The following is a 57,671-nucleotide window of genomic DNA, read 5'->3' as shown; positions in this document are numbered from 1 at the left end:
GCTGCACCCAGGAGAAATCGTCGCGCAGGCTCCCGGCCAGTTGGTCCGTTCGCATCAGGTCCACCGTCGCCGGCGACAGAATGCGCACGCCGTCCGCGCTTGTTCCTCGATGGGTTAGCGCGTTTAAAAACAGAATGTAATCGCTCACGGTCGACAGCAACCCTGCCCCGCCGCTCTCGAATTCCGTGCCGATCCGGAAACCGTTCCCGTCTTTGCGTACGGGCTTGCCCAATGCGTCGATATATTCGTACTGCGGAGCCAGCCGGCTTCGCTGTTCCTCCGAGAGATCGAAGCCCGTGTCGCGCATGCCGAGCGGTCCGGTAATTTCATCCTGCACATAAGCGCCGAATCGCCTTCCGTCCACGACCTCGACGAGAGCGGCGAGAATGTCATGGCACAGGCTATAGTTCCATCTTGAACCCGGCTCGAATAGCAGCGGCTCCTTCGCGAGCGCCGCCGCAAATTCGCGGGTCGGCACTCTGCCATTCGTGCGTTCCACGACTTCCTGAATGGAAGGCGCCTCGAGGTCATAGGAAAAGCCGGCCGTCATGGCGAACAGATCGCGCACCGTAATCGATCTCTTCGCCCGTTCCATTGCGATCTCGCCGTCCGGCAAAGTCTTCTGTACGTTCATTTCGGCGTATTCCGGCAGATACGCCGACAGCGGATCGTTCAGCTGAATCTCGCCTTTCTCTACGAGTTGAAGTGCCGCAGTGCACGTCATGATCTTTGTCATCGAGTAGATATTAATGATCCGTCGGTCGTCGATCGGGGTCTTCTCTTCCAGATTGGCGTAGCCGTTACGGTAACGGAAAACCGTTTCGTTGCGGTACATGACAAGCACCTCCGCCCATGGAATGCGCCAGGAGGTGATGCGGTCGATAAATTTGGATAGCGGTTTGAAGTCCACGTTTCCTCACCCTTTATGTAGAGTAGTCTAACAAGTTCTCCTCTATTATTGTGCAGCGACGTCGTTCAAAGCAACAGCTTTTTAAATTCGTGCAGCGGCAGCCTAAGACTTTTCGAGTCTATAGCTGCTGCTGCTTTTTTTATTTCTATCCCGTCTAACGGCAAGCGTTGCCATAATAGCCCTTTTGAATAGCAGTTAGCCAAATGACGAATAATGATGAATAGTATGTTTTATAAAAAAAGGGGCCTCTTCCATGTTCTTCAAACCGTTCGTTCGAGCGATAAAGAAGCGTAAGAAAAAAGAAATCGTCCATGAATTGGGATTTCATGAGGATGATCAGCCACTTGAGCAAGATCTCAATCGTACGGTGGAACGTATCAAGCAGGAGCTTGGAAATAGTCCGGATGTTATCATCCGCACGTTTCGGATGGATATCCGCCCGCATCAACGGGTTGCGGTCATCTACATGGAAGGCCTTACTGACATAGAGAAAGTCAATGATTTTGTCGCTCATTCATTATTGTTCAAACAGAATGAGAAAGAGAATGAGAATGAGTCCTCAATGTCGAGCGATCCTCAGCGTATTTTTGACGTCATCCTGAACAGAGCGCTAACCGTTGGCGATGCTAAATATCTGAATAACTGGAATGTGATGATGCATGCCCTATTATCGGGAGACATTGCCGTTTTTGTCGATAACTGCGAGGGCTGCATCATCGGAAATCTTCGAGGCGGAGAACGGAGACCCGTTACGGAGCCCGAAACCGAGGTTAACATTCGAGGCCCGAAGGATAGCTTTAACGAAACGATCGGTACTAATATATCTCTCATCCGCCGAAGGCTGAAGAGCCCGAATCTTTGGATGGAATCGATGAGAATCGGGGATATAACGCAGACCGACGTCTCCATTATGTATCTTAAGGGAATAGCGGAAGATCGGCTTGTTGAAGAAGTGAGACGGCGCTTGAAGGATATTCGAATCGACGCCATCCTGGAATCGGGCTACGTCGAGGATTTGATTCAGGATCAAACGTTCACGCCGTTCCCTTTAGTCTACAATACGGAGCGGCCGGATGTCGTAGCCGGCAATTTGCTTGAAGGACGGATCGCGGTGCTGGTGGACGGTACGCCGAACACCCTGATATTGCCGACTACCTTTTCGCAATTTTTTAAAGCAGCGGAAGATTACTATCAGCGGGTTGAATTTACCGTATTCATGCGGCTCATCCGTTACTTTGGTTTTTTCGTGGTGATGCTGCTGCCGTCCATGTACATCGCAGTTACCACTCACCATCACGAGATGATTCCGACGCCTCTGGCGATTAATTTATTAGCTCAGCGCGAAGGGGTTCCTTTCCCCGTCTTTTTTGAAGCTTTTCTCATGGAGGCTGCTTTTGAACTCATGCGGGAAGCCGGTACCCGAATGCCTCGTGCCGTCGGTCAAGCGGTCTCCACTGTCGGCGCGATCGTACTTGGACAAGCAGCGGTCGAAGCCGGTATCGTAACCGCGATGATGGTAATCGTCGTTTCATTTACGGGAATTGCCAGTTTTACAATGCCTGGCTTTACGCTCACTACTTCAGCCCGGTTAATTCGGTTCCCCATGATGATTGCGGCCTCCACCTTCGGTTTTTACGGGATTTTTATGTGTACGATTCTGCTTGTCGCTCACCTGACCAGCTTGCGGTCATTCGGGATTCCGTACCTCTCCCCGTTCGCGCCTTTTGGCTTTAAGCATCAAAAGGATGCCGTATTGCGGGCGCCCTACAAAACACCGGCGACGCGCCCGGGTTTAACCGGCGGAAGGCAAGAAATCTCTAATCAGAAGGACGGGGTCCCTTCATCCGATCAAAACGATCAAACTTCGGAAGGGGTAAAGCATGACACTTAAAAAAGGTTTCCTTGCGTTAATGATGGTTTGCCTATTGCCTCTTACAGGCTGCTGGAATTACCGTGAAATGAATGAGCTCGCGATAGCCATAGCCATGGGAGTCGACAAGGTTCAGGGTCGGGATGAATATAACATCTCGTTCCAGGTTGTAAATGCCCGGGATATTGCCGGCATTAAAGCAACCGGACGAATACCGGTTAATGTTTACTCCGGTAAGGGCAAGACTCTGTTAGAAGCAGTCCGGAAAACCTCGCAAAAAGTACCCCGGAGGATTAACACTCAGCATATGCGTGTTTTTGTCATCGGGGAAGCGTTGGCGAGAAAAGGGATCGAAGAGGTATTTGAACTTATGGAACGGGATCCTGAACCGCGTTTGACGACGAGAGTATTTATCGCAAGAAATTCCGACGCTGCCACGATCCTGAAGACCGTTACGGCGGTCGAGGCCATTCCGGCTAACGCCATTCTCGGAAAATTAAAAATTACGGGAAGAGTTTTGGCGGAAAGCTATGAAACGGAGATGGACGATGTTATTCGCGGGCTTATGATCAAAGGAGGAGGTCCCGTAATCAGCGGGATAAAGCTCGTCGGAAAGGGCGAAGCAGGAGAGAAGATTTCGAATGTTGAGCAGACCGAGCCCCCAACGGATCTGTATACGAGCGGCATGGCCCTCTTTAAAAAGGGAAAATTAGTAGGTTGGGTGAAGGGGGATAAGGCTCGGGGAGTTTCATGGATTAATAATAAAATGAAAAGCACGATCGTCAATCTCGACTGCGAAACGAAAAAAGATGCAATTTCCATTGATATTATCCGGTCAAACTCAAAAATCAAGTCAGAGGTTAAGGGAGAACAACCGCTCATTCGAATTCATATTAAGGAAATCGGTATTTTAGGAGAAGCGTTGTGTCCTGTTGATGTTGGCAAATCGGCGGAAATTCGGAAACTGGAACAGCAGTGGAACGAAGAAACAGAGCGTAACGTGATGGCTGCCGTCCAAACAGCTCAAAAGCTAAAAACAGATGTGCTCGGTTTTGGCGCAGCTGTTGAACGGGCAAATCCGAAAGCTTGGAAGAAGATGGAGAAGGAATGGGATCGAATTTTCGCTACATGCAGGGTGGAGGTGAAAGTGGAGTCGACCATTCGGCGTACGGGCATGGTATCGAAACCATATTTGTACGAAGAAAAGAAATAATGTTTGCGGAAATGGGCGGTGGTTAGGGTGGAAAAAGCGAAAATCAGTCCGGGACAATTATTTATATTAATCCTGTTGTTCGATATGGGAACCGCAATCCTGCGCGTTATGGCGATGTCGGCGGGAAAAGACGCTTGGCTGGCCATTCTGCTGGGCACGGCGGGAGGTTTGGCCATTTTCTGGATTTACGTTTCACTCTATCGTTTGTATCCGGAGCTTCCGCTCACCGGTTACATAAGAGCCATTTTGGGTAAAGGGCTAGGATGGCCTTTGGGTTTATTATATATTCTTTTTTTCATCCATGGAGGAGCAAGAGATTTGCGCGAGGGAGGCGATTTGCTGATTAGTTCGGTTATGGAACAAACGCCTATTATCGTCGTCAATGCAGTGATGGTCCTGTCGATCGTCTACGTCCTGAATAAAGGAATTGAGGTTGTGGCAAGAACGGCCCAAATTTTTATAATGACGATAGCTATATTGGGATTTTTAAGCATCTTCCTCTTACTTTTTGCCGGAGTCATCGATATTAGCCGACTGCTTCCGGTTATGGGAAATGGCCTGGGCCCCGTGATTCAAACCACATTAAAACAAACGATCGAGTTCCCTCACGAAGAAGTGATTTGTTTTGCCATGCTGCTTCCTTACTTAAATAACCGGGAAAAGGGAATACGCGCGGGGTTTGCCGCTGTTTTGACCAGCGGCTTGCTTCTTTCCTTCTCCACTGCCTTGAATATTGCCGTGCTTGGGATTGATATCGCGGGCCGGTCGACATTCCCTCTATTGTCCACGATTCGTTTAATTAATATAGGGGAAATTATTCAACGGCTTGACGTATTTGTCGTACTTACGTTGATTGTCGGCGATTTTTTTAAGGTCGCTATCTTTTTTTATGCCGCGGTATTGGCTGCTGCAGACTTATTTCGAATCAAGGACTATCGACAGCTCGTTCTTCCCATCGGGATCATTATTTTATTTGTATCGATGATGATTTCCAGCAGTTTTATAGAGCAAATCGAAGAAGGGGATGTTTTATTGGTTACCGTATTTTTATGGTTTGGAGTGCTCATACCCATCTTCCTGTTGGCGGCGGCAGGAGTTCGCAAATGGTTTGGATCCCGTCCATGAGGAGGCTTCTTGGCAGTTACTTTTTCTTCATATAATGAATAACAATCGGTTTGGTTGCCGTGTATAGGAGAATAAGTGAAATGATTATGACTTCTTCGTTCATCATGGATCGGAAAGGGACGAATAGATTATCGAAGGATTCCTGCAAAGAAATGTTCAGGAAGAACAGATCCATGGTGATGACGAAGCAAATACTAAGCATAAAAAGCATGAGAGATATGATGAATATTCGCATATCGTTGCTGCCTCCAATGTATCACGCCTATTGTTTTGGCGGAGAAATTCAAAGTGGGACTCTTTCATTATTATGATTTTTGCCAATTGATTTCATTCAGCCCGATTCGTTGAGTTAACGTTATCTTTTCTCACCGCTTCGCGGCTTTAATACCGTATCGATACGCTTACTGACTTCGTAAAAATCGCAGCGATGTCATAGCGCGTCTGTCTAACGAGTTTGGCTAACGGGTTAATATTCTTCGCTTGGGGAGAGTAGATTTATATGAAGAAGCTTCCCATTGAAAGCGAGGACCTTAATCGATGAACGTTCAAATTTCATACGGAGCAAGAAGCGCCGATTCAGCGGCAGCTGACGCAGTCATCCGGTTTGTCTGCAAATCGGAGCTGAAAGCGGCTGAACCGATCATCCAGCCTCCAATGGATGAGGCTCTTCGTGTTTTGTACGCCAAAGGGCTGTTCAAGGCGGAAGCGGAGCAGACGGAGATCATATCGACCTTAGGCCTGTATCCGGCTGCGCACATTATTTTCGCGGGATATGAGGCGGATCGCGGAGCAACCGGGCTGCGGCTGGCTGCTGCGTCGGCTGCGAAAGCGTTGAAGAAATTACGCGCCGATTCCGTTCAGGTGCTCCTGTCTGACCGGCTCCGGGAGACAGCCGCTTCGCTTGGAACCGCGTTCGCCGCGAGCGCGCTAATGGAAGGGCTGCTGCTCGCCCTGCATACCCGCCATCCGCTTAAGCGGGAGCAGTCCGAACGATTTATGCTGAAGGAGGTGGCTTTTGTGCCGTATCGGACGGCAGGCTCTGCTGCCGATGCGGCCTTATGGGAGCGCGGAATGGCAAGAGGCAAGCTGCATGCGGAAGGCGTAGGCTACGCGAGGGACTTGACTAACCTGCCGGGCAATGAGCTTACCCCGGAACGGCTCGCCTTTCTTGCCGAGGAGCTGGCTCGCGAGCACGATCTGGAGATTGAAGTGATTGACGAGTGGAGCGCCGCTGAGCAGCAGATGGGCGGACTGCTGGGGGTGGGGCAGGGCAGCATCAACCCGCCGCGAATGATTGTGATCCATTATAGGGGAGATGAGAACAGCGAGCAGGCATGGGGACTGATCGGCAAGGGCGTTACGTTCGATACGGGAGGAATTTCGCTGAAGCGGGCGGAAGGCATGCAGGAAATGATTTCGGATATGGGCGGAGCGGCGGCAGTGCTGGGCGCAATTCGCGTCATCGCAGAGTTGAAGCCCGCTATGAATGTAATCGCGGTCATACCTGCCGCCGAGAATATGCCTTCCGACCGGGCCTTTAAGCCCGGCGACGTGCTCCGGATGATGAGCGGGCATACGGTAGAGGTCGTCAATACCGATGCGGAAGGCAGGCTCGTACTTGCGGACGGACTGACGACGGCGATCACAAGGGGAGCGACGAAGCTGGTGGATGTCGCTACGCTGACCGGAAATGTGATGGCCGCGCTCGGCATAGAAGCGACGGGCGCAGTCACGAATAACGAGGAGCTGTTCAAGCAAGTACAAGCCGCCGCCGACAGCGCGGGAGAGCGCATCTGGCAGCTGCCGGCTTACCCGGAATATAAGAAGCAGCTTAGAAGCAATGCGGCTGACTTGAAGAACAGCGGCGGGCGTTATGCCGGTGCGATTACCGGCGGGCTGTTTATCGGTCATTTTGCCGAAGGGCTGCCATGGGTACACCTGGATATCGGCGGAACCGCGTGGCTGGATATGAGCAGGGGATGGGAGCCGAAGGGCGCGACCGGCGTCATGGTGCGTACCCTGGTTGAATTGATTGTTCAACGCGAGTAAGAAGAGCGAGTGGACAAAGCAGGAATCCTCGCCCTCGTTGCAGAAGAAAGTGGGAATTTTACCGCGATGAAATGAGGAATGGACACGGTGTATGCCACTGAGAAAAGAAGAAATGAATTATTAACGTGCAATCCGTCCGCAACGATTGAACAAGAGAAGCTGGACCGATTTTGGAACGGGGTGCTGGAGCGGAATGAACGAAAGCCGCTTGAAGTAAGAAGGGAGCCCGTGCAAACGCTGTTCAAGTCCGTGCGCGCGGAGAGGCTCACCTATCTTGGGTACGACGGCACGCCCATTCATTGCTGGCTGCTCATTCCGTTACATGAGACGGCGGAGAAGAAGCCCTGCATCGTTACGTTTCCCGGCTATACGGGGGACAAAGGACGGCCTGAAGGATATGCCGGCTGGCTGCTGCTCGGATATGCGGTGCTTGCCGTCGATGCGCGCGGCCAAGGCGGCGAAACCGGAAGCTTGCTTACCGAAGCCGCAGGTTCGGTGAAGGGCTGGGTTTCTCGAGGCATAACCGATATCGAGAACAGTTATTATTTTGCAATTACGATGGATGTCGTCAGGGCTGTCGACGCCGCTGCAGATCAGCTTGAGATTGACGCATCTCGAATCGCGACGGTTGGCGCAAGTCAGGGCGGCGGGCTGTCGCTGCTTGCCGCGGCTCTGAATCCGAAGGTCAGCGCGGTTGTTGCCGACATACCGAATATGTGCCATATGGATCACGGCGTTCTCCATTCCACAAGCTCGCTGACGGAGATCGCGGCATATATTAAACGTTACCCGGATCGGCTGGCGGCGGTGATGGAGACAATCGCACACTTTGATATGCTGAATCTGGCGGACCGCATTACGGTTCCCGTTCTCATGTCCGTCGGCTGGAAGGACACCGTCTGCCTGCCCGAAACCGTGTATGCCGTCTACAATCGGATTCGCTCCAAGAAACAGATCAACGATTTCCCGTATTCCGGGCATGAAGTCAGCGAGTATCAACGGACGAAGGCATACGAATTTTTGCAGGAGACGTTCGACAGGGTGTAACAAAGGTGAATCTATGCTCGAAATGGATGAAATCAATGCCAAGATGATTATGGAAGGCAATCGATATCTATACTAAAATAAAAAGAAGTTACAGAACTGTGTCATTGCCGCAGCTGCTGTGCTTCTTCTTTTTGCTTATTGCTATAAGAATTTATTCGATTATTTATTATTATTTTTTATATTTCTCAGCGAGCGGCAAGCGGAAGAGCATGCATGATGCGGAAAAGGAAGTCGGCGGGCATGTATGGTAAGGTTCGCCTTTGAAAATAATAGGATGGCAATGAATAGAGAGGGTGGAATTTTCTGCAATGAGCATCCATGTTGAGCGTAATCATTCGCCTTGGCAAAGCTACTACGGCCCCAATCTAGGGTATGTGCAGGAGCAATACGAACGTTTTTTGAGTGATCCGGATTCGGTCGAGACGTCGCTCCGCGAGCTGTTTATCCAATTTGGAGCACCTCCTGCGGCAGCGATGGGCGCAGTACCGGCCCCATCGGCTAAATCCGATTCGCGGCAGGCAGCTGCCGCTTCGCCGGGTCCCATCGATTCAAATATGTTGAAGAAGGTCGTGGCTGCGCATCAGCTGATGCTGAACATTCGCAGATACGGCCATTTAGCTGCGGATATAGATCCACTTGGCCTAAGCCAGCGTTCCGACACGAAGCTGCTCGAGCCGGAAACGTTCGGGCTTACGCAAGCCGACCTGGCTTCGATCCCTGCATCGCTTATTTGGGATAACGCGCCGGCCTCGGTCATCAACGGCTGGGATGCCATCACGAGACTGCGGGAAATTTACACGCGTTCCGCAGCCTACGAGTTCACGCATATCCATGATGAGAACGAGCGTAATTGGCTGCATAAGCAAGCGGAATCGGGTTCATTCCCTGCGCCGTTGTCGGCAAGAGAAAGGTCCGCGCTGCTTGAGCGGCTGATGGAGGTCGAATTCTTCGAGAACTTCCTTCATCGCACCTTCGTCGGCCAGAAGCGCTTCTCCATAGAAGGCGTGGATATGCTCGTTCCCGTATTGGATGAAATCGTTCGATCCGTCGCGCATGACGGAGCGAGCCACATTCTGATGGGTATGGCGCATCGCGGCCGTTTGAACGTGCTGACGCATGTGCTTGGCAAGCCGTATGAGAAGATTTTCTCCGAGTTCCACCACGCTCCGAACAAGGAGCTGATTCCGTCGGAAGGTTCGATGGGCATCAACTACGGCTGGACAGGCGACGTCAAATACCATCTTGGCGCCGACCGCGCCGTGAAGGATGGCGAGACCGTGCGCGCGCAGCTTATGCTGGCGAACAACCCGAGCCACCTTGAATTCGTTAATCCGGTCGTCGAAGGCTTCACGCGCGCTGCGCAGGAAGACCGCAGCAAGCCGGGCATGCCGGTACAGGATTTGGCGAAAGCCGTTACGATTTGCATTCACGGCGATGCCGCATTTATCGGTGAAGGAATTGTGGCGGAGACGCTCAACTTCAATAAGCTGAAAGGCTACCGTAATGGCGGAACGCTTCATATTATCGCAAACAACCGGCTTGGCTTTACGACAAACAGCGAGGATTCCCGTTCGACCAATTATGCGAGCGACCTTGCCAAAGGCTTCGATATTCCGATCGTGCACGTCAATGCGGATGAGCCCGAAGCTTGTCTGGCAGCTGTTCGTCTCGCTTGCGAATACCGGCTCCGTTTCAATAAAGGCTTCGTTATCGATCTGATCGGTTACCGCCGCTTCGGGCATAACGAAATGGACGATCCGGATGTAACGCAGCCGTTGATGTACTCGAAGGTTCGCAATCACCCTACGGTCAGCGCGCTCTACTCCGAGCAGCTGAAGGGCGAGAGAGCCGTAACGGAAGAGCAGATCGAGGAACTTCGCCAGCGCACGAACGGCAAGCTGCAGGCTGCTTACGACGCGATGAAGTCGAAGGAAGGCGAGAAGCAGGTCCTGGGCGACCATGCCTCGATCGTACCGGAAATGGAAGAGGCCCGCACCGCTGTTCCGCTGGAGACGCTCCGCGAAATTAACCTTGAGCTTCTTAACCGTCCGGAGGGCTTTACCGAATACACGAAGCTGCAGCGCATCTTGCAGCGCCGGGCATCGGCGTTGAATGACGGCGAGAAGGTGGATTGGGCGCATGCGGAGACGCTTGCGTTCGCAACGATACTGGCGGATGGCACGCCGATCCGTCTAAGCGGTCAGGATTCCGAGCGGGGCACCTTCGCGCATCGCCACATTATGTTGAACGATTACGCCAATGCGGCTAAGTTCTCGCCGCTGCACATGCTGCCGCAAGCAAAAGCGTCCTTTGCGGTTCATAACAGCCCGCTGTCGGAGACAGCCGTGCTTGGCTTTGAATATGGCTACAACGTATTTGCGCCGGAAACCTTCGTCATTTGGGAAGCGCAGTATGGCGACTTCGCTAACGTCGCGCAAGTGATTTTCGACCAATTCATTTCGGCAGGCCGCGCGAAATGGTCGCAAAAGTCCGGCATCGTCATCCTGCTGCCGCACGGCTACGAAGGACAAGGGCCGGAGCATTCAAGCGCGAGACTGGAGCGTTTCCTGCAGCTGTCGGCCGACAACAACTGGACGGTAGCCAACTTGACGACATCCGCGCAGTATTTCCACTTGCTTCGGAAGCAAGCGTCGATCCTGGGCACGGAGCATGCTCGTCCGCTCGTTCTTATGGCGCCGAAGAGCTTAATCCGCAATCCGCGCGTTGCTTCGCACGGCGTTGATTTCAGCGAAGGCTCCTTCAAGCCTGTGCTGCCGCAATTCAGTCTGACAGAGCCGAAGGAGAAGAAGGATAAAGTGAAACGCCTGCTTCTGTGCACCGGCAAGGTTGCGGTAGATATTGATGAGGCGCTCGCCTCCGCTAATCCGGAAGAATACGATTGGCTTCGCGTAGCGAGAGTCGAACAGCTTTATCCGTTCGCACATGCCGAGATCGAACGGATCGTGAAGCAATTCGATAAGCTGGAAGAAATCGTGTGGGTGCAGGAAGAGCCGAAGAACATGGGTTCATGGTTCTTCATGGAGCCTCGCCTGCGCGCGCTGGCGCCGAAGAAGGCGACGGTAAGCTATATTGGCAGACCCGATCGTTCGAGTACGGCAAGCGGCCACCAAGAGGTGCATGCGGCGGAACAAAAATGGATTATTTCGACGGCTTTGAACGGCAAGCCGGTTGAAACAACTTTGACCAGGGGGTAGTGACGAATGGCTGAAATTATCGTACCGGAATTAGGCGAGTCCATCTCAGAGGGCACGATTACGAAATGGTTTGTGAAGGAAGGCGACTCCGTCAATCAGGGAGATGTTCTTCTGGAGCTTGAAACGGATAAAGTAAACATTGAGATTAGCGCGGACAACAGCGGCGTTATCTCCCGCATTGCGAAGCAAGACGGCGAGGTTGTGCTTGTCGGCGAAGCGATCGGTTCGATCGGCGAAGCGGCAGCGGGCGGAGCGCCTGCTCCCGCAGCGCCGTCCGCACCTGCGCCGGCCGCAGCAGCGCCAGCCGCGGCTCCGGCTGCTCCTGCAGCTGCTCCTGTAGTAACAGCGACCGCAGCGTCTGCTGCGATCAATGCTTCGCCTGCCGCACGCAAGCGTGCCCGCGAGCAAGGCATTGACCTGACGCAGGCAGCGGGACAAGCACTGGCTCCGGCCGTGGCGACGCCCGTATCCTCGGCTCCGCTTAACCAAGCCGGACCTGCGGCCGCCGCGAACGGCGCGAAGCCGACGGAACGCAAGCGGATGTCCCGCCGCCGCGTGACGATTGCGAATCGTCTCGTAGAGGCGCAGCGTACGGCAGCGATGCTGACGACGTTCAACGAAGTCGACATGACGGCGATCCTTGATCTGCGCAAACGCCGCAAGCAGTCGTTCTTCGAGAAGAACGACGTGAACCTCGGCTTTATGTCGTTCTTCACGAAAGCGGTAGTCGGAGCTTTGAAAGCATTCCCGCTGCTCAATGCGGAAATCGACGGCGAAGAAATCGTCATGAAAAAATTCTTTGACATCGGCATTGCCGTATCCGCGAAGGAAGGCCTGGTCGTTCCGGTCGTTCGGGACGCCGATCGTCTCAGCTTCGCCGAGATTGAGAAAAATATCGTTGACCTTGCAACCAAAGCGAGAGCGAATACCCTGTCGATCGGCGATCTTCAAGGCGGCAGCTTCACGATTACAAACGGCGGCGTATTCGGCTCCTTGCTGTCGACGCCAATTCTGAATACGCCTCAGGTCGGCATTCTCGGCATGCACAAAATCCAGCTGCGTCCGGTAGCCATCGACAATGAGCGTATGGAGAACCGCCCGATGATGTACATCGCCTTGTCCTACGATCACCGCATCGTAGACGGCAGTGAAGCGGTCCGCTTCCTTGTAACGATTAAAGAAATGCTCGAGGATCCGGAACAACTTCTGCTGCAAGGCTAACTCCTAACAGATTGAACTGCCTCTTCCTTCGAGTATTTGAATGAAGGGGCAGTCGTTCTATAGGCGCCAGGATAAGTAATATCCAGTACATTCTAATAATTTACATATATTTCTAACCATAAAGCGACTAACGGAGTAAGATGTTAGCGTTTTATGGTTTTTTGCTATAAAAGCGTTTCATGATGCAGGAAGATGAGGGAATTCGTTGAAGTTAAAGAAGGAAGCTGTTGATTCACGATGAGGTGGGAAATCATTATATGCTAGGTTATAACGAGGCTCAATTGAAGGAAAGTGAAGAGAGGTACCAATACCTTGTAGATGTACTGCCGGATGCCGTTATTGTATGTATCGATGAGCAGATCGTTTTCGCTAATATTTCGGCGCTCAAGCTGCTTGCTGTCAATAAGCTGGAGCAGATTATCGGCCACGCTATCCACCGTTTTATCCATCCGACTTATGCGGAAGAGCTGCCATTCCAAATTCGCTACCTGCTTCAGGAGGACGGAACATCCCATTTTGTGCAGAAAAAGCTGGTTCGCCTGGACCATGGCATCGTTGACGTGGAATTGAGAGCGGTATCAGTCAAATATGACGGAAAACAAGCGATTCAGCTTATTATAAGCGACATCTCGGACCGGAAACGGATGGAAGCTTCGCTGGATGAAAAAGACTATTTGTATAAAAGCTTAATGGAGAGCGTTGTGGCGGGCGTCTTCGTCGGGCAAGACGATAATGTCGTATATGCCAATCCGTATCTCGCTGAAATGTACGGCTATACGGTAGACGAGATGCTTGGCTTGTCGCCTTATGATTTAATAGAAGAGGAAGATGTCGAATGCATAAAGAAGAGAGTGATTGACGGTTTAGTCAGCGGCCAGAAGCAATTTCCGATTAAATGCCGGGGCAAAAAAAAGGACGGAAGCACGATTTTTATGGAAGGCAACAGCTCGATCATTATGTTTGACGGGCGCATGTCCCTCCTTGGCACCCTCCAGGACGTCACCTTTAAATATGAACAGGACAGGATGCTGCGCGACAGCGCCAAGCTTTATCAGAAAATGATCAAGTTCGTGCCGGAGCCGATTATCGTCAGCGATCAAGGCGTTATTGTCTACGCGAATAAACTGGCGATGCAAATGGTTGGAGCCTGCACGGAAGAGCAGGTCGTCGGCAAAAGCATATTCGATTTCATTCACCACAGCCAACATACGCTGACGATTCAGGCGATGGTCCAGGTTATGCTGTCGGATGATCCGACTCCGTTCCTGGAGCGGGATATCGTCTGTCTGGATGGACAGACCCTTAATGTAGAGATATCAAGTATCCGGATAAATAATTACATGGGCAAAGATGTCATGCTTAGCGTCGTTCGCGACCTGACGGAGCGTAAGCGGTCTGAGGAGATACTCGTCCGCTCGGAGAAGCTTTCCGCGATCGGGCAGCTTGCCGCCGGCGTAGCCCATGAAATCCGCAATCCGCTGACTGCGCTGAAAGGCTTTACTCAGCTGCTTAGCGGCAAGTATCCGGAGCAACCGCATTATTTTGAAATCATGAGCAATGAGATCGACCGGATTTCGATGATTGTAAATGAATTCATGACATTAGCGAAACCGCATTTCTCGCAATTTAGCACCGCCCGGCTTGAGCCGATCCTGCAGAGCGTAATCGCGATACTGGAGACGCAGGCCATACTGTTGAATGTTGAAATCGAGGTTAAGCTTGAACAGTCCTTGCCGAACATTTATTGCAATGAGAATCAATTGAAGCAGGTGTTCTTGAATGTGATCAAAAATGCGCTTGAAGCGATGCCGGACGGCGGTCAGGTTGAAATCAGCGCGGGCATGCAGAACAGCGGAGAAGTGGAGATCCGGATAAAGGATGGCGGTCCGGGCATTCCGGAAGAGCTGATCAAAAAAATCGGGGAGCCGTTCGTCACAACGAAGGAGAAAGGAACCGGGCTCGGCCTTATGATCAGCGCGCGCATTATTGAAGCGCACCAGGGTACGCTTCAAATCAGCAGCGCCGCCGATGAAGGCACGGTCGTCACGATCATGCTGCCGGTTCAAGATCCGGCGCAGCCGGTATCCTTATGATGACGCGTAGGCTGTCTCGACGGTGGATTAACTCTGATTGGAGACTAGAGGGAGGGAGAATTGCGCAGCCGATGCTGCTTGCGGTACTGCTCGGGGGTAAGCTTCGTTTGAAGCTTAAAGGCACGGCTGAAGTGGGAAGGATGCTTAAAGCCGACCTCATAACCGATTTCAGTGATCGGCTTGTCGCCGTCGATCAGCTCGATTTTGGCTTGGTATATTCTCCGCTGCATCAGAAACTGGAAGATGGTCGAGCCTGTGACCTCCTTGAACGTTTTCGCCAAATAATATTTGCTGAGATGCAGCTCGTTCTGCATGCTTTCCAGCGTAAGGTCCTCCTTGTAGCGCTTGTCCAGATAGGTAATGACCGATTGCACATGCCGTTCCTTGGAGGTGGGAAAGGATGTCTTGGCTTTAAGCGGCTGCTCGCACAGCTGGTTAATCAGAATTAAAAAATCGAGAAGATGCGCCTGAACGCGCTGCTTCGAGAAGGAATCCTGCTGCTCATAGAGCCGCTCGAGCTTCTCCAGCGAAGCTTCCGCCTCGGCTTTGTCGGCGCCGCGCAGCTGCAGCCTTACATTTTGCAGCTTCTGGAAGGGAAGGAGTAAATCGTCCGCAAACGGCGGCTGTATGAATTCCTTGAAGTAATAAGGATCAAAATGAATCGTCGTGCGATGGTAGGGAAAGTTCGGATCGACGTAAGCCTTATGAAGCGTCGTTCCGTGCATAAGCAGCATGTCGCCCGGCTCAAGCACATGGATGCGGTCGTTAATCAGGTAATTGACCTTGCCGCTATGAAAATAATAAATCTCATAATGAAAGTGGGAATGATAGGGGATATGTCCGCTAAAATTAGAGGTGGTTCCAATCGTGTAAGGCGCATGGATGATATGTTGCGTACTCATAGCACAGTCCCCCTCTTAAATACCCTTATTATACACCAACCACAGTTAAATAAAAGCGCAAACAGGATAATGCGAATGAAGTCCTGCAGAGGCTGCGGTGATACTATAAAGACATGTTAGCGTTTCAATTCTTCAGGGTCAAACATTCCATTAAAGGAGCGGGTATTCGGATGCAGGTTGTTCGTTTGGGCATTATCGGTCTAGGTAACATGGGCAAGGGACATATAAATTATTTGGCAAAAGGCGAGGTAAGCGGCGTCGTTATATCGGCGGTCAGCGACAGCGTGCCCGAGAGCTTAAAGTGGGCCGAGGAGAAGCTGGGAGACGCTGTAAGCCGCTATGCGAGCCCTTATGAAATGATGGATTCCGGCAAAATTGACGCCGTTCTAATCGCTACTCCGCATTTCTCGCATCCGGAGCTGGCAATCGCCGCCTTCGAACGCGGTCTTCATGTCTTGTGCGAGAAGCCGGCCGGCGTGTATACGAAGCAGGTTCGCCAAATGAACGAAGCGGGAAGCAAAGCGAATGTAAAATTCAGCATGATGTACAACCAACGGACGAATCCGCTGTACGTGAAGCTGAAGGAGCTGATTGATGCCGGCGAGCTTGGCGAGGTGAGACGGACGAATTGGATTATTACGAATTGGTACCGTTCTCAAAGCTATTACGACTCGGGAACCTGGCGCGCAACCTGGGCCGGCGAAGGCGGCGGCGTGCTGCTGAATCAGGACCCTCATCAGCTTGATCTGTGGCAGTGGACAATCAGCATGATGCCGAAGCGGGTACGCGCATTTTGTTATTTCGGCAAGCATCGCGATATTGAAGTCGAGGATGACGTAACCGCTTTCGTCGAATACGAGAACGGGGCAACGGGCGTATTCGTGACGACGACAGGAGAAGCGCCGGGGACGAACCGTCTGGAAATTAGCGGAGACCGCGGCAAAATCGTGATTGAAAACAATACCTTAACTTTCTGGCGTCTGCGCGTGTCCGAGAAGGAGTTCAATCAACAGTTCAAAGGCGGCTTCGGCGGGCCGGAATGCTGGAAATGCGAAATTCCGGTCGGAGGCCCGTATCCGGACCATAAAGGCATTACGCAAAACTTCGTTAATGCGATTCTGCATGATGAGCCGCTTATCGCGCCGGGCGAGGAGGGCATTAAAGGGCTGATGCTCTCAAACGCCATGCTGCTGTCCACCTGGACGGATAACTGGGTCGACCTGCCGATTGACGAAGACCTGTTCTACAGCTATTTGCAGGAGAAGATCGAAAACTCCACTTATCAGAAGGAGGCACAGCCACAATGAGTAAAGCGGATGGAATGAGATACGCACCCAAAGGGAAACCGAATCGGGTCGTGGAGGACGGACAATTCGTATTTGCGGCCGTCCGGTTAGATCACGGGCATATTTACGGCATGTGCAACGGGCTCGTGGAAGCGGGCGCTACGTTAAAGTGGGTATACGATCCGGATCCGGCGAAGGTCGAAGCATTCCTGCGGACTTATCCGCAGGCACAGGCGGCGGAGTCCGAGGAGCAGGTGTTCGCGGATGCGGATATTCAGCTGGTTGCTTCTGCGGCCGTTACCTCGGAGCGCGGTCCGCTAGGCGTACGGGCCATGCGCAGCGGTAAGCATTATTTTACGGATAAGGCGCCGTTTACGACGCTGGAGCAGCTGGAGGATGCACGAATCGCCAATGCGGAGACCGGGAAAAAATATGCGGTCTATTACAGCGAGCGTCTTCATGTGGAAAGCGCGGTCTATGCCGGACAGCTTATCGAACAGGGCGCAATCGGGCGGGTTGTTCAGGTTCTCGGCTTAGGCCCGCACCGGTTAAATGCTCCTTCGCGGCCGGAATGGTTTTTTGAGAAAGAAAAATACGGCGGTATTCTATGCGATATCGGCTCGCATCAAGTCGAGCAGTTTCTATTCTTCACAGACAACAGCAATGCGAGCGTCGTGAACAGCAAGGTAGCCAACTACGCAAACAAGGATTATCCGGAGCTTGAGGATTTTGGCGATATGACATTTGTCGGGGAGAATGGGGCAACCGGTTACTTCCGCGTCGATTGGCTCACGCCGAGCGGCTTAGGCACATGGGGAGACGGCCGTACGCTCATTCTTGGCACGGAAGGTTATATCGAGCTTCGCAAATATATCGATATCGCTCGTGACCGGGACGGCGACCAGCTCTATCTGGTGAACGCCGACGGCGAGCAGCATATCAAGGCGCGCGGCATGGTCGGATTCCCTTATTTCGGCCAGCTTATTCTCGATTGCCTGAACGGAACCGAGAACGCGATGACGCAGGAGCATGCCTTCAAAGCAGCCGAGCTTTCGCTTCTGGCGCAGAAGCATGCGGTGAAAGTCGAGTAGGTCTAAATAAAAGCAAGAAGCTATCCGATCCGCCGGTCAATTCGACCGTGAAACCGAACTACCGAGAGAAATACGGAACGGGTTAATAAGCGGCAAGCACAAAGGCCACCCTGAACGGGGTGGCCTTTGCCATGCGGTCGTTACGCTCTTTTTTTCAAAAAAACGCTTCTATTCCAGAGTCGTACCGGACCGGTGCCGAATCGTGCTTGCTTGCCGGAAACGGGCGTATGAATGATGAAGGCGAGCAGCAGCGCGGAAACGGGCAGCTTGGCAGGAGGATAGACAACGTAGACGTCCTCCCATTCGGGCAGGAATTTGTTCTTGTAATCGTACAGCCCTTTGAAGTTGTACAGCTTGTTCCCGTACTTGTAGAGCAGCCTGACGATGAACGAATCGCCTGCGTTCGCGAAGGGAGCCATGCCGAGGCTGCATACATCGTAGCCGTTCTCCTGCGCCCACTTGAACAGCGACAGAAACAGAACGTCCATTGTGCCGTGCGGACATGCTTTCGTGTAGCGCATGAGATCTACGGTTATTCGACGGGAAGCGGCGCCGGTAACTTTATCGGGCGAAGCGGCGAAGTTTCCGTGGTCGCCCGCGATGGACGCGAAAGCTTCGCAGTCCCCATCCGGACCGGTCAGAATAGCCACCGGATACCGGCTGATATATTCCGGCGAGAAGGCCCCCACGGAGAAGCTTTTCTCGTTCCGGTTACGAAGCCATTCATCCGATATCGATTGAAGACGATTAAGGAACGGCTCCGCAAACGGCGGGTGAAGAACCTCGAAGGCGTATCCGCTCCGTTTGAATTTGTTCAAGCGGTTCCGAAGCTTTAGCCATTGCTTGCCGTTCGTATGGAAGCTGGATAAGTTGATTAAGGCCTCTTCTCCGATCTTGATGCCCTGCAGCCCCAAGTCATGATAGAGCGGTAGATTGGAAGCTTTGGTCTGATAGAAGACAGGAACCCGCTTATGAGCGCGGCAGTCTGCGACAAACTGCTCTATGACACGAATCATTGCCCGAGGGCTGCCGATCGGATCGCCGAGCACGATCCTTCTTGTGCCAACAGACCGATATGCGATTAGAGCCTCTCGCTCCGAATCCCAGAACCATTCCTTGTCGCCGAGATAGTATAGGTGAGTGTGTGAATTGTAGCCGCAGCGCGCAAGCAAGCGGCGCAACCGTTCTTCGCAAGCCGTTTCAATCAAAAAAGGAACCTCCATGTCGGTAAGATCTGGGTTGACGGGATCTTGCATCGTAAAACGAGCGCATGCCGCATAGGACGGCATGGGACCGCGCCGGGACGCTCCTGACGGCTCATGCGCGGCGCAAGACGTTAACACTATTCTAGTAGAAAGAAGCCCTCTAAGCCAGTAGAATTTTGGAAGCTTACTAGAAAGAAATAGGGCGGCCTTCCGGCAGGCACTTCCTCCGTAAATGCTTCGGCACGATCAGCAAGCTTGACGATCGCAAAGGGAGCTGTTATAGTGGTTAAAACGTAATGATTACTATTAATTGAATCCATCGTTTTCTTTTTTTGGAGGTTAATCGTAATGATTACTAATGTCGATCGAAAATTTAACCGAGGTGACCTTATTATGGCTGAAAAGAAAATACCGGTAACCGTTCTGAGCGGATATTTGGGCGCAGGCAAAACGACAATCATGAATCATATCTTGCACAATCGCGGCGGGCTTAAGGTGGCAGTCATCGTTAATGACTTGAGCGAGCTTAATATCGACGCGGGTTTAATCCAGGAGAGCGGCGGCTTGTCGCGGACCGACGAGAAGCTGGTGGAAATGTCGAACGGCTGCATCTGCTGCACGCTGCGGGAGGACTTGCTGCGGGAAGTGGAGAAGCTGGCGAAGGAAAACCGCTTCGATTACATATTGATCGAATCGACCGGCGTCGGGGAGCCGGTTCCCGTCGCGCAAACCTTTACCTATATCGATGAGGAGCAGGGGATCGATTTGTCGCAGTTCTGCAAATTGGACTGCATGGTTACGGTCGTGGACGCTTACAGCTTCTGGCATCATTACTCATCCGGCGAGACGCTGCTGGATCGCAGTCAGGCTGTCGGCGAAGATGACACCAGAGAGGTCGTCGATCTGTTGATTGATCAGATCGAGTTCTGCGATGTGCTCATCTTGAACAAATGCGATCTGGTGGCGGAGGAGGATTTGGCCGAGCTGGAGGGCGTGCTTCGGGCGCTGCAGCCGCGTGCCAAATTGATTCGAACCTCCAACGGACAGGTGGATCCGAAGGAAATTTTGAACACGTCGTTGTTCGATTTCGAACAGGCCAGCCAATCGGCTGGCTGGATCAGAGAGATGGAGGCGCCGGCGCATACGCCTGAGACAGAGGAGTACGGCATATCCTCCTTCGTCTATGAACGCCCAAGACCGCTGCATCCGCAGCGTTTGATGGCATGGATGCAGGAATGGCCGGAGGAGATCGTCCGCGCGAAGGGAATTGCTTGGCTGGCCACGCGTAATCATTTTGCCCAAAGCATAAGCCAAGCGGGGCCATCCATTCAGTTCGGTCCGGCGGGACTATGGGCTGCTGCGCTGCCGCAAGAGGAACGGGAGACGCTTCTTCGGGAGGAGCCCGAGCTTGCAGGTTCATGGGATGAGACATACGGCGACCGCATGAACAAGATCGTGTTCATCGGCATAGAAATGGATCGGAAGAAGCTGATGAAATCGCTTGACGACTGCTTGCTCACGGACGAGGAGATGGCGCTGGATTGGACGGAATTTCCCGATCCTTTCCCTAATGCGGCCAGCGAGCAACTGGAGCAGATGGCACATTAGGCGGCAGCGGCAGGCTAGCGGGGAATGCAGAGGAATCGCGGGAGGTGAACAGAGGTGAGGGTAATCGTAACGCTTGCATGCACGGAGTCGGGCGACCGGAACTATACGACGACCAAGAATAAAAGAACGACGCCGGAGCGGCTGGAGATGAAAAAATATTGTCCGCGATTGAAGCGGGTAACGGTTCATAGAGAAACGAGGTAAAACCAAAGCCTTCCCGCTCTCCATCGTCTTCGTACAGGAGGGGCGGAGGGCTTTTTTAAAATAATTTGAACAATCTTGGATAATGAATTGACAGCTTTCCTTTTCATTGATAACATATGTGCGTAAACACGTGTTCACAGGAAGAAGGGCTTTGGTTGAGCAAGGAGATTAACAGTACGGAAATTGCGCGGCTTGCCGGTGTGTCCAGAAGCACGGTCAGCCGCGTTATTAACCATTATTCCAACGTCCCGGAGAAGACGAAGGAAAAGGTAATGAAGGTGATAGAGCAATACAATTATTACCCTAACCTGTCTGCTCAAGTATTGGCGGGTAAACGCACGCGAACAATCGGTTTGTTCATGATCGACGCCGGCCGCGTGTCGGGGGACATGATCTCGAGCCTGCTGCTGGCGCGAATCATTGAAAGCGCTTCTTCGCACGGCTATTACGTACTTACCCACATCGTCCGCGATCCGAAGGATCAGGAAGAAGTCCGAATGATCAAGGAAAGCTTCTACCAGCGCAGAATCGACGGCGGGGTCTTTATCGGGGCGGCCAATCATGAGCCGATCATAGAAGAGTTGATTGCAGAGGGCTTCATGACGGCGATCGTGGATCAGCATCTGCCCGGCCGCACCGAACCGAACCGCATGGTGTTCAATTTCGATAACGAGACCGGCGTAGGGCAGGCGATCGATTATTTGGCTGGGCTAGGACATACCCGAATCGGCATGATTAACGGGGATATGCAAAGATACTCCGGCCCTTCCAAATGGAATGGATTCAAGGCCGCGATGGCCAGGCACGGGCTTCCGGTCGTCCCGCAATGGACGCTGCCGGGGGATTTCAACGAAGCGAGCGGCTTCAAAGCGATGAAGGAACTGCTGGAGTCAGGCGCCGAGCTTCCGACAGCGATCTTCGCGGCGAACGACAGCGTAGCGTTCGGGGTGATCCGCGCCCTGCAGCAAACCGGCCTTCGCGTGCCGGATGATCTATCGGTCGTCGGCTTCGATGACCATGCGCTAAGCGCGCATTTCAATCCCGGGTTGACGACGATCCGCGTCGACTTCGCATGCATGATGGATAAATTGACGCGCGCCTTAATCTCGAGCATCGAGAACGGCGCAGAACCGTTCGGTACGGTGGAGGTAAGCACGGAGCTTATCGTGCGGGCATCCTGCAGGAGGATTGAGACCCAATAGAAGCACAGCATCGCAGCAAGCTGCGTGCGAGGTCCCTTTTTTTTTTTGGCAATAAATAAACGCGTGTTTAGCTACATCATTACCATCGGCTCTCGAGAGGGGGAATGCGGATGTAAAGGATAGCCGAACATACCTCGATCGATGTTTAGATTTGATTTTCAACCAAATAACGTCTAAGGGGATAGCATTCATGGACAAAAATATACTCGGAACACGCACGATAACGCAAATTGGACTTCTGGTGAACGATATTGAAGCAACCTCGCAGGCGTATGCCGAATTTTTTGGCGTGGAGAAACCGAAATGGTTCTGGACGGATACGGTGGACGTGGCGGAAACGGAATACAAAGGAGAGTCCTCGGCTGCCCGGGCCAAGCTCGCTTTCCTCGATATGGGCTCGCTTCAGCTTGAGCTGATCGAGCCGGATGAGCATCCAAGCACGTGGAGAGAGCATCTGGACCAGCATGGGGAGGGTCCGCATCATATTGCCTTCGTAGTTGACGGAATGAAGGAAAAAATCGCTTTGATGGAGAAGAGCGGCATGCCGCTTGTGCAAAAGGGAGAGTATACCGGCGGTCGTTACGCCTATATGGATACGTTCAAGCAGCTGAAAGTTATGCTGGAGCTGCTTGAAAACGATAAATAATCGAAGGTTAATGAAATCGGCTTAGGAAGTACGTTAAATCGCCAGACAGATAGGAGGAATAGAAACATGCGTATATTAATTACAGGCGCGAATCGCGGACTGGGGCAGGCGCTTGCCGCCGAAGCATGCTCGCGCGGCCATCAAGTACTTGCGGGCGTGCGGAGCCCTGGCTCGTCAGCAGAAGGACTGCAGCGGCTTACGAATGAGTTCCCGGGGCAAGTTACGATCCTGCCGCTGGACGTTGCGGACGAGAACTCCGTACGCTATGCCTGCGAGCAAGTATCCGGCCGAATAAGCAGCCTTGATGCCGTTATTAACAGTGCGGCGATATTGCTGGGACGCGACCAGAAGCTGGAGCAGCTTGATTTTGAGCAGGTTGAGCAATCGTTTCAGACGAATCTGTTCGGTCCGATGACCGTGCTTAAATACTTCTTGCCTCTCCTTCGCAGCGGGGAACGCCAGGCCGTCATTAATATCAGCTCGGAAGCGGGAAGCTTCGCCGGCGCTTATGGCGGCGATTATTCCTATGCGCTGTCGAAAGCCGCATTGAATATGTTCTCTGCCCAGCTTCGCCGCGAGCTTGCGCCGCAAGGCATTCTTGTGCATGCGCTGCATCCCGGCTGGATCCGTACGGATATGGGCGGCAATCAGGCGCCTGGCGATGCGGACGCTTCGGCTAGAGGCATATTGGACATTATCGAACGGAAAACAGAAGCGAAGAATCAGGCCTTATTCATCGATCATAACGGAAATCCGATGAGCATGTAAGACGAAAAACGCCCGGGAGTGAGGACATACATGAAGAAGATTGTCGCTTTATTAGGGGATTATTATCATCAAGAGGAGCATGCCCGCGCTGCGCTCTTGAAGGCATTGGCAGAAGAGCTGGCAGAGGAACAAATCAACCTGCTGTTCGTCAAGGAGCCTGCTGCCCTGATGGAGGAGCTGGCTAACGGGACGGATGCCGTTATCTTGTTTGCGGATAATCGTCGGACCGATCCGGTGAAGCAGCCTGACCTGTGCTGGCTGACAACCGAATGCTCGGAGCGGATCGTCCGGTATGTCGAGGGAGGCGGAGGCTGGCTGGCATGGCATTCCGGTCTGGCCTCCTATCCGGCGGACAGCGGTTATGTCGGCATGCTGCGCGGTTATTTCTTATCGCATCCGGCGCAAAATCCGGTTCGTTATACACCGGTTGGGAATCGGGAAGCATCCGAATTCGAGCTGCTGTTGGATGAGCATTATTTCGTCCATTGCGACGAGGACAATACGGAGGTGTATCTTCGTTCCACCTCCGTAGACGGCCAATCGGTCGCGGGCTGGCGCCATCCGTTCGGAGCCGGAAGAGTTAGCTGCTTAACGCCCGCGCATCGACCCGAGGGCTTGCTGGACGATCATTTCATTTATTGGCTGAATCGGGAAATTAACTGGATGATTGGATCTGACGTTTAAGCGGCAGAAGGGCCTGCAGAATGTAAACGTTCTGCAGGCCCTTTATGCGGTTTCGATTACTTGTCGCGAGGATGTTCTTTTTCTTTTTTGTCTTGGTCCTTTTTTTCATGAGGCTGTTTGTTATCGTTGATATTATTTTTGACGATCTTGTCGCTTTTAACGTTACCTTTGCTTCTTTCCGCCTTTTCCGGCTTCGCCTTTAGAAGGGAGCCCGTTGCGGCTTCTTGCTCCTTTTCTGTCTTATTCGAAGGGATTTCTTGATCAGTTCCCGATACCACTGTATCAGAGTTCGCTTCGGTGGAAGCATCCGTCGACCCGACTTGCTTAGCGGTTGCTTTTTCTTCGAGCTTAGCCAGCTTTTTCTCCAAATGGCCGAATGATTTGATTATATTTTTCAAAAGGGATTGCTGAGCCTGCGGATTTTTTTTCTTTTCCAGCGCGGCAGTCAGAGCCAGAATATTATGCTGGAGATCCGTTTTTACCAACACAACCTCTTCCAGTTTGCCGTCCTTATCCGACTCAACCGGCTCGGATGCCGTTAGCTCTACGGCTAGCTGCTGATTTTCCAAAGACTTCTGGAGAACCCGCTCGGACTTCTCGTTTTCGCCATTTAAGAACAGTGCGTTTGCTTCGGATAGCCGCTCCTGTGCGAATTGGCTATGTAATTTGGCTTCCTGCAGATCGTCATTCGCGATGAACAGCCGTATATTCTCATATGCCGTCTTGATAAAGTAGAAGAAATCCCCCGGTAGCAAGCTTGGCGCAGCCGTCTCATTCTCCGAAGCATCGGTTTTCACGGTTACCGAGATCTCTGCCGCTGCATCCGTATCTGTTGACGCAAATGAGCTGCCCGTACCCATACTAAAGACAAGCATGCTCAGTACCATGCCTTTTGTTAGTAACTTAACGCCTTTTTGTTCTTGACTCATTGTTATACCGCCCTCGTATTGTGTTTCGCTGCAGCGTTACTAGTACAATACGAGACAGACTCTTGTTTTCAGGGGGTTGCGAAGAGGATCCGCAAGCAGCGGAACCCGGAAACGAAGATACGGGGGACAATAATCGTTGAACTTAGCGGTGGGAAAAAAAGGGATGGATACGAATCTGCCGAATATCTTGCTTAATAGGTTAAGGAGGTCAGACATGAAGCTGAGACAGATGGCGGCGGCATTTATAATTGGCAATGGCAAATATTTGATGATGAAGAAAACGAACAGCAAGCTGGCCGATTTTGAATTTTGGTCTGCGCTTGGCGGTCATATGGAGCCTGATGAGATCGGAGACCCCAGAGGAGCCTGTTTACGGGAAATATTCGAAGAAAGCGGGTTGCTTGAAACGGATCTGCATGAACTTTCGCTCAGGTATGTTTTGTTAAGACAGAAGGAAGATGAAATCCGAATTCAATATTACTTTTTCGGCGGCACGGACAGGTCGGATGTAATCTCCTCCGATGAAGGCGAGTTGTTCTGGGTAGAGGAAAATCATTTGAATAAGCTTAAGATGTCGGCTATTGTTCGAGAAATGATGTCGCATTACAGAGAACATAAATGGGCGGAGAATGTATTCGTCGGGACGATTACCAAGGACGGAGCGGGCATCCCTCAAATGCAGTGGTCCGTTATGAAAGATCCGATCGTATTTTAACCAAATAACCGGATGAGAGCGGAGGAGTACCATGAATAAAAAATCATGGATAACGGCATTATTCCTGATTGTGGCATTTCTTTCATTAACCGGCTGCGTTCCAGGCGACGAGACAAATACGACCGATGAGCCTGCAGGCTTCTTCTGGGGAATATGGCTTGGCTGGATCGCGCCGATTTCCTTAATTATTGGCCTGTTCAACGACGACATCAGATTGTACGAAAAATATAATATCGGCTGGTGGTATGACGCGGGGTTTTACATCGCGGTCATTAGCGGTTTTGGCGGCATTTCGCTGACCCGGCGCAAAAAACAAAAAGTAACGACCGAACACCGTAGTGATTGATCAATCACAAATTTTCGAGAAACAGTTGCAAGTCACGGAATTATGTTATACAATGAATTCAAGTTAGTGATTGGCCAATCAATAATATCGAAACCTTGAAATGGAGAGCTTTTATTATGGCAAAAGGAAACACAGTATCCGCTAACCGCCGCACCGACATTGTATCCGCCGCCATAGATGTTTTTGCGGAAATCGGATATTACAGGGCCACTACGGCGCAGGTTGCCGAACGTGCAGCCATCTCGCAGCCTTACGTCTACCGTTTCTTCACGAAGGAGTCGCTATTGGCGGAATCGCTGGGGGTATCGTGGCAGCGTATCCTGAAGGCGTTCCACCGCGTAATCGACGATACGACATCGCCGGAGCGGCTGGAACTTAACTTGATCCGCGCATATGAAGAGATTATGCACGCGCACCGCAACGAGATTCTTCTGCAAATGCAGGCACAGACCATCCGGGAAGAGCCGATCCGGCTGGCCATGCAGCAGGGAATGAGTCAGGTGAAGCAGATGGTGCTTGAGGCGTTTCAGCAGGCGGGAATGACGGATGCCGAGCAGAAAACTTCGGATTTTTTGGCAAGAGGCCTGCTTTGCAACGTGTCGATGGCAATGGATTTGCCGGATTTAATGGTTAAGAGATAGAAAAAATTTTTTTCGAGGTTTGTGATTGATCAATCAATTATAAAGAGGAGATGGAAATAATGAAAAAAGCAATCGTATTAGGTGCAACTGGCGGCGTTGGGAACCCGTTGGCGGCGGAACTAATAAAAAGGGGAATTGAAACGGTAGCTTTCGGGCGATCGGAGAATAAATTAAAAAGCCTCGCGAGGGAGCTTGGAAATCCAACGCTGCTGCGGATTGCGACTGGCGATGCGTTTAATCCGGACGATATTATAAAAGCGGCCGAAGGAGCGGATGTTATTTTTCACAGTGCGAATATGCCGTATCACGAAATGGAATCGCGGCTGCTGCCGCTCGGGGAAGCGGTGCTGGAAGCGGCCGACCGGATGGGGGCGAAGGTCGTTGTGGTAGACGGCATTTATCCGTATGGCAGGAGAACGACGGAAAAGGCGACGGAGGAACATCCCAAGCAGCCGCATACGCGAAAAGGGAAAGTACGGCTGGCATACGAGAAGCTCATATTCGGCCCGCGCTGGACTAACGCGCAGCCTCTGATTGTTCGGCTGCCGGATTACTACGGTCCGTCTGCGCAAGCCTCTTACTTAAATGTTACGATGGAGGCCATTGCGGCCGGAAAGCCGACTGCTTTCATCGGTAACATGAACATTCCGCGCGAATATGTGTACCTGCCGGATGCCGCGAAGATGATCGTAGAGATCGCAAGCAGGGACGATTCGTACAGGCAAAATTGGCATATTCCCGGCCCAAGCGTAATCTCTGGACGCGATATCGTTCGCATCGCGCAGCAGACAAGCGGAATGCGCAAAACGGTTGTTCCGCTCGGCCGAATCGGGCTGTCGCTCATCGGTCTGTTTAATCCCGTCATGAAAGAGGTCGTGGAGATGCTCTACCTTACGGAGGAGCCGTTCGTGCTAAGCGGCGAGAAGTATGAGCGCGAGATCGGACCGATTTCATGGACGCCGCATGAAGCGGCAATCGCTGCGACGATCAGGAGCCTGATGAGCAGGAGCGGAGCTGCAGGCTAAACGCAATCGGTTATCAGGACAAAATCCAACATAGCGGGAAAAATCGTCTAAGACAAGGCTAAGTTACTGCAAATATCCAGTATAGCGAGGAGCAAGCGGCGGCGGCTCCTTGTTTTCGTTTAAGGGATGATCCGTATAGCTTGCATGAGCCGGATGAGTTGCGTTACGACTTGCGCTCCGCTCGCCGGGCGGGCGAATCCGCGCCGCAGCAATCCTCTCCGTTCCAGTCGGTCAAGCTCCGCGCGCTCGTATTCGGCTTTTTTCTCGATCACATACAGTTCGATCATTATGGGTCCACTCCCTTTGTCTTGCTTTCATTTCGTTGCTTTCATTATGACAGCGGAAGAAAGGGGTAAAAAGTGTAAAGTTCGATATTACGGTTTCCCCTTTTAAGCAACTGCGGTATACTGACCAATAATCGCGGTTTGTTGGGTTAACGAATGGGAGGTGCAAGGATGTCTGCTGAAGAGAGGTATCTGGCCTTGTACGATAGCTTTAAGCCGGGCCATCAGCTGGATGAGACGTACGAGGTCACACTGGACGATTTGATGGAGGTATTCTACTGCACTAGACGCAATGTGAAATTCATCATCCGCAGGCTGGTCGATGAGGAGCTGATTGGCTGGCAGGCCGGTCTCGGACGCGGCCACCGGTCACGGCTATCTTTTCTCGTCCAGAAGGAGCATTACTTGTTCGAGCTTGCGGTCAGACATGCGCGGAGCGGGGAGTACAAATACGCGTTTGAATTGCTTGAGCAGTATGGAGGGAATACGACGGCGCAGGAGCGGTTCATGGCATGGCTGAACGACCAGTTCGGCTATCATCAAGAGACAGGCGAGCAGTTGGATGGCTCCAGCATGGATACGCTCCGCCTGCCGGTCTATCGACCGATTACGACGCTCGATCCGGCGTTGGTGTATTATTGTTTCGATTCGCACATGATCCGGCAGCTGTTTGACCGGCTTTTGCGGTTCGATGAATCAACCGGACGGATTGTGCCGGGAATTGCCCATCATTGGACGAGAAGCGAGGACGGCTTGGCATGGACCTTTTATTTGCGGAAAGGAGTCCGGTTTCACCATGGCCGCGAGGTTGAAGCGGAGGATGTCGTGTTCACGATTGAACGCCAGCTGCAGGGGCTGCCGAACAGCTGGATGCTGGACGGCGTCGAACGCGTCGAGGCTGAGGGGCCGCGTATCGTAAAGTTTACGCTAAGTAAGCCTAAATATTTGCTGCCTCGCTTCCTATGCGGAAACTCGATGTCGATCGTGCCCAAGGATCTCGTGCTGCAGAGCGAAGAGACATTCAGCAAGCATCCGGTCGGTTCGGGGCCGTTCAAGCTCGTCAAATGGACAGAGGGGCATGTAGTAATGGCTGCGCATACGGATTACTTCGAGAGGAGACCGCATCTGGACGTTGTCGAGCTGATTCTCTTGCCGGACGATCGTCCTGTCGGCTCGCGGCCGAAAGACTGGAAGCAGCTCATAACCGACCATGAATCCGTTGAGGAGAAACCGGAGCGCGAATGGCAGACGATCGAGGAAGTGGATCAAGGCTGCACGCTCCTGACGTGGAACATGAATAAGGAGGGACCGCACAGGCATCTCGCTTTCCGGCAAGCAATCGATCTGCTGACGGATCGCGGCGGGATGATACGGGATCTCGGAGGAAACCGGAAATTAGCCGCTTCAGGCTTCCGTTACGAAGAAGGCAAGCCTAAGCCGTCAGAACAGGCTTTGGACAAGACGCGCGTGAACAGCCTGCTGGCTGAAGCCGGGTACGCCGGCGAACCGATCACGATCGGCTCCTATTCGATTCATGAGCAGGATGCCAGGTGGATTGTGGACCGCTGCGCCGAATTTGGGATCCGGGTCGAGTTTAGACTGGAGGATTGGCATACGATTCGGAATCCCGAGCTGGTCGCTTCCGTGGACGGGATCCTCTACGGGGTCGTTTTCGCCGAAGACGAGGTATGCGAGCTCGAATTGTACGAGCAAGAGGGCAGCTTTATCAAGGAGCATCTGGACCCCGAGTTCCGGCTGTGGGTGAAAGGGCGCATCGACGAAGCGATGGCGAAGGAAGGCCTGGAAGAACGCCGGCGGATTCTGCTCCAGATCGAGCAGCGGCTGCGGGACGAATGCAAGGTCATGTTTCTTCTTCATAAGAAGGTGACGACTCATTTTCACCCGGATGTCAAAGGGGTTAGCATCAACTCACTCGGTTGGATCGACTTCCAGCATGTGTGGCTGGAGAAACCGCGTGAGCACGTCAGTTAATTCGGTCAATATCGGTAGTCCAGGACTGTATTTCGCGTCCCGGGCTACCGCTATTTTTATTTTGGGAGAAACGGCTTTGGTCCGTTTGCGTTTAATATAGCCCTATATCTGACCGTGCTTCTGTGCCTGGCTCATTTCCACGCACATGAGGATAAAGGCGCCTGCGCCGTGCAGGTCGTTCTCGCTCGTTGGACGGGCAATATAGTGGGCATAGTCTCCGATTCCGGTGCCGATGCAGATTTTGCCGATGATCACGTTGCCGTTGTCATCGAACGTCAGCGTATTAATGACGCCCTGGTAGCCCTTCCAGGCATATGGCAAATACTTGGCGTCCAAATAGCCTAACCGCACGGCCTTGGCAATGGCATGCACGTATAAGGCGGTACAGGAATTTTCCGGCCAATTGTCCGGACGGTCCGCTTTGTCCACGACCTGATACCATAAGCCGGAGGCGGCATCCTGGTATTTCGTCAGCGCGATGAGCAGGTCCTGCAGAATGCCTGTCAGCGTCGCTTTATCCTTATGATCCTCGGGCAGGTATTCGAACATTTCCAGCAAGGCGACAGGATACCAGCCGATCGCGCGGCCCCAGAATTCAGGCGCCAGGCCTGTGACGGGGTCGGACCAGCCAGCGGTTTTGGTTTCGTCCCACCCATGGTACAGCAAGCCGGTGCTTGGGTCCTTTGTGTGTTTTTCCATCAAGATCGCCTGGTAGGCCAGCATGTCAAAATATTCGGTTTCGCCGAAGGTCTTTGCGAACTGGACCGCAATCGGCCCGGCCATATATAACCCGTCTAACCACATTTGATTCGGGTAATGTTCCTTATGCCAGAAGCCGCCTGAAGGATTGGTCTTCCACGATTTTAACAGCGGCACCAGATTGAACAAAGCTTTCTTATACCTTTCGTCCCCCGTCTGCTCAAGCAGGTTAAACAGAAGAACACCCGGCTGAATATCGTCGAGCTCGTCGGGCTTGTGCTTCTTGATGCTGCCATCCGCAAGAACCTGACTGTCCACCCACCGTTTGATGTACTCGTAATAGTCGGCCTTTCCGGTCTCCCGCCAGCATTTCTCCATGCCGGACAGAAACACGCCTTGATGATAGTGGAACCGGTCCGGCGGAAGCAGCTCCGGCTCAAATTTGGCCATCAACGCCTCGCAGGCTTTCTCAGCCCATTGAATGGGGGTCAATGCCTCCTCTTGCATTTTCGTCTTTGCACTGGACTCTGAAGAATTCATCGCATGAATACCTCCTTCTCGAACTTAAGCCAATACTAGCACACTAATATGTACATTTTTTGCGTAGATGCATGAATTCTTCTTATATCTTGCAGAAAACGAGCGGAGGCATACCCGGACGACCGGCTTTCGATCAAGGCGCTTTCGGTGCGGATTATGGAGGAGGTGCGGGAGAAGAAGCCCGGTTTCGAGATGTTTGCGCAGACTTTGGTTCAGCAGCTGCTCATTATTTGCTGTCGGCATATCAGACAAAACAGCATGGAGCCGCTAGAGTCTCCAAGTCCCATGCATGAAAGAATCTCGGAGGTCGTCCGTTATATCAACAACCATTATATGCAAGCTTCACCTGCTGGCAGAGAAATTTTACGTCAGTCCTACTATTTCAGCCGGTTTTTTAAAGAGGCGACGGGCTTTACGTTTATCGAGTATTTGAACAGCGTCAGGATCAAGGAGGCGAAGAAGCTTCTTGGGCAATCGTTCATGAAGGTCAGCCTTATATCGAAGAAGGTAGGCTTCGGCAGCGTAACGCGTTTCGGCAGAGTGTTCAAGTCGATCACCGGAAATGCGCCATTGCACTATAGGAAAAGAAAGTAAGCTCATGGCGGTGCACGGGGAATTTCTTGCCGCCTTTTTTTGGAGCGAAAGCCAGCCGCTCTTATCCTGAGCCGCAAGAAACAGGGCTGTCTCGCCGGTCGCTTCATGACCCTTGAGACAGCCCCTTACATTCAGCTTATAGGTAAACCGCTTTGCCGGTTTTCGATGATTCGTAGATCGCTTCAAGAATTTGCGAAACGACGTAAGCTTGCTCCGGCGTTACGACGGGATCGGTGTCCTCGTCGATCGCTTTCAGCCACATTCTCATTTCGAGATCGGCGTCGCTTTCCGTTTTGCCGTCGTAGAAAGCGACTCCGCCGGCTTTCAGGTCAACCTCGGTCGTGTACAAGCGGCTGTGCTGCTCGCCGTTAATGCGCAGACCGTTCTTCATGTCCGCCCCGCCCTCCGTGCCGGACAACGTACATTTCGCTTCGTCGACTTCAAGCGTGTTGAGCGCCCAGCTGGACTCCAGCACGATCGTAGCGCCGTTCTCCATGACGATCATACCGAAAGCGGAATCCTCAACCGTGAACTTGGCAGGATCCCAAGGTCCCCATGCATTGGCGGCATTCTCGCGCTGCGAAAGCTTATGGTACGATGTGCCGAGAACGACTTTCGGCTTGTAGTTGTCAAGCATCCAAAGCGTCAAATCAAGCGCGTGCGTACCGATATCGATAAGCGGTCCGCCGCCTTGTTTCTCTTCGTCGAGGAATACGCCCCATGTCGGTACTGCGCGGCGGCGAATCGCGTGCGCCTTCGCATAGTAGATTTCGCCGAGCTCGCCGGATGCGCAAATTTTCTTCAAATGCTGGCTGTCCGGGCGGAAGCGGTTGTTGTAGCCGACCGTAAGCTTCTTGCCGGTGCGGCGGGCCGCTTCTACCATGCGCTTCGCGTCGCTGGCGGTTTTCGCCATCGGCTTCTCGCTCATGACATGCTTGCCGGCTTCGAGAGCGGCAATCGCGATGTCCGCGTGAGAATCGTTCGGCGTACAAACGTGAACGATGTCGATGGATTCGTCAGTCAGCAGCTCCTTGTAATTCGTATATACTTTTGCATCCTCAGCGCCGTATTTGGCGGCAGCCTGGTCAGCGCGCTCTTCCACGATGTCGCAGAAAGCGACGAGCGATACATTATTTAATTTCTTCAAGCTTGGCAAATGCTTGCCGTTCGCGATCCCGCCGCAGCCTATGATAGCAACCCGATAAATGTTGGACATGGTATAAAATCCTCCTCTAAGTCTGTTGCGATATTTTTTGACGCGAGTTCTTCCGGTATTCGGAAGGGGTGACGCCGAATTTTTTGCGGAACACGGCATGCAGGTAATTGCCGCCGGCAAATCCGGATAGCTTCGCAATCTTCTCAATGGACTGCTCGCTGTTCTTCAGCTCCCGGCAGACGACCGCAAGCCTTATGTCCTCCAAAATCCGGCTGAAGGTCTGTCCGTGATGGAGCTCTTTGAAAAGCCTCTGAATATGCCGCGAGCTTAGATTCAGCTTATCCGCAACATCCTCAAGCGTAATGAGGCCGTCATAATTCGCATAGATGTACTCCATGGCAAGCCGGTAACGGTAAGCCTTCATATCTCTTGTTGGAAACTGCTTCTGTTCATTCGCCGTATCGTACGCCCTTACGGCTCTCAGCAGAATTTGGACGACCGCTTGCTTGATCGTCGTATAGCTGCCGACGAAATTATCGCTGCAGGCTTGATAAGCCTCCAGGAAACGGGGCATGGCTTGATGAATGTCCATGGCCGGGAAATGCGGAAGCGTTCTCAGTTTGTCCATGCAGTCGCGGGCTTCCGCCGCTTCCCAGTCATCGTAAGAAGCCGTATCGTCCGCTTCGCCGTTCTCCGTCCGGTCGATAATGTCAATGTGAAGGCAGAGCTCATCCATTGCTTCGTGAGCATCCGCCTCCTGATAATGCATCACTTCCGGTCCAGTCAAGTAAAACATGCCGGATCTAAGCGCATATTCCTGATCGGCGATGATGACCTTCCCTTTGCCCTGCGGGATGAAATGGAATTCATACTCCGCATGCTTGTGGAAGCCGACGATTCGTCCCGGAGGAAACTGCGTCAGATGGAATCGAAGCACATGGATGTCATAAGGTCCCCATCTGATGCGAAGCTCCAGACGCTCAAGCGCATCCTGACGTTCCCGCATCACCTCATAAGGAAAGTTGATCATGCCGTTTCCTCCTGGGCGTGTGGCTTAAAAAAACGAGTTACTCGCTCAGCTCGTCGATTCTGACGGCGCGATGCTCGCGCGCAGAGAGGTTCGACGCTTCCATCAGCTTGGTCAAATCAACGGCCAGGCTAATATTCTCATCAGCCGACGTGCCGTTCTCGATATGGCCAACCCACTGGTGAAAAGCGCTTTCTCTCGCATTTGGAATCGGATACGAAACCCATTGTTCGGTCCATTCTCCGCCGGCGGCGGAGGAACGAAGCAGCAGCTTGCTCTCCGGCGTGCCGTACATCAACGTGCCATCCGTACCGTGCACTTCAATGGTGAACGGGGAATGGTTGTTTACGAAGCCCGCCTCAACGATGCCGACCGCGCCGGTTGATCCGGACAATAGCGCAACGGCGTTATCCTCAACCTGCTTGCCCGTCACGTAACCGAAATGCGCCGATACTTCGCCCGGCATTTCGTTCAGGAACAACCTTGTCAAATACATCGGATGACAGCCCAAGTCGATTAACGCGCCGCCGCGGCACTCTTCCAGGCTGTAGAAATGCTCAGGGAGCCAGCCGGCCGTTGCGCCGTTATGAGATAAGCGGGCGCGGACAAGCGTTACTTTCCCAAGCAGGCCTTTCTCCAAAATATCGCGGATCGCGAGCGTATAGCCGTCGTTCAAACGAGGCAGCGACACTGTTAATTTTACATTATTTTTGGCTGCTTCATCCAGTATAACATTAACTTCCTTCAACGTAGCGGCGACAACCTTCTCGGTGAAAATATGCTTGCCCGCTCTTGCGGCGGCAACCATCACCTCTTGATGCATCGCGGTAGGCGCATCGACGATGACCGCATCGATATCGTCCCGCTGCAGCATCTCATCCAAATTCGCATAAAACGGAACGCCGAGCTTCTCGGCCGCGGCTTGTCCGCGCTCCGGATTCTCATCCCATACCGCTGCCATTTCCGTACCCGGATGCTCCTGAGCCTGTTTTGTATAATCCCATGCGTGCACGTGCCAATAGCTGATTTTTCCAATTCGAATCATCGGTCCATCTCTCCCCGCGCGTTATTAAAGTAAATTGCTGACGTCTATAATTTCATGACACTATTTATAATTTATCATATTTAGAATCTTATTTTTACTTCAAATTAATGACGATTAGTGTATGAAATTGCGACATCTACGTGTTACCCGTACTGCTTGCGGTATTCCCGCGGAGAGATATGGGTAATCTTCTTGAACGTTTTGCCGAAATGGGAAAAGTTATCGAAGCCGACAGCCGCCGCGACGTCCGTAATGCTGAGCCCGGATTCCCGGAGAAGGCGCTGCGCTTCTTTGATCCGCGTAAGAACGATGTAGTCGGAGAAGGTGAAACCGCTCATCTCCTTAAACATACGGCTTAGGTAATGGGGACTGATAAAGAATCGTTCAGCCATCGTGCCAAGCCGGAGAGGCTCATCGAAATGCGCATTGATGTAACGGATTACTTCCGATATTTTGGCATGCATGGGCGTTTCGAGATGAAGAGGAGCCTGTTCATGCTGCTGCAAATGTCTGGAGGCGGTCAGCAGAAGATCGGACAGCGCACCGCTTGGAATAAGCTCATACCCGGTCGGCTTCTGGGCGATCTCCGCCACTAAACGGCGCAAGATTTGCTCGATGGCCAGCTGTGTTTGCCGCGGCAGGCGGATCAGATTGCTTGGCTGCCGGAAAGGCGTCAGCAGGAAGTCTGCATGCGGACCGGCCAGCCGGCTCAAAAAAGCGTCGTCGAAATGAAGGATGATGCGTTCATGGGCGTCTTCGCCCGATTGAATCGTTTTATGAAGCTCATGCTTGCGAATAAAAATAAGATCGCCTTGTTCGACGGAATAGGAACGGTCCCGGATAAAATAGATGCGCCGGCCGGACAGCATATAATAAATTTCATAATAATCATGGTAATGGTCGTCCATCATCGTATAAGGTTCTGACCGCTTTCGATATTCAACATAAAATTCGGGTATGGCACCGAAACTTTCTTCTTCAGATAGAAAGGTCATGGAAGGTCATCCTCTTTTACAAAATCGCAAGATATGCGGCGTATTACGGAATTTTAGCATGATATGACAAGAATTATACCATTTTGATGCGTTATGATGGAAGCAGGCTAATTATAGAGGAGGAATAACGGCAATGACCAAAAAACGTTATGTATTAGTAGGAAGCGGCGGCAGGGCGGAATTTTTTTACGGAGCGCTTGCAACCGATTTCAAGGAAACGTCGGAGCTGCTTGCTTTCTGCGATATCAACCAGACTCGGATGAATTATGCGAATCAAATCCTGATCAACAAATATAACCATGAACAAGTCCGTACTTATAAATCGAATGAATTCGACCGTATGATCGAGACGGAGAAGCCGGATGCCGTGATCGTGACGAGCATGGACCGGACCCACCATACGTATATTATCCGCGCTCTGGAGCTGGGCTGCGATGTCGTGACGGAAAAGCCGATGACGGTGGACGAGAAGAAATGCCAGGAAATTCTCGACGCGGTCGAACGGACCGGCCGCAACGTCCGCGTGACGTTCAACTATCGTTATGCTCCTCATCATACGAAAGCGAGAGAATTAATTGCCGGAGGAGCGATCGGGAAGGTTACTTCCGTTCATTTCGAATGGCTGCTTAACACGCAGCATGGAGCCGATTACTTCCGCAGATGGCATCGAAACAAACAAAACAGCGGCGGCTTGCTCGTACACAAGTCGACTCATCATTTCGATCTGGTCAACTTCTGGATCGGTTCGCAGCCGGAGTCGGTGTTCGCGTTCGGCGATTTGCTGTTCTACGGCCGCGAGAACGCGGAGCAGCGCGGGGAAACGAAGTTTTATGAGCGCGCGACGGGAAATCCGATTGCCGCGAACGATCCTTTTGCGCTACACTTGGATAAAAATGAGCATTTGAAAGCGATGTACCTGGATGCGGAGCATGAGGACGGCTACCGCCGCGATCAGAGCGTATTCGGAGACGGCATTAATATCGAGGACACGATGGGCGTGCTTGTCCGCTACAAAAATAATGCGATTCTGACTTATTCGTTGAACGCTTATCTTCCGTGGGAAGGCTACCGGATCGCGTTCAACGGAACGAAGGGCAGGCTCGAAATGAGCATCGTCGAGCAGTCCTACGTCAATTCCGGCGGCGAGAAATCGCAGGAGGGCGCATTGAAGGGGAAGTCGATTACGGTGTACCCGATGTTCGGCGCGCCGTATGCGGTTGATGTCGAGGAAGGCGTCGGCGGTCACGGCGGCGGAGATCCGGTCCTGCTGAACGACCTGTTCGGAACGCCGGTCGAGGATCCGTTCAACCGCGCGGCGAACCATATTGACGGCGCACGCTCGATTCTGACCGGCATTGCCGCGAACCGTTCGATTCAAACAGGCCAAGCCGTGCAGATCGACGATCTGGTAAAGTTTCACAAATAGGATGAGGGGGGAAGCTGGAATGAAGCCATTTATGGACGACAATTTTTTGTTATCGAATGAAACGGCGGTACGGCTATACCATGATTTTGCGAAAAGCATGCCGATTATCGATTATCACTGCCATCTGAGCCCGCAGCAGATCTATGAGAACACAAGCTTTCAGAACATTTCGGAGGCCTGGCTTTACGGCGATCATTACAAGTGGCGGGCCATGCGTGCTAACGGAGTGGAAGAAAAGTACGTGACCGGCGGCGAAGGCGTCACCGACTATGAGCGTTTCGAGGCTTGGGCGAGAACCGTGCCGCAGACGATCGGCAATCCGCTCTATCAATGGTCGCATCTTGAGCTTCGCCGGTATTTCGGAGTCGATGATCTGATTAACGAGGGCAATGCGGCTTCGATCTGGGAGAAGGTGAACGCCAGGCTGACAAGCGGCAGCTTCAAGGCTCGCGATATCATCAACATGTCGGACGTAGAGGTTATCTGCACGACGGATGATCCGGTCGACTCGCTCGAATACCATATCGCGATCAAGGAATTGAACGATTTTAACGTAAAGGTGCTGCCGTCGTTCCGGCCGGATAAGGCGCTCGAAATTAACCGCCCGACCTTCCTGGAATGGATCGGCAAGCTAGGGGAAGCTTCGGCAGCCCCGGTCGACAACTATGACGCGCTGCTGAATGCGCTGGAGAAAAGAATCCGTTTCTTCAACGAAGTCGGCTGCAAGGTGTCCGACCATGCGCTCGATTACGTGGCTTACGCGGAGGCAACCAAGGAGGAAGCGGCTGCGATATTTGCAAAGGCGTTGAAAGGCGAGCGCGTCAGCCTGGAGGAAGAGAAGCAGTATAAAACGTACACGCTGCTTTTCATGGGACGACTCTACGCGAAGCACGGCTGGGCGATGCAGTTCCATATCAACGCCGCGCGCAACAACAGCTCACGTATGTTCGGCAAGCTGGGTCCGGATACGGGCTTCGACTCGATCAACGACAGTGCGGTAGCTTATCCGCTTGTAAGGCTGCTGGATGCGCTCGATACGGATGATGCGCTGCCGAAGACGATCGTGTATTCGCTTAATGCGAAGGACAATGACGTGCTTGGCTCGATTATCGGCAGCTTCCAGGGCGGCGGCATTCCGGGCAAAATCCAGCTCGGCTCGGCATGGTGGTTCAACGATACGAAGAACGGCATGCTGGATCAGATGAATGCGCTCGCGAATTTAGGCCTGCTCAGCCGTTTTGTCGGCATGCTGACCGATTCCCGCAGCTTCCTCTCGTATACGAGGCACGAATATTTCAGAAGGCTGCTCTGCAACCTGCTCGGCGAGTGGGTCGAGAACGGCGAGGCGCCGCAGGATATGGAGCTGCTCGGCGATATGGTTCAGAACATCTCCTACCGCAATGCTAAGGCTTATTTCGGATTCTAAACCGAGAATAGATAAGATATTTATATCTTTATTTCGAAGCGCAACGGCAGGAAACGCGTAGGAAAGCGGCCGCCCGCTCCTGAGAAGAAGACGTTCCGCGGTCCCGTTTAGCTTGGCGGGGGCTGCGGAGCGTCTTTTGCCTGCTTCCGGTAGGAGCTCATGATATATTTGAGCATTTGGGGCAATGCGATGTTGGCTGCAATCCCGAACAGCTCGGAATGAGCTATTTTTCGACAAACGAGATAGAAGGCTGTGCCGCCGATCAGCTCGAAGGCGATAAACTCCTTCCACTTCCAGGCCGGAACAACGTAGACGGTAAATTCCTTCGTTCTTGCAGCTCTTGAACGCACAATGAAAGCCCTCCTGCTATTAGGCACATTAACAACCGTACTAAAATATGCAGAGCGGCTTATCCAACATTCTTAAGTGATAACGAATAATAGGGAGGAGCTTATCCATGGTGGGATCGGCATTCGTAACAGGCGCGGACCGAGGAGTAGGGCTTGCGCTGACCGGGGCATTGTTAGCGGAAGGCGCCCGGGTGTTCGCCGGGCAATATGCGGCGGAGGTGCCGGCATTGCAGCGGCTGAAGGACAACTATGCAGATCAGCTGCATGTGCTGCGGCTTGATATTTCCAGGGATGATAGCGTCGCGGAAGCGCTGCGGGCAACGTCGGAGCATACGGACCGGATTGATCTGCTCATCAATAACGGGGCTATTCTGGGCGACATCAAAGCGACGGTAATGGATTCGCTGAACTATGAAGAGATGATGACCGTATTTAATGTCAACGCGTTAGGAAGTCTTCGGATGAGCCAGGCCTTCATGCCGCTGCTGCTGAACGGCGAATCGAAATGCCTTGTCAATATTTCCTCGGAAGCGGGCAGCATCGGCGATTGCCGTCGCGACAGCTGGTATGCGTACTGCATGTCGAAGGCGGCTCTTAACATGCAATCGAAGCTGATCCATAACCGGATCAAGCCGCTTGGAGGGCGAGTGCTCGTGGTGCATCCGGGCTGGGTGCAGACCTATATGCAGGGCAAGCTGGACGTGGGGGCGACGCTTACGCCGGAGCAATCCGCCGGCTCGATTCTGAAGGTCATCGAAGCGCGCCTCAAGATCGATGCCGAGCATTTAGCTTGCGACTATGTCGACTATGAGGATCGAGCGTTAAAGTGGTAAGGCAGTAGTGATGAATTGCGGAACGCGATGGATAAGCCGAGCGAGCCGAGCTGCATGCGGAAGAACGGCATGTGAGGGAACGGTATGCAGGGCATGGTATGTGAGAGCATGGCATGTGAGAGTACAGTCTGCGAGTGCACGGTATGTGAGAGAATGACATGTGAGAGCACGGTATTCGAAGGCATGGTATGTGAGAGTATGGCATGTGAGAGTACAGTCTGCGATGAGAGTACTGTCAGCGAGTGCATGGTAGGGAGTACAATCAGCGAGAGCACGGGAATGTAGAGAGCGCGGTATGTGAGAGTACGGTATTTGAGAGCATCGTGTGCGAGAGTACAGTCTGCGAGTACTCGGCATGAAGCGAACGCATGGGCTGAGATGCCGAGCGCAGCCAAGCGACATGCTGCTTAAGAAAATAACCGGTTCGAAGCTTGCCTTGCCGATGCTTCATGATAATAGAGGGAAGGGAATACCTCCATCTAAAATATTACGATGATGGGGAAGCGAGTTTCTCAAGGGAATTTCTACCGTTAATATCGGTTGTTTTCTACAAAAACGACGATTACTTGGATATTAGCTGGAGGAATTCCGTTTAATTCCGATATTTAGACATATTCGTTCCAAATAGCGGGAGTTTTTCCTGTTATTCGCTCATTCATCCCATGTTCCTCGCGTCTGAAGAAGCTATATCGTGCAATCTGCTGCTCATACTGCATCATAACAAGAAAGCAACGAAGTGATTGTCACTTCATTGCTTTCTCGCGTATCTGAGCATTTGCGGACTGGACAGCCAGACGTGCCCGGCTAAAATGATTGCAACTGAACGAACGCGCGGCGAAGGATGAGCAGCATGTCGTCGATATGCTGCTGCGTGACGATCAGCGGCGGCACCAGCCGGATGGTTGACGGTCCCGGCGAGTTAATAAGCAAGCCTTCGCGCAGGCAAATCGCGGACAGCTCTGTGCTTGCGCCCTCCGGCACATCGAATGCCAGCAGCAGGCCTTTGCCGCGGACGTTGGTTATCGGATATTGGCCGGACAGCTCCTTAAGCTTTTTCACTAAATAGCTGCCCTGCCGCTCTGCATTTCCGGCCAAATCCCGCTGCAGCAGCTCCTGAAGCACCGCGCTGCCGGCCGCCATCGCAAGCGGCTGACCGCTGTACGTGCCTCCCTGATCCCCCGGCTCGAACAAATCGTATTTGCCGAGCGTCAGCATCGCCGCCAGCGGGAAGCCGCCGCCGATTCCTTTGCCCAACGTCAGCACATCAGGCTTGATCCCGTAATGCTCGTAAGCGAACAGCTTGCCCGTTCTGCCCATCCCCGTCTGCACTTCATCGAATATAAGCAGCATCCCGTACATATCGCACATTTTACGCAGGCCGTATAGATAGGCTTCATCGACTGCGTGAACGCCGCCCTCGCCTTGGATGAGCTCCAACATGATCGCGCAGGTATTGTTCGTCACGGCAGCGAAGCAAGCATCCAGATCATTGATCGGCACATGCGTGAAGCCGTCTACCTTCGGTGCGAACAGCTCCTTCCAATGCGGCTTACCGGTTGCGGACATCGTCGCTAACGTTCGCCCATGAAAACCGTTTCTTAACGCAATGATTTCGTAGGCTCCGCTGAGATTAACCGCTCCGTGCTTTCTTGCCAGTTTAATCGCGCTCTCGTTCGCCTCGGCGCCGCTGCTTGCGAAGAATACTTTATCCATTCCGCTTACGCCGGTCAACTGCCCGGCAAACTCAATCATCGGCTTGTTGAAGTAGCCGGGACTCGCATGGACCAAGGTCGAAGCCTGGCGTGACAGCGCCTCCTGCAGCACGGCCGGAGAATGGCCCAGGTTCGCGACGGCCCAGCCGCCGACAAAGTCTAAATACGATTTTCCATCCGTATCCCACAGATACATGCCTTCACCGCGCTCCATCACGATGTCAGGACGGCGCGCCGTAAATAAAACCGATTTTTCCGCCGATTCGAGCAAAGCGTGGGTCACTGAGTTCTCTAACTGTATCATGACAAGCCTCCCGTTTATCCAATGTATTGTATAAATATACAGTGTTAAGAATAAAAATTCAACACTCTATTTTAACCAGCACGTAAATTTGTACGCGGGCCCGTCAAGACTTGGGCCAATACGCGCAGGCGAGACCATTGGCTTTAAAAAGTGACATTATTCATTAAAAAAACGCATACCGGAAGCTCTGCAAAGCCATTAAAATGCTTTAAGGATCAGACAGGAAACAGCGCGACCGGAACGAATGTATCTAACAGGGAACTGGATGCAGACCGTACATCTATGATTACCTCGATTATGGCTGCTAAGGGCGGTCAAGCGCGGCGGATCGTACCGAAAATAGAAGGAGGGGCTGAAGATGTGGAATGGGGATGCCTTATTGGAAAAGCTTTATGAGGAGGCGGTTGCCCGTCACCGGAATGAAACGAAGGCGGGGCACCTGAACGAACGCAAACCGAAGCTGAAAGCGGCGCTGCGCGAGGCGGTCGGCTCGTTCGACTCGAATATCGGGCATGAGCCCAAGCTGCTGGAGCGCGTCGAATGCGAAGGGTATATCCGCGAGAGGGTGGAGCTGTCCGCTACGCCGGGATTAACCTTCGGGGCGTATGTGCTCATTCCGAAAAATGCGGACGGGCCTCTGCCCGGCGTGCTTGCGCTTCACGGTCATGGTTACGGAAGCCGGGAAATTGTAGGCCTGCTGCCGGATGGTTCGGCGGACGAGGGAAAGCCGGGCATCCATCAGCATTTTGCCCTGCAGCTGGTGAAGAGGGGACTCGCCGTTATAGCGCCGGACGTTATCGGTTTCGGCGAACGCCGGCTGTTGGCCGATCTTGCCGTGAATCCGGATGCGCCGAGCTCCTGCTTCCGCTTGTCCACACAGTTGATGATGCTCGGCAAAACCTTAACGGGTCTGCGCGTAGCGGAGGCGCTGAAGGCGTTCGATTATTTGGCTTCAAGGCCGGAGGTTGAAGGCGGCCGCGTCGGAGCGATGGGCTTCTCCGGCGGCGCGCTGATCGCTTATGTCTCCGCGGTGCTGGAAGAACGGATTCAGTCGCTTGTATTGACAGGGTTTACGAATACGTTCAGAGACAGCATATTTGCGGTTAATCACTGTATCGACAACTATACACCGGGTCTGCTGCAGCATGCCGAGCTGCCTGAGCTGATCGGCCTCGCGGCTCCCAGGCCGTTATTTCTGGAGTCAGGCGAGAAGGATCGGATTTTTCCAGTTGACGGCTTTCGAAAGGCGGCCGCTGTCATTAAGGCGATCTATGAGGCAGAAGGGGCCGGCGCGGAGCTGGAGACGGATGTGTTTCCCGGCGCGCACGAGATCAGCGGACGCAAGTCTTACGACTGGCTGAAGCGGTCTCTTGCGGCAAGCGGCCCGTCTCTGTGAAGCGGAGTTTTTTAACGTGAATGCGTAAGCTTGCCGAACGCCGCGGGCGACAGGTTCATCCATCGTTTGAACGGCTTGCTGAAATGCGAGACGTTCCGGTAGCCGAGCCGGTAGGCTATATCCCCGGCCGACGGTTCCGTGTCGATCAGCAGCAGTTTGGCCTGCCGTAGAATCAGGCCGGTTTAGTATTGCCGGGGCGGCATGCCGTAGAAGCGCTGAAACCCCCTTTTACTATAGAAGGGGCTGCAGCCGCTCTAGGCGAACATGGATATTTTCGAACGTTGACTGAGCAGCATTCTCAATCGCGCCGATGCCGATCCGGCAAGCCGCAACGGCATCGGCGCTTTCCTGAAAGCATTGGATACGCATCTTCGGTATGTGCTGAAGCCCGGCCCCTCCTTGTTCGAGGACGCGCGGCGTACCTTCGATCCTATGGCCGGAGGAAACAAAGCTGCGATAGAAGGTTGGATGGAAGAACGCTTAGCAGGACTAAGCGTTCTTTTCTTTTATCATTTATAGAAATGCCTCCGATAAGACGACGGCGCTTCACCAAGCACCTTCTTGAACACCCTGCTGAAGTAATAGGGATTTTTGTATCCGAGCCGTTCGCTGATCTCGGAAACGTTTAATGACGTATTGCGCATCAGATCGATCGCTTTGTTCATCCGAAGCTTCGTATGGACTTCAACGATGCTTTGGCCGGTGGACTTCTTGAAGGCCGATGACAAATAGCTGTAATTCAGCTTTAATTGTCCGCTTAAGCTCTCCGAATCAAAGTCCCGATCCGCATGCTCCGTTAAATAAGTTATAACCCTGCCTGTGACCGCAGCTTTTTTCCCGGCGCTATCCTCCCGGCTCTCACGCTTGACCGAGGCTTGATGAAGGTCCAGAAACAAATGATAGGCCTGCATGCTGATTCTCGTCATTCGGTGCTCCTGCTGCAGATGATAATCGTCCAGCAGCTTCAGCAGACGGGTCTCCAGCGTGTGATGAATGGAGGAGACTCCATGCTTCGGCATTGCGAACCGGTATTCGTAATGGTGCGGATGATAGGTGCCGAGCTCAAGCATCGGCAGATGTTCTTTATAGCTCACCCGCCCGTCTGCGACTGCCTTGAAGTGAATCCAGTACCAGGAAGTTCCCGGCTCGGTCCTCGGCAAGCCCCCATGATGAAGGCCTTTCTTTAGAAACAGATGCTCCCCCGCTCCGATTACAAATTCCGTTTCTTCTTCGATCACCTGCATGCTGCCCTTGGTTACGAATAAAAACACGTCATAGTCCAGGATCCGGTCGGGATGGGTGTAGAGGGAGCGGGTCTGGTTCCAGCCTATATCCCTTACGAGAGGCATTCGGTCGGCAGTTAAATAAATATCGGTATCGATCCCTGACACCTCCTTTTCGGATAAACGTTCTTGATTCATTATACCTAAAAAAAGTATATGTAATCTCCGATTTCGTGCATTCCTCCTTATTGTAGTCCCATTTAAAATAAATCTAAAGCATAAAAATAAGGAGGTTATTCCAAAATGGCTCATGTATTCTCCGAATTCCGGCCAGGGCAGGTTCAGCTATTGGACGGCCCTCTCCGCGCACGTTTCGAGCTTAATAAAAAATACGTCATGAGCTTGACGGACCAGAATCTGCTCCGGAGCTTTTATTTGGAGGCAGGGCTGTGGAGCTACAGCGGAAACGGCGGAACAACGACGGCTTCCGCGACGAATAAGGACGGTCCGGAGCATTGGCACTGGGGCTGGGAATCGCCAACCTGCGAGCTGCGTGGGCATATGATGGGACACTGGCTTTCGGCGGCGGCGCGAATATACGCCCAGACGAAGGATATGCCGGTTAAAGCAAAAGCGGACCATATCGTCGCGGAGCTGGCTAAATGCCAGGAGGCGAACGGGGGAGAATGGCTGGCGGCTTTTCCCGAATCCTTCATGGTTCGTATGATGAGCGGAAATTGGGTATGGGCGCCTCATTATACGATTCACAAGCTGCTGATGGGGTTATACGATATGTACGCCCTGACGGGTAATGAGCAGGCGCTGGCTATAATGAAGGGAATGGCGGTATGGATTGAACGCTGGACAAGCGGCTTCACGCAGGAACAGTTAGATGAACTGCTTGATATGGAAACCGGAGGCATGCTGGAAGTCTGGTCGGATTTGTACGGAGTGACCGGCGAGGAGAAGCACCGTCAGTTGATCGGCCGTTATGACCGCCGTCGCTTCTTCAATCGTCTGCTGGCTGGAGAGGATGTGCTGACGAATAAACATGCCAATACGCAAATTCCGGAAATTCTAGGCGCGGCAAGAGCCTATGAAGTAACCGGCGACGAACGGTTCCGCCGTGTGGTCGAGGCATTCTGGGCTTGCGCCGTGACGGACCGGGGTTATCTATGTACCGGGGCCGGAGATAACGGCGAACTGTGGATGCCGGGCGGGGAGATGGCGGCCCTTCTCGGCGCCGGTCAGGAACATTGCTGCAGCTATAACATGATGCGGCTTGCGGGGTACCTGCTCCGCTGGACCGGAAATCCGGCCTATGCCGATTACTGGGAAAGAAGATTTATTAACGGCGTACTCGCTCACCAGCATGGGGATACGGGCATGGTGACGTATTTTCTCGGGCTCGGGGCAGGAAGCAGCAAGACTTGGGGGTCTGAGACGCAGCATTTCTGGTGCTGCCATGGCACGCTCATTCAAGCGAACGCCTCCTACGAGTCGCAAATTTATAGGGAAGACGAGCAAGGCGTCGCCGTCATACAGTGGATCCCCTCCAAGCTGCGGTTTCAGCGCAATGGCGGCATGATCGGTCTCACAATTGAACAGGACGGGCAAAACGGCTTATATCCCATGAACAAATGGTCGGTTTCCGGCATGGAGGCCATTACGAGGGTGCATGTTGCTCCGATTCCGGTCCGCAGGCCGGACCGTTTCGTCTACCGGTTGACGGTATCCTGCAGCAAGGAAACCCGATTTCTATTGAAGATGAGGCTTCCATGGTGGCTTGCGGGAGAACCGAAAATAACGGTAAACGGGATGGAACAGGAAGGACCGTTCGATCCATCGTCTTACTGTGAAATCGCCCGGCTTTGGAAGGATGGCGACGTCGTATCCGTAGAACTGCCGAAGAAGCTCGCCGCCGAGCAGCTGCCGGGAGAGCCCGGCACGTTCGCTTTCATGGACGGTCCGATTGCGCTTGCCGGGCTGGTAGATGAGGAGCGGCGGTTATACGGGCATCCCGAGCAGCCGGAAACGCTGCTTGCGCCGGACCGCGAACGGAATCACGGCTGGTGGAATCCAGGGCATTACAAGACGGTCGGACAAGACCGGGGCTTCCGCTTTATCCCGCTTTACGAGATCAAGGATGAGACCTATACCGTTTATTTTCCGGTTATGCCTTAACGGCTTACGTGCTGCTCTCGTTATTCCCGCTTCCGAAGCGCTTGGCGTTTCTGGCGCGGGCGCGTTCGATCTCGGTCTCGCGATTGCGCGGATCGGCGCTCGTAACGAGCGACTCGAGCAGCGTCCGGGCAGCTGCGGCTACCTCCTCGACCGCAAGGTGAAACGCGGCTTCATTCGCTTTCGAAGGTGAATGGAATCCCGTGAGCTTTCTTACGAATTGCAGCGAAGCCGCATGAATTTCCTCCTCCGTAGCCGGAGGGTCGAAATTATATAACGTCTTAATGTTTCTGCACATAGCGGTTCTCCTTTGAATAAAGTTGTGATGCCGGTACCATTCATCCTACAATGATAGCGTTTTTTTGAAAATGTGCAAAGGATGGGTTCGGTTCGGCATAGCTCTTCTTACGCGCACGATGTTCCGCAGAGCTTTATGTCGTATACTGCCTGCGGAACTTCGAAGGCGGCAGCCCGATTTGGCCCGCAAAGCAGTTCGAGAAATAAGGAACGTTCTCGAACCCGACATGGAGGGCGATATCGGCGACCGGCCATTCCGTCTTCAGCAGCAGCAGCTTGGCCTGCTCGAGCCTGTATTTTGTCAAATATTCGATCGGCGTCATGCCGTACACCTGCTTCATGCAGCGTGTAATATAGTTGTAGTGAAAATTAAGCGCTTCGGTCAGCGTTTTGCTCGTAATCCCGGAACGGTAATTATTTTTGATATAAGCCTCGGCTTTCTCCGCGAGCGTTACGACCGGGCTTGTGCTGTCCTCATTCTGACGCAGGTCCATCATACGAAGCAGTTCCTCGAATGTCTGCTGCTGAGTCCAGAACGCGCTGGATTGGCGTTCTCCTCCCGCTTTGTTAAGCGTCCGCATGAGCCGGAACGCTTGCTCGGGATAGGGTAGCGTCCATTTTTTTTGCAGATGGAGCGAATAAGGCGACGTAAGGAAACGTTGATAATGCTCATCGTGGCTGAGGTTCGCATGTTCTTGACCGGATTGCTGCCACTCCCCTACCGATTGAAAATGAACCCAATAAAAATGTGCCTTCTCCTCCGACGGCTTGACGGAATAATGGTAGCGGTCGGGAAGCAGAAGCAGCGTCTGCCCTGCCGTCAACGTCCACTGCTGCTCCTCCTCGCCGATAAACAATTGTCCCGATTCCATTAGAATTAAGTCGAACATGCCGAGGTGCTTCCTGCTGGGATGCTGAACCCCGGGTAAGTGGAACGACTCTCCGCTTTCCAAATAATAAGGAAGCGGAGGCGCTGCAAAATAGATATGCTCTTTCCCTTCCAAAGTTGGCATCCTCCTTAGTGCTTGTGTGATATTTTATAAGAAACAGGTTCTTATCTTTTATAGTTTTGTATTATTGTAACGCATACAATAGGAATCAGCAGTATGAAATTTATAATATCTCATGAAGGAGCGAGCATGAAATGGGACAAACCGTAAATAAGGACAAGGCGCGGCCGGTTGCGCTTGAGCATGTGCGGATTCAAGATAACTTCTGGAATTATTATGTTGAATTAGTAAGGAATGTAGTGGTTCCTTATCAATGGGAAGCGATCAACGACCGGGTTGAGGGCGCAGAGCGCAGCGGTGCGGTCAGCAACTTCAAAATCGCCGCCGGACTTACGGAAGGCGAATTTTACGGATATGTGTTTCAAGATACAGACGTTGCCAAATGGCTTGAAGCCGTTGCGTATCTGCTCGTGACGAAGCGGGATGACGCACTGGAGCAAGTGGCGGACGAGATGATCGATATCATCGGGAAGGCTCAGCAGCCAAGCGGCTATTTGAATACTTTTTTTACGATCAAGGAACCGGACCAGAAGTGGACGAATTTAACGGAGTGCCACGAGCTCTATTCTGCCGGGCATATGATTGAAGCGGGCGTTGCTTACTACAAAGCGACGGGCAAGCGGAAGCTGCTTGATATCGTGTGCCGTATCGCGGACGATATCGAAGCCACATTCGGCGACGGACCGGGACAGATTGCGGGCTATGACGGCCATCAGGAAGTTGAGCTGGCTCTTGTCAAGCTTTACGAGGCAACGAACGAGCGCCGTTATCTGGAGCTTAGCCGTTATTTTATCGATAAGCGCGGCCAGCAGCCAAGCTTCTTCGTCGAAGAGGCGGAGCGAAGAGGATGGACGACGCACTGGAACAAGGACAAAATCCATATCGATCACGCTTATTTCCAGGCTCATAAGCCGGTACGCGAGCAAGAAGCGGCGGTCGGACACGCGGTGCGCGTTGTCTATATGCTGGCCGGCATGGCCGACATCGCCAGGGAAACGGGAGACGAATCGCTACTGGAGGCATGCCGCAGGCTGTGGGATAATATCGCCTCCAAACAAATGTATATTACAGGCGGTATCGGATCGATGGCGCATGGCGAAGCGTTCTCGTTCGATTACGACCTGCCGAATGATACCGTCTATTCCGAGACCTGCGCGGCGATCGGCCTTATCTTCTTCGCGCACCGGATGTTGCAGCTGGAGCCGAACAGCCGTTACGCGGACGTGATGGAGCGCGCGCTTTACAATACGGTTCTTGGGGGCATGTCGCGCGACGGGAGACATTTCTTCTACGTCAATCCGCTCGAGGTGACGCCTGAGGTATGCGAGGGACGGAATAAAAACTTCAATCACGTTAAGCCGGTACGCCAGGAGTGGTTCGGATGCGCATGCTGTCCGCCGAACATCGCCCGCCTGCTTGCTTCGCTTGGCGAATACTTGTACTCCGTTAAGGACAATACCGTCTACAGCCATCTTTATATCGGCGGTGAGGTCGATCTGCAACTGGACGGAACGCAGCTTCGGCTGAAGCAGCAAGCAGACATGCCTTGGGAAGGAAAGGTCCGCTTCGAGCTTTCGGTCCAGCAGCCGACGGCGTTCGCTCTCGCGCTGCGCATTCCGGATTGGTCTCCTCAAGCGGAGGTGCTGGTGAACGGAACCGTCTTCTCCATCGCGGACAAGATAGCGGACGGTTACGCCATGATCGATCGTATGTGGTCGGACGGGGATACGGTGGAGCTCACGCTTGAGATGCCGGTCATGCGGGTCAGAAGCCATCCGCTCGTGAAGGGGAATGCGGGCAAGGTAGCGCTGCAGCGCGGTCCGCTCGTTTACTGCATCGAGGAAGCGGATAACGGTCCTCAGCTGCAGCAGCTTATGCTGCCGCAGGATTCGAAGCTGGAAACGAGCTATGACGATCAGCTGGCCGGCGGGCTGGAAGTGATAACGGCGGAAGCGTTAAGATTGGAGCTTGCGCAATGGGGAACGGACCTGTACCGTACGGATTCGAACGTTAGCTTGAAGCCGGCTGTCGCCAGATTCATCCCTTATTACGCCTGGGCGAACCGCGGCAAAGGCGAGATGGCGGTTTGGGTGAAGGAACGTATATAAAATAAGAAGACAGTCCAAAGCTTGCGCTTGCAGCTTTGGACCTGTCTTCACTATTAACGGCTCCGATCCGGCTTAAAGATGCGATCCTCCGCTTGCATTAATGAGTTGGCCGGTAATCCAGCGGCTGTCGCTTGAGGCAAGAAACGAAGCGGTATCCGCAATGTCCTCCGGCTGCCCCCATCTGCCAAAGACGGACAGGCCTGCGGCGAATTTCCTTCCCTCCGGATCCTGCAGCGTCGCTGTATTCATATCCGTATCAATGATGCCGGGCAAAATGGCATTGACGGTTATTTTACGTGAACCGAGCTGCATGGCCAAAGTAGACGTTAAAGTATTGACTGCTCCTTTGGCGATGCTGTAGCCGAGCAGATTCGGATAAGCGGCTTGCGTGGTCAAGGACGAAATATTGATGATACGGCCGTCGTCCCTCAGACGATGAAGGGCTTGCTGGATGACAAAAAGCGGAGCCCTCACGTTAATGCCCATAACGTCATCGAAAGCTTGCTCCGTCAAATCCTCGATGGTCGATGCTTGACCGATACCTGCATTGTTAACTAAAATATCGAAGCGGTCGCTTCCCGTTCGATCCTGAAGCGCTGCGTCCAGAGCAGCGAACAAATCACGTACGCCGTTCTGCGATTGAAAATCAGCACCGATCGTGAATGCCGACCCGCCCTGATATTGGATGTCGCGGACAACCTCTTCCGCGGCGCCGTGTTTTGCTCCGTAATGCACCGCTACTAGCGCGCCGTCCTCCGCAAGGCGCTTCGCAATCGCGCGGCCGATTCCCCGGCTTGCCCCCGTAACTAATGCAACTTTGCCTGTTAACCTTTTCATTTTCCCAGCTCCTCACGAGAATTATTTGCTGCCATTTAGTTTTAACATAAGGCTGCATTCACAATGTTGCTCTCTCATTCGGGATGAACGCTGACATGATGTTGTCAGGAATGAGCGGTTATAATAAAGCTCCGCCTGCCAACCAGGACTTTATTTACAGAGGAACGAAAGGGTGCGACTTGAGGCCTGCGACCGAAATCTCATTTTCACCGATTTACACAGACTTATCATGCAGCAAACATAAACATCGATTTCAGCGGCTAAAGTGGAACTGTTCACGACACTCTCGAAGACAAGTTTTGACGATCGAAACTTTACTAGGAGGTATTCACTTGAGCAACGGAATGGATCAGAAGGGCATGGACCGGAAGCAATTTTTGAAAATCGGCGGATTAAGCGCGTTGGCGCTGGCTGCAGGGGCTTCGGGATTTCCGTCGGATTTGCTGTCAGGCACCGCTTCCGCGAAGGAGAACGAGAAAGAGAAGGATAAACCGCACGGCGACGTAAAGCTGCAATTTCGCGCAGACGGTACGTTCAAAATCGTACAGTTCAACGATACTCAAGATGATGAGGATATCGATCCCCGCACCGTGGAGCTTATGGAGAAGGTGCTGGACGACCAGAAACCGGACTTTGTCGTGCTGAACGGGGACAACATTACCGGCGGAACCGACACGCCGGACGAAGTGAAGAAGGCGATCAACAACATTGCGATGCCGATGGAGGATCGCGGCATTCCTTGGGCGATTACCTTCGGCAATCATGACCAGGATTCTATGCCGAACAGCGGCTACGACGAGGAAGCGATGCTTCAACTCTATCGCTCCTATACATACAACAGGAACGATAAAGGCGTGAAGGGCATTACCGGAACAGGCAATATGAATATATTGATCGGCGGTCATAACAGCAAGAATCCCGTGTTCAACCTGTGGCTGCTCGACGCCGGCCGGTACGCGCCGAAGGAAATCGCCGGACAAAGCTTCGAAGGGTACCCGGATTGGGATTGGCTTAGATACAATCAGGTCAACTGGTATACGGAAACCTCCGAGGCGCTTGAGAGAAAGTTTGGCCGGAAAATTCCGTCGCTCATGTTCATTCATATCCCGCTGTGGGAGTACCGGTTTATGTGGTTTGCCAGCGTGGACGGCAGAACGGACGCCGATCATGCCAGAGCAGTAGCGCGTCATGGCATCGTGGGCGAAAGGAACGAGGAGGAATGCCCCGGCCCGATTAACAGCGGCATGTTCTCCGCTATTCTCGAGCGGGGTGACGTGAAAGGGGTATTTTGCGGACATGATCATGTGAACACGTACTCCGGCAATTATTACGGCGTTATGCTCGGTTACTGCGGCAGCACGGGCTTCGGCGCATACGGGCTGGAAGGGGCGGAGCGGAACAGGCTGCGCGGCGCCCGCGTGTACAATCTGCAGTCCGCTGGAAACGATGTCAAGGTGGACACCCATTTGGTGTTCGCGAAGGATTACGGCATAGATCTGACGGCGAACTAAGGCTTGTAATTAAGCCTGCATACCCATCGCATAGACGATAAACAAAGCTGTGGTTGTTCCGACAAAGCAGCCGGCCAAGCAGTCCGACGGATAATGCATCCCTAAATAAATACGCGATAATCCAACGGTCGCTGCCAGCGGTACCAGCAAGAGAGTCAACCATGGCGATACAAACAAGAACGGCGTAATGACCGAGAAGACAGCTGTAGAATGGCCCGATGGGAATGAAGGATCCCAGAGCGGAGAAATGACCGCCTTCGCCTCGTCAAGCACCAGGCAGGGTCTGATTCTCTGCAGCTTCTTCTTGATCAGCGTTGTAATAAGAAAACTAACGGACAAAGCGGCAAAGCTCTGCCAGCCCGCGCCGCTCCATGGTTCGGATGCGAACAACGCTACCGACAGCGTCAGCATAATCGTGAAGACCGCTCCCCCCATATGAGTGAAGAGCGCAAGGAACCGATCCAAACGCGAATGGCTGATTCTGCGATTGAACCAGTAAAATATACGGTTATCATGATGTTGAAACCGCTCCAAAAAACGTTTTAACATATCTGCGCACCTTCATCCGTTTCAAAGTCGTTCACTGCTGCTGTCTGCTGTCTGAACAGTTCTGCCGCGTATCGGGTTAAACAGATAGAATACGGCGATAGCCAGCAGCAAGGTCGCGCTGACGGCGATCGTTACCGGTTCGCTGTATTGACTCGCAATCCAGCCGCCCACGATCGGGCCGATCATGACACCGATCCCCTCGACCCCGGATAAAATCCCCCAGTCCGTCGCCTTGTGGTCAGATTGAACATAATGAGACATTAATGCATTCCAGGCCGGCAGTACGGTTGAATAGGCAATGCCCAGCAGGGCGGCCAACAGGACCGTGCTGAAGAAATCATAAGCGTACAGCAATAAAAATAGCGCAAGCGATAAAACTGCAAAGCCTGCGATCAAGAATCGGCGGTACCCCCACTTATCCGACAGACGCCCCATCGGAATCAAGAATAAAACGGTGAAGAGCCCTCCGGCGATCAGTACGAGCGAATAATTCGAATAGCTCAAATTCATATGTTTAGAAGCGAAAGCAGGCAGCACGGGGATGAGCAAGCCGGCAGCGGCCGTTTGCAATACCATCCCCGGAATAAGCGGCTTCATCAGAATCAGGTTATTCCGCATACGTTCGAGCTGCCTCATAAGCGGCATCACGCGTTTGCTGCCCGCAGGTTTATATTCCATGTTCGATCCGGCTGCGACGAGCCAGCCGACGAGCCATAAGCCTGCCATTAACCAAAAAGACAACGCAAACCCGCGGTCGATGACGAAGTTAATGGCAACAGGACCAAGTCCGAGAGAAATGAGCCAGACCGTATAAATCGAACCCATCTGCGTTCCGCGACGACTCTCTTTCACTCTGCTCAGAACGAGCAGCCAGACCGGGGAAACCCCAATGCCAAGCAGCGCTGCGCCGCAAATTAACATCCAAGGCTCTCTGCCGAAATAGGAGAGGCATAAGCCGATCGCGCCGATGAGAAGAAATCCGTGCAGGATGAAGCGTGCGGGAAAACGATCAAGAATGTAACCGGCGACGACTTTAATCAAGGTATCCGCCACATAGTGCACGGATACGGCAGCCCCGACCATGGCAATGGAAATATGGAGACTTTCCGCGTATGCAGGCAAAAAAGAGAGTAAAAATGCGCTCCTAGCCGTCTCCGTCAAAAATAAAACAGCTGCCAGCTTTAGAAAAGATGTTGATAAGTCCTCAGCCCTTTTATGCTTCATTTACGATGGATTCCCCTTCGGAAATAGTTGCTTGTTGCCTTCGAATAATGTCGCCGGCAATCGTAATGGCGGCGTGTCCATAGTTCAGCGAACGCAAGCTCTCACGCGTCATTTGTTTCTCCGGCGTATCGCCGAGCAGTCTCTCTGCTTGCTCTTTCAATTCGGCAACGTCGTTACACACGAAAGCAGCTCCCTTATTTTCCAAATACAACGCATTCTCCCGTTCTTGTCCGGGAAAAGGCTTAAAGATCAATATCGGCGTGCGGAGCTGTATAGCCTCGGACAACGTGATGCCTCCGGCTTTCGTCACCATGCAGGATGCGTTCCGCATGAATTGATGGAGCTTGTGAACATAACCGAGCAGTCGAACCTGAGGCTTGCGCTTGAATTGGTCCTCCAGCTCCCTCCTCAGCTTGTTGTTCTTACCGCACACAATGATCACTTCCACGTCAGGGATTAGCAGCAGTTGCCCGATCATCATGCTAATGTCCGGAAGAAGTCCATGCGCACCCGCCATCACGAGGATCGAGCGGTGGTGCGGCATTCTTTCATGGGGCATAGTGTCACAGAATGCCTCGCGAACCGGGATTCCGCTTACTGTAATTCGGTCTCTTCGAACGCCGGACTTGATCATCGATTGCTTCAAATCTTCCGTCGCCACATAGAACTGTTGGGAATTCGTATACAACCAACGGTTATGTAAGCCGAAATCGGTTACGATGGTGAAAATCGGGATATTGAACATCTGGTTTCGCAGCTGATCCGATATGCCTCCGAACGGGAAAGTGAGTACGATAGCGGATGGCTGTTCTTCCCGGATAACATCAAGCAGGCGCCTCATGCCTAGACGATTGATCCTCTTTGCCAGCACGCTGTTCGTTTTTAAGTTACGGGTGTAATAATAGCTCCAGCCGTAATAATCGAATCCAAGCGCAGAGAAGACCGGGCTGCGAAGATAGACAAACCGGGTTACTGCGTTTAGAACAGGGTGCGCCTCCTGCAATAAATCGATAATTCGCACGGAAGAATACCCCAAGCGATTGAACGCCTGTTCCATTACCTGTGATACTTGGAGATGACCATCCCCGAAGCTTGCCGTAAGAATAAGAATATTCCGGTATTTATCCACCATTCTCCCGCCTTTACGCTTTCATTTCGATCATGACAGCTTCTAGCATACGCAAGCCGGGCATGATTAGGGAATGGACCGTCGGCGGAAATGAACCTGGTCTCAGGACTAGAAGGAAACTGGACCCGGACTTATTGTTTAAACGGGCTTGGAGGGCTACCATTACCATATAATAATTGGAAGATTGGCGAGAATATGTGATTTTCCAGATAGGGGTATGCAGCCATGTTTCAGAGTATCATCGATTTTTTAATGGATTACGGCGCTTGGGGGATGTTTATCCATGCATTCGCGGATGCCGTTATTTTTCCAATTCCCGCTTTCTTCCTCCAAGTATCCTTAAGCCTTCTAGATCCGTCTAATGCCTTATGGCTGGCTACCGTAGGCTATATCGCCTGTTTGCTTGGCACGCCGTTCGGTTATCTAATCGGTAAAGTGCTTGGCCATTCCGTTCTTTACAAGCTTCTTAAGAAATCGTGGATCGACTCCGCTACTCAACTGTTCCAGAAAAATGGAGAGACGGCCATCCTAATCGGCTCGTTCACGCCGATTCCGTTCAAGGTATTCACCATCCTGTCGGGTTGTATGAATTTTCCGTTATGGCGATTGATGGCTTATGCCGCTATTGGGCGGGCAGTTAAATTTTACGCCGTCGGTCTATTGTTCTATATGTACGGCAGAGCGGCGGAAGGCATGGTCAAGGACGTTTCCTTATATATCTTCATCGGCGCTGTTCCGATTGTAATTATCTATTTGCTGCTGAAAAGAAGACATGCGAAGAAGAAGTCGCAATTGAGTCGTGACGAGGCGATATAGGAAAGCGAAGGGGGCTTGTCCTAACAAATTCATACCTTTATGCACGAAATAAATGCCAAGTCCCTTCCGTCTCATACAACGGAAAAGTCTGGACATCATCCATTCACCTCCGGCAGTCCGGGCGGGATTTTCCCGTCCGCAATTGCCGTTTGCTTAGTGTTCAGGAAATGATGAGTTACAGCGATTGTAGATAAATGGTGCGTATAGTTAGGGATAAGCGCATAAGTAGCAAGTAACGTAAAGTAAGTGTCAAAAACTGAAATTAATTTCGATGGCAATCGATTTCGTCAGCCGATTAGTTTCGAGAACTGAAACTATACCACTCCATCCGTCATGAGTATCACCGATTCCGTTGTTTAGGATCAAAGTTTGAAATTAACTCCATGAATTCAGCGAAAAAAAACCTTTTAGTTTCAAGATTTTAAACTAAGCCGGCTTTCGTTTGCCTTTTCTCAATAATCCAGGGCTGCCGAGAGTTCGCAGAGCGAGATTGAAGCGGGGACCTGGCGCTGACACTCGCAGTTATGATCCGGACTCGCTGATCGGCAGACAGATTGCAGCCGTGGTCAACTTTCCGCCAAGACGCATTGCAGGATTCAAATCGGAAGTACTTGTACTCGGCGCGACTCCGGAAGATGGAGACGTCGTGCTGCTAAAGCCGGATATAGAGGTCGAGAACGGAACGCCCATTGCTTGACACTATTCGGACGGGAGGAACGCAGAGAATTCCCTATGATTTGCGCTGAAGAGGCTTTGACGCCTAATGGACCGAAATCAATAGGATCAGCATCCATTTAAAAGGAATTTGCGAAGTTAGCGGGAATAATAATTAATTATCACTCTGTGAAGTTAGGAGAGAAAATCATGTCGGCTGCAGATGAAATCTATAAAAATCTAGTACAAGATATTTTAAAGCATGGCATATGGGATAAAGAGCAAGCAGTAAGAACGGTGTGGGCTGACGGTACGCCGGCATACACGAAAAGCGTCATTTGCAAGCAGGTTTCGTATG

At 52.5% G+C, this 57,671-nt stretch carries 52 protein-coding genes and 1 pseudogene (2 of these 53 cut by a window edge); 32 read left to right on the top strand and 21 right to left on the bottom strand.

Annotated features, from left to right (window positions below):
- Positions 1 to 910, bottom strand: partial view of a serine hydrolase domain-containing protein gene (locus H581_RS0122985; RefSeq protein WP_028612056.1) — the 5' portion only. The gene continues 224 nt to the left of window position 1, outside the view; only the first 910 of its 1,134 coding nucleotides appear in the window; it begins with the start codon at positions 908 to 910; its stop codon lies beyond the left edge, outside the window.
- Between the two features lie 253 nt (positions 911 to 1,163).
- Here H581_RS0122985 and H581_RS35120 point away from each other — a divergent pair, with 253 nt between their 5' ends.
- Genes H581_RS35120 through H581_RS0122970 form a run of 3 tightly spaced genes read left to right on the top strand, consistent with a single transcriptional unit; the run spans position 1,164 to position 5,118 of the window.
- Positions 1,164 to 2,801, top strand: a complete 1,638-nt coding sequence (locus H581_RS35120) for a spore germination protein (RefSeq protein WP_051251249.1) — start codon at positions 1,164 to 1,166, stop codon at positions 2,799 to 2,801.
- Positions 2,791 to 3,993 (top strand): Ger(x)C family spore germination protein, encoded by a 1,203-nt coding sequence (locus H581_RS0122975; RefSeq protein WP_051251247.1) that lies wholly within the window; start codon positions 2,791 to 2,793, stop codon positions 3,991 to 3,993. The genes H581_RS35120 and H581_RS0122975 overlap by 11 nt, the downstream gene beginning before the upstream one ends.
- Before the next feature lie 27 nt (positions 3,994 to 4,020).
- A complete protein-coding gene (locus tag H581_RS0122970; RefSeq protein ID WP_028612054.1) occupies positions 4,021 to 5,118 on the top strand; it encodes a GerAB/ArcD/ProY family transporter in 1,098 nt (365 codons plus the stop codon).
- Positions 5,119 to 5,134: 16 nt separating this feature from the next.
- Here H581_RS0122970 and H581_RS0122965 read toward each other — a convergent pair whose 3' ends face one another.
- Entirely contained in the window at positions 5,135 to 5,353 is a 219-nt protein-coding gene (locus H581_RS0122965; protein ID WP_028612053.1) for a YczF family membrane protein, read from the bottom strand.
- Positions 5,354 to 5,655: 302 nt separating this feature from the next.
- Here H581_RS0122965 and H581_RS0122960 point away from each other — a divergent pair, with 302 nt between their 5' ends.
- The 5 genes from H581_RS0122960 to H581_RS36655 all read left to right on the top strand — a co-directional run bounded on the left by H581_RS0122960 (position 5,656) and on the right by H581_RS36655 (position 14,743).
- Positions 5,656 to 7,167 (top strand): leucyl aminopeptidase, encoded by a 1,512-nt coding sequence (locus tag H581_RS0122960; RefSeq protein ID WP_028612052.1) that lies wholly within the window; start codon positions 5,656 to 5,658, stop codon positions 7,165 to 7,167.
- Between the two features lie 78 nt (positions 7,168 to 7,245).
- Entirely contained in the window at positions 7,246 to 8,214 is a 969-nt protein-coding gene (locus H581_RS0122955; protein WP_028612051.1) for an acetylxylan esterase, read from the top strand.
- A 308-nt stretch (positions 8,215 to 8,522) separates the two neighbouring features.
- Positions 8,523 to 11,429 (top strand): 2-oxoglutarate dehydrogenase E1 component, encoded by a 2,907-nt coding sequence (locus H581_RS0122945; protein WP_028612050.1) that lies wholly within the window; start codon positions 8,523 to 8,525, stop codon positions 11,427 to 11,429.
- Between the two features lie 6 nt (positions 11,430 to 11,435).
- A complete protein-coding gene (gene odhB / locus H581_RS0122940) occupies positions 11,436 to 12,650 on the top strand; it encodes a 2-oxoglutarate dehydrogenase complex dihydrolipoyllysine-residue succinyltransferase (protein WP_028612049.1) in 1,215 nt (404 codons plus the stop codon).
- A 257-nt stretch (positions 12,651 to 12,907) separates the two neighbouring features.
- Positions 12,908 to 14,743: a PAS domain-containing protein gene (locus tag H581_RS36655; RefSeq protein WP_156889668.1), complete on the top strand. Its 1,836-nt coding sequence runs from the start codon at positions 12,908 to 12,910 to the stop codon at positions 14,741 to 14,743.
- Between the two features lie 44 nt (positions 14,744 to 14,787).
- Here the strand turns inward: H581_RS36655 and H581_RS35110 are convergent, their stop codons facing one another.
- Positions 14,788 to 15,645, bottom strand: coding sequence for a helix-turn-helix transcriptional regulator (locus tag H581_RS35110; RefSeq protein WP_051251243.1), 858 nt, complete (start codon positions 15,643 to 15,645; stop codon positions 14,788 to 14,790).
- Positions 15,646 to 15,815: 170 nt separating this feature from the next.
- On the opposite strand from H581_RS35110, the gene H581_RS0122925 reads away from it, so the two are divergent.
- The gene (locus tag H581_RS0122925; RefSeq protein ID WP_028612048.1) at positions 15,816 to 16,952 is read left to right on the top strand and encodes a Gfo/Idh/MocA family protein; all 1,137 of its coding nucleotides are present in this window, start codon (positions 15,816 to 15,818) and stop codon (positions 16,950 to 16,952) included.
- Positions 16,949 to 18,022 carry a Gfo/Idh/MocA family protein gene (locus tag H581_RS0122920; protein WP_028612047.1) on the top strand — a complete coding sequence of 358 codons (1,074 nt, stop codon included), beginning with the start codon at positions 16,949 to 16,951 and terminating at the stop codon, positions 18,020 to 18,022. Before H581_RS0122925 ends, H581_RS0122920 begins: the two co-directional genes overlap by 4 nt.
- 140 nt (positions 18,023 to 18,162) lie before the next feature.
- Here the strand turns inward: H581_RS0122920 and H581_RS35105 are convergent, their stop codons facing one another.
- Positions 18,163 to 19,230, bottom strand: a complete 1,068-nt coding sequence (locus H581_RS35105) for a phosphatidylglycerol lysyltransferase domain-containing protein (RefSeq protein ID WP_169507540.1) — start codon at positions 19,228 to 19,230, stop codon at positions 18,163 to 18,165.
- 390 nt (positions 19,231 to 19,620) lie between these two features.
- Here H581_RS35105 and H581_RS0122910 point away from each other — a divergent pair, with 390 nt between their 5' ends.
- From H581_RS0122910 to H581_RS0122885, 6 genes are all read left to right on the top strand, one after another.
- Complete coding sequence (locus tag H581_RS0122910; protein ID WP_028612046.1) at positions 19,621 to 20,835, top strand: GTP-binding protein; 1,215 nt, start codon at positions 19,621 to 19,623, stop codon at positions 20,833 to 20,835.
- 54 nt (positions 20,836 to 20,889) lie between these two features.
- Positions 20,890 to 21,039 carry a 50S ribosomal protein L33 gene (rpmG, locus tag H581_RS0122905; RefSeq protein ID WP_028612045.1) on the top strand — a complete coding sequence of 50 codons (150 nt, stop codon included), beginning with the start codon at positions 20,890 to 20,892 and terminating at the stop codon, positions 21,037 to 21,039.
- A gap of 155 nt (positions 21,040 to 21,194) precedes the next feature.
- Positions 21,195 to 22,241: a LacI family DNA-binding transcriptional regulator gene (locus H581_RS0122900; RefSeq protein ID WP_245600117.1), complete on the top strand. Its 1,047-nt coding sequence runs from the start codon at positions 21,195 to 21,197 to the stop codon at positions 22,239 to 22,241.
- Between the two features lie 190 nt (positions 22,242 to 22,431).
- Positions 22,432 to 22,887, top strand: coding sequence for a VOC family protein (locus tag H581_RS0122895; protein ID WP_028612043.1), 456 nt, complete (start codon positions 22,432 to 22,434; stop codon positions 22,885 to 22,887).
- 66 nt (positions 22,888 to 22,953) lie between these two features.
- Entirely contained in the window at positions 22,954 to 23,655 is a 702-nt protein-coding gene (locus H581_RS0122890; RefSeq protein ID WP_028612042.1) for an SDR family oxidoreductase, read from the top strand.
- 30 nt (positions 23,656 to 23,685) lie between these two features.
- Positions 23,686 to 24,339 (top strand): ThuA domain-containing protein, encoded by a 654-nt coding sequence (locus H581_RS0122885; RefSeq protein ID WP_028612041.1) that lies wholly within the window; start codon positions 23,686 to 23,688, stop codon positions 24,337 to 24,339.
- Between the two features lie 56 nt (positions 24,340 to 24,395).
- Here the strand turns inward: H581_RS0122885 and H581_RS0122880 are convergent, their stop codons facing one another.
- Positions 24,396 to 25,268, bottom strand: coding sequence for a DUF5667 domain-containing protein (locus H581_RS0122880; RefSeq protein WP_028612040.1), 873 nt, complete (start codon positions 25,266 to 25,268; stop codon positions 24,396 to 24,398).
- Positions 25,269 to 25,482: 214 nt separating this feature from the next.
- On the opposite strand from H581_RS0122880, the gene H581_RS0122875 reads away from it, so the two are divergent.
- The 4 genes from H581_RS0122875 (at position 25,483) to H581_RS0122860 (ending at position 27,995) form a co-directional block, all read left to right on the top strand.
- On the top strand, positions 25,483 to 25,983 hold the full coding sequence (locus H581_RS0122875; RefSeq protein ID WP_036719613.1) for an NUDIX domain-containing protein: 501 nt from the start codon (positions 25,483 to 25,485) through the stop codon (positions 25,981 to 25,983).
- A 31-nt stretch (positions 25,984 to 26,014) separates the two neighbouring features.
- A complete protein-coding gene (locus H581_RS0122870) occupies positions 26,015 to 26,329 on the top strand; it encodes a hypothetical protein (protein ID WP_028612038.1) in 315 nt (104 codons plus the stop codon).
- 116 nt (positions 26,330 to 26,445) lie between these two features.
- A complete protein-coding gene (locus H581_RS0122865) occupies positions 26,446 to 26,970 on the top strand; it encodes a TetR/AcrR family transcriptional regulator (RefSeq protein ID WP_028612037.1) in 525 nt (174 codons plus the stop codon).
- Between the two features lie 59 nt (positions 26,971 to 27,029).
- Entirely contained in the window at positions 27,030 to 27,995 is a 966-nt protein-coding gene (locus H581_RS0122860; RefSeq protein ID WP_028612036.1) for an SDR family NAD(P)-dependent oxidoreductase, read from the top strand.
- Between the two features lie 119 nt (positions 27,996 to 28,114).
- Here H581_RS0122860 and H581_RS38050 read toward each other — a convergent pair whose 3' ends face one another.
- Entirely contained in the window at positions 28,115 to 28,282 is a 168-nt protein-coding gene (locus tag H581_RS38050; RefSeq protein ID WP_156889666.1) for a hypothetical protein, read from the bottom strand.
- A 168-nt stretch (positions 28,283 to 28,450) separates the two neighbouring features.
- On the opposite strand from H581_RS38050, the gene H581_RS0122850 reads away from it, so the two are divergent.
- Positions 28,451 to 30,271, top strand: coding sequence for an SgrR family transcriptional regulator (locus H581_RS0122850; protein WP_028612035.1), 1,821 nt, complete (start codon positions 28,451 to 28,453; stop codon positions 30,269 to 30,271).
- A gap of 102 nt (positions 30,272 to 30,373) precedes the next feature.
- On the opposite strand, the gene H581_RS0122845 is transcribed toward H581_RS0122850, so the two are convergent.
- Entirely contained in the window at positions 30,374 to 31,510 is a 1,137-nt protein-coding gene (locus H581_RS0122845; RefSeq protein ID WP_028612034.1) for a glycoside hydrolase family 88/105 protein, read from the bottom strand.
- A 156-nt stretch (positions 31,511 to 31,666) separates the two neighbouring features.
- Here H581_RS0122845 and H581_RS35100 point away from each other — a divergent pair, with 156 nt between their 5' ends.
- A complete protein-coding gene (locus H581_RS35100) occupies positions 31,667 to 32,104 on the top strand; it encodes a helix-turn-helix domain-containing protein (protein WP_156889680.1) in 438 nt (145 codons plus the stop codon).
- A 136-nt stretch (positions 32,105 to 32,240) separates the two neighbouring features.
- Here H581_RS35100 and H581_RS0122835 read toward each other — a convergent pair whose 3' ends face one another.
- The 4 genes from H581_RS0122835 to H581_RS0122820 all read right to left on the bottom strand — a co-directional run bounded on the left by H581_RS0122835 (position 32,241) and on the right by H581_RS0122820 (position 36,327).
- Positions 32,241 to 33,320 (bottom strand): Gfo/Idh/MocA family protein, encoded by a 1,080-nt coding sequence (locus H581_RS0122835; RefSeq protein ID WP_028612033.1) that lies wholly within the window; start codon positions 33,318 to 33,320, stop codon positions 32,241 to 32,243.
- Between the two features lie 16 nt (positions 33,321 to 33,336).
- Positions 33,337 to 34,290: an AraC family transcriptional regulator gene (locus H581_RS0122830; protein WP_028612032.1), complete on the bottom strand. Its 954-nt coding sequence runs from the start codon at positions 34,288 to 34,290 to the stop codon at positions 33,337 to 33,339.
- Positions 34,291 to 34,327: 37 nt separating this feature from the next.
- Positions 34,328 to 35,332 (bottom strand): Gfo/Idh/MocA family protein, encoded by a 1,005-nt coding sequence (locus H581_RS0122825; RefSeq protein ID WP_028612031.1) that lies wholly within the window; start codon positions 35,330 to 35,332, stop codon positions 34,328 to 34,330.
- 143 nt (positions 35,333 to 35,475) lie between these two features.
- Positions 35,476 to 36,327 (bottom strand): AraC family transcriptional regulator, encoded by an 852-nt coding sequence (locus H581_RS0122820; protein WP_028612030.1) that lies wholly within the window; start codon positions 36,325 to 36,327, stop codon positions 35,476 to 35,478.
- Positions 36,328 to 36,460: 133 nt separating this feature from the next.
- Here H581_RS0122820 and H581_RS0122815 point away from each other — a divergent pair, with 133 nt between their 5' ends.
- Both H581_RS0122815 and uxaC read left to right on the top strand, forming a co-directional pair.
- Entirely contained in the window at positions 36,461 to 37,753 is a 1,293-nt protein-coding gene (locus H581_RS0122815; RefSeq protein ID WP_028612029.1) for a Gfo/Idh/MocA family protein, read from the top strand.
- A gap of 19 nt (positions 37,754 to 37,772) precedes the next feature.
- Positions 37,773 to 39,179 (top strand): glucuronate isomerase, encoded by a 1,407-nt coding sequence (uxaC, locus tag H581_RS0122810; protein WP_028612028.1) that lies wholly within the window; start codon positions 37,773 to 37,775, stop codon positions 39,177 to 39,179.
- 107 nt (positions 39,180 to 39,286) lie between these two features.
- Here the strand turns inward: uxaC and H581_RS0122805 are convergent, their stop codons facing one another.
- Positions 39,287 to 39,529, bottom strand: coding sequence for a hypothetical protein (locus tag H581_RS0122805; RefSeq protein WP_028612027.1), 243 nt, complete (start codon positions 39,527 to 39,529; stop codon positions 39,287 to 39,289).
- Between the two features lie 107 nt (positions 39,530 to 39,636).
- Here H581_RS0122805 and H581_RS0122800 point away from each other — a divergent pair, with 107 nt between their 5' ends.
- Positions 39,637 to 40,362, top strand: coding sequence for an SDR family oxidoreductase (locus tag H581_RS0122800; protein ID WP_028612026.1), 726 nt, complete (start codon positions 39,637 to 39,639; stop codon positions 40,360 to 40,362).
- A gap of 804 nt (positions 40,363 to 41,166) precedes the next feature.
- Here H581_RS0122800 and H581_RS0122795 read toward each other — a convergent pair.
- Complete coding sequence (locus H581_RS0122795; RefSeq protein WP_028612025.1) at positions 41,167 to 42,378, bottom strand: aspartate aminotransferase family protein; 1,212 nt, start codon at positions 42,376 to 42,378, stop codon at positions 41,167 to 41,169.
- A gap of 358 nt (positions 42,379 to 42,736) precedes the next feature.
- Between H581_RS0122795 and H581_RS0122790 the strand changes: the two genes are divergently transcribed.
- A complete protein-coding gene (locus H581_RS0122790; RefSeq protein WP_028612024.1) occupies positions 42,737 to 43,774 on the top strand; it encodes a dienelactone hydrolase family protein in 1,038 nt (345 codons plus the stop codon).
- Between the two features lie 11 nt (positions 43,775 to 43,785).
- Here H581_RS0122790 and H581_RS39750 read toward each other — a convergent pair whose 3' ends face one another.
- Positions 43,786 to 43,893, bottom strand: a complete 108-nt coding sequence (locus H581_RS39750; protein WP_425414644.1) for a helix-turn-helix transcriptional regulator — start codon at positions 43,891 to 43,893, stop codon at positions 43,786 to 43,788.
- A gap of 390 nt (positions 43,894 to 44,283) precedes the next feature.
- Positions 44,284 to 45,195: a helix-turn-helix transcriptional regulator gene (locus tag H581_RS0122775; protein WP_245600115.1), complete on the bottom strand. Its 912-nt coding sequence runs from the start codon at positions 45,193 to 45,195 to the stop codon at positions 44,284 to 44,286.
- Between the two features lie 105 nt (positions 45,196 to 45,300).
- Between H581_RS0122775 and H581_RS0122770 the strand changes: the two genes are divergently transcribed.
- Entirely contained in the window at positions 45,301 to 47,181 is a 1,881-nt protein-coding gene (locus H581_RS0122770; protein ID WP_028612022.1) for a beta-L-arabinofuranosidase domain-containing protein, read from the top strand.
- A gap of 4 nt (positions 47,182 to 47,185) precedes the next feature.
- On the opposite strand, the gene H581_RS0122765 is transcribed toward H581_RS0122770, so the two are convergent.
- On the bottom strand, positions 47,186 to 47,476 hold the full coding sequence (locus H581_RS0122765; RefSeq protein WP_028612021.1) for a DUF2277 domain-containing protein: 291 nt from the start codon (positions 47,474 to 47,476) through the stop codon (positions 47,186 to 47,188).
- A gap of 133 nt (positions 47,477 to 47,609) precedes the next feature.
- The gene (locus tag H581_RS0122760; protein ID WP_051251239.1) at positions 47,610 to 48,488 is read right to left on the bottom strand and encodes a helix-turn-helix transcriptional regulator; all 879 of its coding nucleotides are present in this window, start codon (positions 48,486 to 48,488) and stop codon (positions 47,610 to 47,612) included.
- A 131-nt stretch (positions 48,489 to 48,619) separates the two neighbouring features.
- On the opposite strand from H581_RS0122760, the gene H581_RS0122755 reads away from it, so the two are divergent.
- The gene (locus H581_RS0122755; protein WP_028612019.1) at positions 48,620 to 50,593 is read left to right on the top strand and encodes a glycoside hydrolase family 127 protein; all 1,974 of its coding nucleotides are present in this window, start codon (positions 48,620 to 48,622) and stop codon (positions 50,591 to 50,593) included.
- A 72-nt stretch (positions 50,594 to 50,665) separates the two neighbouring features.
- Here the strand turns inward: H581_RS0122755 and H581_RS0122750 are convergent, their stop codons facing one another.
- Positions 50,666 to 51,430, bottom strand: a complete 765-nt coding sequence (locus H581_RS0122750) for an SDR family oxidoreductase (protein ID WP_028612018.1) — start codon at positions 51,428 to 51,430, stop codon at positions 50,666 to 50,668.
- Between the two features lie 332 nt (positions 51,431 to 51,762).
- On the opposite strand from H581_RS0122750, the gene H581_RS0122745 reads away from it, so the two are divergent.
- Complete coding sequence (locus H581_RS0122745) at positions 51,763 to 52,941, top strand: metallophosphoesterase family protein (RefSeq protein WP_245600114.1); 1,179 nt, start codon at positions 51,763 to 51,765, stop codon at positions 52,939 to 52,941.
- 9 nt (positions 52,942 to 52,950) lie between these two features.
- On the opposite strand, the gene H581_RS0122740 is transcribed toward H581_RS0122745, so the two are convergent.
- Genes H581_RS0122740 through H581_RS0122730 form a run of 3 tightly spaced genes read right to left on the bottom strand, consistent with a single transcriptional unit; the run spans position 52,951 to position 55,846 of the window.
- Positions 52,951 to 53,490 carry a phosphatase PAP2 family protein gene (locus H581_RS0122740; RefSeq protein ID WP_028612016.1) on the bottom strand — a complete coding sequence of 180 codons (540 nt, stop codon included), beginning with the start codon at positions 53,488 to 53,490 and terminating at the stop codon, positions 52,951 to 52,953.
- Positions 53,491 to 53,511: 21 nt separating this feature from the next.
- On the bottom strand, positions 53,512 to 54,714 hold the full coding sequence (locus H581_RS0122735; RefSeq protein ID WP_028612015.1) for an MFS transporter: 1,203 nt from the start codon (positions 54,712 to 54,714) through the stop codon (positions 53,512 to 53,514).
- Entirely contained in the window at positions 54,704 to 55,846 is a 1,143-nt protein-coding gene (locus H581_RS0122730) for an MGDG synthase family glycosyltransferase (RefSeq protein WP_156889665.1), read from the bottom strand. The genes H581_RS0122735 and H581_RS0122730 overlap by 11 nt, the downstream gene beginning before the upstream one ends.
- Before the next feature lie 222 nt (positions 55,847 to 56,068).
- On the opposite strand from H581_RS0122730, the gene H581_RS0122725 reads away from it, so the two are divergent.
- The 3 genes and pseudogenes from H581_RS0122725 to thyA form a co-directional block, all read left to right on the top strand.
- Positions 56,069 to 56,659 carry a YqaA family protein gene (locus tag H581_RS0122725; protein WP_028612013.1) on the top strand — a complete coding sequence of 197 codons (591 nt, stop codon included), beginning with the start codon at positions 56,069 to 56,071 and terminating at the stop codon, positions 56,657 to 56,659.
- 529 nt (positions 56,660 to 57,188) lie between these two features.
- Positions 57,189 to 57,356: pseudogene (locus H581_RS35095) on the top strand (tRNA-binding protein); the annotation flags it as partial.
- Positions 57,357 to 57,523: 167 nt separating this feature from the next.
- Positions 57,524 to 57,671, top strand: partial view of a thymidylate synthase gene (thyA, locus tag H581_RS0122715; RefSeq protein WP_028612012.1) — the beginning only. It continues 686 nt past the right edge of the window; only the first 148 of its 834 coding nucleotides appear in the window; the start codon lies at positions 57,524 to 57,526; its stop codon lies beyond the right edge, outside the window.

Source organism: Paenibacillus harenae DSM 16969, from assembly GCF_000422465.1.
Lineage (GTDB): Bacteria > Bacillota > Bacilli > Paenibacillales > Paenibacillaceae > Pristimantibacillus > Pristimantibacillus harenae.
This window is presented reverse-complemented; position numbering and strand designations above follow the sequence as displayed.

Excerpts from the sequence above, each read along its gene's own strand:
- H581_RS0122755 (WP_028612019.1), top strand. The coding sequence starts at position 48,620 with ATGGGACAAACCGTAAATAAGGACAAGGCGCGGCCGGTTGCGCTTGAG.
- H581_RS0122910 (WP_028612046.1), top strand. The coding sequence starts at position 19,621 with ATGGCTGAAAAGAAAATACCGGTAACCGTTCTGAGCGGATATTTGGGC.
- H581_RS0122920 (WP_028612047.1), top strand. The coding sequence starts at position 16,949 with ATGAGTAAAGCGGATGGAATGAGATACGCACCCAAAGGGAAACCGAAT.
- H581_RS0122860 (WP_028612036.1), top strand. The coding sequence starts at position 27,030 with ATGAAAAAAGCAATCGTATTAGGTGCAACTGGCGGCGTTGGGAACCCG.
- H581_RS0122975 (WP_051251247.1), top strand. The coding sequence starts at position 2,791 with ATGACACTTAAAAAAGGTTTCCTTGCGTTAATGATGGTTTGCCTATTG.
- uxaC (WP_028612028.1), top strand. The coding sequence starts at position 37,773 with ATGAAGCCATTTATGGACGACAATTTTTTGTTATCGAATGAAACGGCG.
- H581_RS0122830 (WP_028612032.1), bottom strand. The coding sequence starts at position 34,290 with ATGATCAACTTTCCTTATGAGGTGATGCGGGAACGTCAGGATGCGCTT.
- odhB (WP_028612049.1), top strand. The coding sequence starts at position 11,436 with ATGGCTGAAATTATCGTACCGGAATTAGGCGAGTCCATCTCAGAGGGC.
- H581_RS0122750 (WP_028612018.1), bottom strand. The coding sequence starts at position 51,430 with ATGAAAAGGTTAACAGGCAAAGTTGCATTAGTTACGGGGGCAAGCCGG.
- H581_RS0122850 (WP_028612035.1), top strand. The coding sequence starts at position 28,451 with ATGTCTGCTGAAGAGAGGTATCTGGCCTTGTACGATAGCTTTAAGCCG.
- H581_RS0122770 (WP_028612022.1), top strand. The coding sequence starts at position 45,301 with ATGGCTCATGTATTCTCCGAATTCCGGCCAGGGCAGGTTCAGCTATTG.
- H581_RS0122825 (WP_028612031.1), bottom strand. The coding sequence starts at position 35,332 with ATGATTCGAATTGGAAAAATCAGCTATTGGCACGTGCACGCATGGGAT.
- H581_RS0122815 (WP_028612029.1), top strand. The coding sequence starts at position 36,461 with ATGACCAAAAAACGTTATGTATTAGTAGGAAGCGGCGGCAGGGCGGAA.
- H581_RS35100 (WP_156889680.1), top strand. The coding sequence starts at position 31,667 with ATGGAGGAGGTGCGGGAGAAGAAGCCCGGTTTCGAGATGTTTGCGCAG.
- H581_RS35120 (WP_051251249.1), top strand. The coding sequence starts at position 1,164 with ATGTTCTTCAAACCGTTCGTTCGAGCGATAAAGAAGCGTAAGAAAAAA.
- H581_RS0122795 (WP_028612025.1), bottom strand. The coding sequence starts at position 42,378 with ATGATACAGTTAGAGAACTCAGTGACCCACGCTTTGCTCGAATCGGCG.
- H581_RS0122925 (WP_028612048.1), top strand. The coding sequence starts at position 15,816 with ATGCAGGTTGTTCGTTTGGGCATTATCGGTCTAGGTAACATGGGCAAG.
- H581_RS0122960 (WP_028612052.1), top strand. The coding sequence starts at position 5,656 with ATGAACGTTCAAATTTCATACGGAGCAAGAAGCGCCGATTCAGCGGCA.
- H581_RS0122870 (WP_028612038.1), top strand. The coding sequence starts at position 26,015 with ATGAATAAAAAATCATGGATAACGGCATTATTCCTGATTGTGGCATTT.
- H581_RS0122790 (WP_028612024.1), top strand. The coding sequence starts at position 42,737 with ATGTGGAATGGGGATGCCTTATTGGAAAAGCTTTATGAGGAGGCGGTT.
- H581_RS0122735 (WP_028612015.1), bottom strand. The coding sequence starts at position 54,714 with ATGAAGCATAAAAGGGCTGAGGACTTATCAACATCTTTTCTAAAGCTG.
- H581_RS0122725 (WP_028612013.1), top strand. The coding sequence starts at position 56,069 with ATGTTTCAGAGTATCATCGATTTTTTAATGGATTACGGCGCTTGGGGG.
- H581_RS38050 (WP_156889666.1), bottom strand. The coding sequence starts at position 28,282 with ATGATCGAACTGTATGTGATCGAGAAAAAAGCCGAATACGAGCGCGCG.
- H581_RS0122885 (WP_028612041.1), top strand. The coding sequence starts at position 23,686 with ATGAAGAAGATTGTCGCTTTATTAGGGGATTATTATCATCAAGAGGAG.
- H581_RS0122880 (WP_028612040.1), bottom strand. The coding sequence starts at position 25,268 with ATGAGTCAAGAACAAAAAGGCGTTAAGTTACTAACAAAAGGCATGGTA.
- H581_RS0122965 (WP_028612053.1), bottom strand. The coding sequence starts at position 5,353 with ATGCGAATATTCATCATATCTCTCATGCTTTTTATGCTTAGTATTTGC.
- H581_RS0122890 (WP_028612042.1), top strand. The coding sequence starts at position 22,954 with ATGCGTATATTAATTACAGGCGCGAATCGCGGACTGGGGCAGGCGCTT.
- H581_RS0122955 (WP_028612051.1), top strand. The coding sequence starts at position 7,246 with ATGGACACGGTGTATGCCACTGAGAAAAGAAGAAATGAATTATTAACG.
- H581_RS0122740 (WP_028612016.1), bottom strand. The coding sequence starts at position 53,490 with ATGTTAAAACGTTTTTTGGAGCGGTTTCAACATCATGATAACCGTATA.
- H581_RS0122835 (WP_028612033.1), bottom strand. The coding sequence starts at position 33,320 with ATGTCCAACATTTATCGGGTTGCTATCATAGGCTGCGGCGGGATCGCG.
- H581_RS36655 (WP_156889668.1), top strand. The coding sequence starts at position 12,908 with ATGCTAGGTTATAACGAGGCTCAATTGAAGGAAAGTGAAGAGAGGTAC.
- H581_RS0122865 (WP_028612037.1), top strand. The coding sequence starts at position 26,446 with ATGGCAAAAGGAAACACAGTATCCGCTAACCGCCGCACCGACATTGTA.
- H581_RS0122760 (WP_051251239.1), bottom strand. The coding sequence starts at position 48,488 with ATGCCAACTTTGGAAGGGAAAGAGCATATCTATTTTGCAGCGCCTCCG.
- H581_RS0122775 (WP_245600115.1), bottom strand. The coding sequence starts at position 45,195 with ATGAATCAAGAACGTTTATCCGAAAAGGAGGTGTCAGGGATCGATACC.
- H581_RS0122730 (WP_156889665.1), bottom strand. The coding sequence starts at position 55,846 with ATGGTGGATAAATACCGGAATATTCTTATTCTTACGGCAAGCTTCGGG.
- H581_RS35110 (WP_051251243.1), bottom strand. The coding sequence starts at position 15,645 with ATGAGTACGCAACATATCATCCATGCGCCTTACACGATTGGAACCACC.
- H581_RS0122875 (WP_036719613.1), top strand. The coding sequence starts at position 25,483 with ATGAAGCTGAGACAGATGGCGGCGGCATTTATAATTGGCAATGGCAAA.
- H581_RS0122895 (WP_028612043.1), top strand. The coding sequence starts at position 22,432 with ATGGACAAAAATATACTCGGAACACGCACGATAACGCAAATTGGACTT.
- H581_RS0122820 (WP_028612030.1), bottom strand. The coding sequence starts at position 36,327 with ATGACCTTTCTATCTGAAGAAGAAAGTTTCGGTGCCATACCCGAATTT.
- H581_RS0122845 (WP_028612034.1), bottom strand. The coding sequence starts at position 31,510 with ATGAATTCTTCAGAGTCCAGTGCAAAGACGAAAATGCAAGAGGAGGCA.
- H581_RS0122800 (WP_028612026.1), top strand. The coding sequence starts at position 39,637 with ATGGTGGGATCGGCATTCGTAACAGGCGCGGACCGAGGAGTAGGGCTT.
- H581_RS0122945 (WP_028612050.1), top strand. The coding sequence starts at position 8,523 with ATGAGCATCCATGTTGAGCGTAATCATTCGCCTTGGCAAAGCTACTAC.
- H581_RS0122765 (WP_028612021.1), bottom strand. The coding sequence starts at position 47,476 with ATGTGCAGAAACATTAAGACGTTATATAATTTCGACCCTCCGGCTACG.